General features: G+C 39.0%; 63 protein-coding genes and 3 pseudogenes (2 of these 66 cut by a window edge). 37 read left to right on the top strand and 29 right to left on the bottom strand.

Translation table 11 applies throughout. The features are described from left to right. From JOC74_RS18125 to JOC74_RS18110, 4 genes are all read left to right on the top strand, one after another. On the top strand, positions 1-528 hold the 3' portion of the coding sequence (locus JOC74_RS18125; RefSeq protein ID WP_053603714.1) for a DUF8832 domain-containing protein. It extends 324 nt beyond the left edge of the window; 528 of the gene's 852 nt are visible here — the last part of the coding sequence; its start codon lies off the left edge, out of view; its stop codon occupies positions 526-528. A 25-nt stretch (positions 529-553) separates the two neighbouring features. After that, entirely contained in the window at positions 554-889 is a 336-nt protein-coding gene (locus tag JOC74_RS18120) for a (2Fe-2S) ferredoxin domain-containing protein (RefSeq protein WP_211086243.1), read from the top strand. Positions 890-1,046: 157 nt separating this feature from the next. After that, positions 1,047-1,688: a DUF1326 domain-containing protein gene (locus JOC74_RS18115; RefSeq protein ID WP_053603712.1), complete on the top strand. Its 642-nt coding sequence runs from the start codon at positions 1,047-1,049 to the stop codon at positions 1,686-1,688. Further along, a complete protein-coding gene (locus JOC74_RS18110; RefSeq protein WP_053606063.1) occupies positions 1,688-2,527 on the top strand; it encodes a DUF2182 domain-containing protein in 840 nt (279 codons plus the stop codon). The genes JOC74_RS18115 and JOC74_RS18110 overlap by 1 nt, the downstream gene beginning before the upstream one ends. A gap of 161 nt (positions 2,528-2,688) precedes the next feature. On the opposite strand, the gene JOC74_RS18105 is transcribed toward JOC74_RS18110, so the two are convergent. From JOC74_RS18105 to JOC74_RS18090, 4 genes are all read right to left on the bottom strand, one after another. Beyond that, positions 2,689-4,062 (bottom strand): murein hydrolase activator EnvC family protein, encoded by a 1,374-nt coding sequence (locus tag JOC74_RS18105; RefSeq protein ID WP_053603711.1) that lies wholly within the window; start codon positions 4,060-4,062, stop codon positions 2,689-2,691. Positions 4,063-5,010: 948 nt separating this feature from the next. Then, positions 5,011-5,469 (bottom strand): VOC family protein, encoded by a 459-nt coding sequence (locus JOC74_RS18100; protein ID WP_053603710.1) that lies wholly within the window; start codon positions 5,467-5,469, stop codon positions 5,011-5,013. 185 nt (positions 5,470-5,654) lie between these two features. After that, the gene (locus JOC74_RS18095) at positions 5,655-6,302 is read right to left on the bottom strand and encodes a YdbC family protein (protein WP_053603709.1); all 648 of its coding nucleotides are present in this window, start codon (positions 6,300-6,302) and stop codon (positions 5,655-5,657) included. An 85-nt stretch (positions 6,303-6,387) separates the two neighbouring features. Next, a complete protein-coding gene (locus JOC74_RS18090; RefSeq protein WP_053603708.1) occupies positions 6,388-6,987 on the bottom strand; it encodes a GNAT family N-acetyltransferase in 600 nt (199 codons plus the stop codon). A gap of 292 nt (positions 6,988-7,279) precedes the next feature. On the opposite strand from JOC74_RS18090, the gene JOC74_RS18085 reads away from it, so the two are divergent. The 3 genes from JOC74_RS18085 to JOC74_RS18075 all read left to right on the top strand — a co-directional run bounded on the left by JOC74_RS18085 (position 7,280) and on the right by JOC74_RS18075 (position 8,902). Then, positions 7,280-7,750 carry a hypothetical protein gene (locus tag JOC74_RS18085; RefSeq protein WP_053603707.1) on the top strand — a complete coding sequence of 157 codons (471 nt, stop codon included), beginning with the start codon at positions 7,280-7,282 and terminating at the stop codon, positions 7,748-7,750. A 71-nt stretch (positions 7,751-7,821) separates the two neighbouring features. Further along, the gene (locus tag JOC74_RS18080) at positions 7,822-8,193 is read left to right on the top strand and encodes an iron chaperone (RefSeq protein WP_053603706.1); all 372 of its coding nucleotides are present in this window, start codon (positions 7,822-7,824) and stop codon (positions 8,191-8,193) included. A gap of 115 nt (positions 8,194-8,308) precedes the next feature. Beyond that, positions 8,309-8,902 carry a YdeI/OmpD-associated family protein gene (locus JOC74_RS18075; protein ID WP_053603705.1) on the top strand — a complete coding sequence of 198 codons (594 nt, stop codon included), beginning with the start codon at positions 8,309-8,311 and terminating at the stop codon, positions 8,900-8,902. A 616-nt stretch (positions 8,903-9,518) separates the two neighbouring features. Here the strand turns inward: JOC74_RS18075 and JOC74_RS23700 are convergent. From JOC74_RS23700 to JOC74_RS23695, 3 genes are all read right to left on the bottom strand, one after another. Next, positions 9,519-9,584, bottom strand: a complete 66-nt coding sequence (locus JOC74_RS23700; RefSeq protein WP_264080188.1) for a GDP-mannose 4,6-dehydratase — start codon at positions 9,582-9,584, stop codon at positions 9,519-9,521. 52 nt (positions 9,585-9,636) lie between these two features. Further along, positions 9,637-10,902 carry a nucleotide sugar dehydrogenase gene (locus JOC74_RS18065; RefSeq protein ID WP_053603703.1) on the bottom strand — a complete coding sequence of 422 codons (1,266 nt, stop codon included), beginning with the start codon at positions 10,900-10,902 and terminating at the stop codon, positions 9,637-9,639. Between the two features lie 623 nt (positions 10,903-11,525). Then, on the bottom strand, positions 11,526-11,669 hold the full coding sequence (locus JOC74_RS23695; protein ID WP_245213013.1) for a hypothetical protein: 144 nt from the start codon (positions 11,667-11,669) through the stop codon (positions 11,526-11,528). A 119-nt stretch (positions 11,670-11,788) separates the two neighbouring features. Here JOC74_RS23695 and JOC74_RS23690 point away from each other — a divergent pair, with 119 nt between their 5' ends. From JOC74_RS23690 to JOC74_RS18045, 5 genes and pseudogenes are all read left to right on the top strand, one after another. After that, positions 11,789-11,995 (top strand): hypothetical protein, encoded by a 207-nt coding sequence (locus tag JOC74_RS23690; RefSeq protein ID WP_053603701.1) that lies wholly within the window; start codon positions 11,789-11,791, stop codon positions 11,993-11,995. Next, positions 11,965-12,636, top strand: a complete 672-nt coding sequence (locus JOC74_RS23685) for a peptidase G2 autoproteolytic cleavage domain-containing protein (protein WP_245213011.1) — start codon at positions 11,965-11,967, stop codon at positions 12,634-12,636. Before JOC74_RS23690 ends, JOC74_RS23685 begins: the two co-directional genes overlap by 31 nt. 394 nt (positions 12,637-13,030) lie before the next feature. Next, positions 13,031-13,213: pseudogene (locus JOC74_RS18055) on the top strand (CBS domain-containing protein); the annotation flags it as partial. 266 nt (positions 13,214-13,479) lie between these two features. Beyond that, positions 13,480-13,809, top strand: coding sequence for a hypothetical protein (locus JOC74_RS23680; protein WP_053603699.1), 330 nt, complete (start codon positions 13,480-13,482; stop codon positions 13,807-13,809). Positions 13,810-14,053: 244 nt separating this feature from the next. Next, positions 14,054-14,272 (top strand): hypothetical protein, encoded by a 219-nt coding sequence (locus JOC74_RS18045; protein WP_053603698.1) that lies wholly within the window; start codon positions 14,054-14,056, stop codon positions 14,270-14,272. Between the two features lie 151 nt (positions 14,273-14,423). On the opposite strand, the gene JOC74_RS18040 is transcribed toward JOC74_RS18045, so the two are convergent. From JOC74_RS18040 to JOC74_RS18030, 3 genes are all read right to left on the bottom strand, one after another. Then, the gene (locus tag JOC74_RS18040; protein WP_053603697.1) at positions 14,424-15,185 is read right to left on the bottom strand and encodes a glycosyltransferase; all 762 of its coding nucleotides are present in this window, start codon (positions 15,183-15,185) and stop codon (positions 14,424-14,426) included. A gap of 495 nt (positions 15,186-15,680) precedes the next feature. Then, entirely contained in the window at positions 15,681-16,424 is a 744-nt protein-coding gene (locus tag JOC74_RS18035) for a glycosyltransferase (RefSeq protein ID WP_098945224.1), read from the bottom strand. 195 nt (positions 16,425-16,619) lie between these two features. Next, positions 16,620-17,264, bottom strand: a complete 645-nt coding sequence (locus JOC74_RS18030; protein WP_053603696.1) for a polysaccharide deacetylase family protein — start codon at positions 17,262-17,264, stop codon at positions 16,620-16,622. A 315-nt stretch (positions 17,265-17,579) separates the two neighbouring features. Here JOC74_RS18030 and JOC74_RS18025 point away from each other — a divergent pair, with 315 nt between their 5' ends. Continuing rightward, entirely contained in the window at positions 17,580-18,128 is a 549-nt protein-coding gene (locus tag JOC74_RS18025) for a GNAT family N-acetyltransferase (RefSeq protein WP_053603695.1), read from the top strand. Between the two features lie 534 nt (positions 18,129-18,662). Beyond that, positions 18,663-18,812: a hypothetical protein gene (locus tag JOC74_RS18020; protein ID WP_192841143.1), complete on the top strand. Its 150-nt coding sequence runs from the start codon at positions 18,663-18,665 to the stop codon at positions 18,810-18,812. Between the two features lie 283 nt (positions 18,813-19,095). Here the strand turns inward: JOC74_RS18020 and JOC74_RS18015 are convergent. Then, positions 19,096-19,278: pseudogene (locus JOC74_RS18015) on the bottom strand (cupin domain-containing protein); the annotation flags it as partial. A gap of 477 nt (positions 19,279-19,755) precedes the next feature. On the opposite strand from JOC74_RS18015, the gene JOC74_RS18010 reads away from it, so the two are divergent. Then, positions 19,756-20,151, top strand: coding sequence for a nuclear transport factor 2 family protein (locus JOC74_RS18010; RefSeq protein WP_053603693.1), 396 nt, complete (start codon positions 19,756-19,758; stop codon positions 20,149-20,151). Between the two features lie 35 nt (positions 20,152-20,186). Then, the gene (locus JOC74_RS18005; RefSeq protein WP_053603692.1) at positions 20,187-21,056 is read left to right on the top strand and encodes an NmrA family NAD(P)-binding protein; all 870 of its coding nucleotides are present in this window, start codon (positions 20,187-20,189) and stop codon (positions 21,054-21,056) included. Between the two features lie 108 nt (positions 21,057-21,164). Here the strand turns inward: JOC74_RS18005 and JOC74_RS18000 are convergent, their stop codons facing one another. After that, positions 21,165-21,761, bottom strand: a complete 597-nt coding sequence (locus JOC74_RS18000) for a TetR/AcrR family transcriptional regulator (protein ID WP_053603691.1) — start codon at positions 21,759-21,761, stop codon at positions 21,165-21,167. Positions 21,762-22,042: 281 nt separating this feature from the next. Here JOC74_RS18000 and JOC74_RS17995 point away from each other — a divergent pair. Next, positions 22,043-22,354: pseudogene (locus JOC74_RS17995) on the top strand (YndA family protein); the annotation flags it as partial. Between the two features lie 128 nt (positions 22,355-22,482). Then, positions 22,483-23,028: a BA5345 family protein gene (locus JOC74_RS17990; protein WP_053603690.1), complete on the top strand. Its 546-nt coding sequence runs from the start codon at positions 22,483-22,485 to the stop codon at positions 23,026-23,028. 318 nt (positions 23,029-23,346) lie between these two features. Here JOC74_RS17990 and JOC74_RS17985 read toward each other — a convergent pair whose 3' ends face one another. Together JOC74_RS17985 and JOC74_RS17980 are read right to left on the bottom strand one after the other, a co-directional pair. Next, positions 23,347-23,853 (bottom strand): DUF3189 family protein, encoded by a 507-nt coding sequence (locus tag JOC74_RS17985; protein WP_053603689.1) that lies wholly within the window; start codon positions 23,851-23,853, stop codon positions 23,347-23,349. A gap of 121 nt (positions 23,854-23,974) precedes the next feature. Next, the gene (locus JOC74_RS17980; RefSeq protein WP_053603688.1) at positions 23,975-24,694 is read right to left on the bottom strand and encodes a YebC/PmpR family DNA-binding transcriptional regulator; all 720 of its coding nucleotides are present in this window, start codon (positions 24,692-24,694) and stop codon (positions 23,975-23,977) included. A 345-nt stretch (positions 24,695-25,039) separates the two neighbouring features. Here JOC74_RS17980 and JOC74_RS17975 point away from each other — a divergent pair, with 345 nt between their 5' ends. The 5 genes from JOC74_RS17975 (at position 25,040) to JOC74_RS17955 (ending at position 30,056) form a co-directional block, all read left to right on the top strand. Further along, positions 25,040-25,318: a hypothetical protein gene (locus tag JOC74_RS17975; protein WP_053603687.1), complete on the top strand. Its 279-nt coding sequence runs from the start codon at positions 25,040-25,042 to the stop codon at positions 25,316-25,318. A 40-nt stretch (positions 25,319-25,358) separates the two neighbouring features. Continuing rightward, positions 25,359-25,856 carry a hypothetical protein gene (locus JOC74_RS17970; protein ID WP_053603686.1) on the top strand — a complete coding sequence of 166 codons (498 nt, stop codon included), beginning with the start codon at positions 25,359-25,361 and terminating at the stop codon, positions 25,854-25,856. Positions 25,857-25,992: 136 nt separating this feature from the next. Further along, entirely contained in the window at positions 25,993-27,198 is a 1,206-nt protein-coding gene (locus JOC74_RS17965) for a hypothetical protein (RefSeq protein WP_053603685.1), read from the top strand. Positions 27,199-27,466: 268 nt separating this feature from the next. Further along, positions 27,467-28,537 carry a DUF4236 domain-containing protein gene (locus JOC74_RS17960; RefSeq protein WP_053603684.1) on the top strand — a complete coding sequence of 357 codons (1,071 nt, stop codon included), beginning with the start codon at positions 27,467-27,469 and terminating at the stop codon, positions 28,535-28,537. A 199-nt stretch (positions 28,538-28,736) separates the two neighbouring features. After that, a complete protein-coding gene (locus JOC74_RS17955) occupies positions 28,737-30,056 on the top strand; it encodes a nucleobase:cation symporter-2 family protein (protein WP_225970353.1) in 1,320 nt (439 codons plus the stop codon). A 419-nt stretch (positions 30,057-30,475) separates the two neighbouring features. On the opposite strand, the gene JOC74_RS17950 is transcribed toward JOC74_RS17955, so the two are convergent. From JOC74_RS17950 to JOC74_RS17925, 6 genes are all read right to left on the bottom strand, one after another. Continuing rightward, a complete protein-coding gene (locus JOC74_RS17950; protein ID WP_082363938.1) occupies positions 30,476-31,351 on the bottom strand; it encodes a R2-like ligand-binding oxidase in 876 nt (291 codons plus the stop codon). Between the two features lie 152 nt (positions 31,352-31,503). Further along, positions 31,504-32,481 (bottom strand): electron transfer flavoprotein subunit alpha/FixB family protein, encoded by a 978-nt coding sequence (locus tag JOC74_RS17945; protein WP_053603682.1) that lies wholly within the window; start codon positions 32,479-32,481, stop codon positions 31,504-31,506. 15 nt (positions 32,482-32,496) lie between these two features. Then, positions 32,497-33,270, bottom strand: coding sequence for an electron transfer flavoprotein subunit beta/FixA family protein (locus JOC74_RS17940; RefSeq protein ID WP_053603681.1), 774 nt, complete (start codon positions 33,268-33,270; stop codon positions 32,497-32,499). 330 nt (positions 33,271-33,600) lie between these two features. Further along, the gene (locus JOC74_RS17935) at positions 33,601-34,374 is read right to left on the bottom strand and encodes an enoyl-CoA hydratase (RefSeq protein WP_053603680.1); all 774 of its coding nucleotides are present in this window, start codon (positions 34,372-34,374) and stop codon (positions 33,601-33,603) included. A 128-nt stretch (positions 34,375-34,502) separates the two neighbouring features. Next, positions 34,503-36,182 carry an AMP-binding protein gene (locus JOC74_RS17930; RefSeq protein WP_211086242.1) on the bottom strand — a complete coding sequence of 560 codons (1,680 nt, stop codon included), beginning with the start codon at positions 36,180-36,182 and terminating at the stop codon, positions 34,503-34,505. 169 nt (positions 36,183-36,351) lie between these two features. After that, positions 36,352-37,359, bottom strand: coding sequence for a beta-propeller fold lactonase family protein (locus JOC74_RS17925; protein ID WP_082363935.1), 1,008 nt, complete (start codon positions 37,357-37,359; stop codon positions 36,352-36,354). 483 nt (positions 37,360-37,842) lie between these two features. On the opposite strand from JOC74_RS17925, the gene JOC74_RS17920 reads away from it, so the two are divergent. The 3 genes from JOC74_RS17920 to JOC74_RS17910 are packed head-to-tail and all read left to right on the top strand — an operon-like array spanning position 37,843 to position 40,013. Next, complete coding sequence (locus JOC74_RS17920) at positions 37,843-38,742, top strand: hypothetical protein (RefSeq protein ID WP_053603678.1); 900 nt, start codon at positions 37,843-37,845, stop codon at positions 38,740-38,742. Continuing rightward, entirely contained in the window at positions 38,742-39,788 is a 1,047-nt protein-coding gene (locus JOC74_RS17915; protein ID WP_245213009.1) for an alpha/beta fold hydrolase, read from the top strand. Before JOC74_RS17920 ends, JOC74_RS17915 begins: the two co-directional genes overlap by 1 nt. A gap of 42 nt (positions 39,789-39,830) precedes the next feature. Beyond that, on the top strand, positions 39,831-40,013 hold the full coding sequence (locus JOC74_RS17910) for a hypothetical protein (RefSeq protein ID WP_053603677.1): 183 nt from the start codon (positions 39,831-39,833) through the stop codon (positions 40,011-40,013). Positions 40,014-40,195: 182 nt separating this feature from the next. Here the strand turns inward: JOC74_RS17910 and JOC74_RS17905 are convergent, their stop codons facing one another. Beyond that, entirely contained in the window at positions 40,196-40,396 is a 201-nt protein-coding gene (locus JOC74_RS17905) for a hypothetical protein (protein WP_211086241.1), read from the bottom strand. A gap of 228 nt (positions 40,397-40,624) precedes the next feature. On the opposite strand from JOC74_RS17905, the gene JOC74_RS17900 reads away from it, so the two are divergent. The 9 genes from JOC74_RS17900 (at position 40,625) to JOC74_RS24010 (ending at position 48,481) form a co-directional block, all read left to right on the top strand. Continuing rightward, positions 40,625-41,629 (top strand): DUF3231 family protein, encoded by a 1,005-nt coding sequence (locus JOC74_RS17900; RefSeq protein ID WP_053603675.1) that lies wholly within the window; start codon positions 40,625-40,627, stop codon positions 41,627-41,629. A 5-nt stretch (positions 41,630-41,634) separates the two neighbouring features. Beyond that, on the top strand, positions 41,635-42,108 hold the full coding sequence (locus JOC74_RS17895; protein ID WP_053603674.1) for a hypothetical protein: 474 nt from the start codon (positions 41,635-41,637) through the stop codon (positions 42,106-42,108). Positions 42,109-42,285: 177 nt separating this feature from the next. Continuing rightward, on the top strand, positions 42,286-43,020 hold the full coding sequence (locus tag JOC74_RS17890) for a hypothetical protein (protein ID WP_053603673.1): 735 nt from the start codon (positions 42,286-42,288) through the stop codon (positions 43,018-43,020). A gap of 353 nt (positions 43,021-43,373) precedes the next feature. After that, entirely contained in the window at positions 43,374-45,014 is a 1,641-nt protein-coding gene (locus tag JOC74_RS17885; RefSeq protein ID WP_053603672.1) for a spore germination protein, read from the top strand. Further along, positions 45,004-46,197 (top strand): Ger(x)C family spore germination protein, encoded by a 1,194-nt coding sequence (locus tag JOC74_RS17880; protein ID WP_053603671.1) that lies wholly within the window; start codon positions 45,004-45,006, stop codon positions 46,195-46,197. Before JOC74_RS17885 ends, JOC74_RS17880 begins: the two co-directional genes overlap by 11 nt. Positions 46,198-46,241: 44 nt before the next feature. Beyond that, on the top strand, positions 46,242-47,336 hold the full coding sequence (locus JOC74_RS17875; RefSeq protein ID WP_082363929.1) for a GerAB/ArcD/ProY family transporter: 1,095 nt from the start codon (positions 46,242-46,244) through the stop codon (positions 47,334-47,336). Between the two features lie 42 nt (positions 47,337-47,378). Continuing rightward, positions 47,379-47,783 (top strand): GerAB/ArcD/ProY family transporter, encoded by a 405-nt coding sequence (locus JOC74_RS23675; RefSeq protein ID WP_053603670.1) that lies wholly within the window; start codon positions 47,379-47,381, stop codon positions 47,781-47,783. Further along, a complete protein-coding gene (locus tag JOC74_RS24195) occupies positions 47,743-48,225 on the top strand; it encodes a GerAB/ArcD/ProY family transporter (RefSeq protein ID WP_264080178.1) in 483 nt (160 codons plus the stop codon). The genes JOC74_RS23675 and JOC74_RS24195 overlap by 41 nt, the downstream gene beginning before the upstream one ends. Next, positions 48,110-48,481 carry a GerAB/ArcD/ProY family transporter gene (locus JOC74_RS24010; RefSeq protein WP_264080177.1) on the top strand — a complete coding sequence of 124 codons (372 nt, stop codon included), beginning with the start codon at positions 48,110-48,112 and terminating at the stop codon, positions 48,479-48,481. The genes JOC74_RS24195 and JOC74_RS24010 overlap by 116 nt, the downstream gene beginning before the upstream one ends. Here the strand turns inward: JOC74_RS24010 and JOC74_RS17865 are convergent. From JOC74_RS17865 to JOC74_RS17835, 7 genes are all read right to left on the bottom strand, one after another. Beyond that, a complete protein-coding gene (locus JOC74_RS17865; RefSeq protein WP_053603668.1) occupies positions 48,474-48,710 on the bottom strand; it encodes a YczF family membrane protein in 237 nt (78 codons plus the stop codon). The genes JOC74_RS24010 and JOC74_RS17865 overlap by 8 nt on opposite strands. Positions 48,711-48,837: 127 nt before the next feature. Continuing rightward, a complete protein-coding gene (locus tag JOC74_RS17860; RefSeq protein ID WP_053603667.1) occupies positions 48,838-50,055 on the bottom strand; it encodes an MFS transporter in 1,218 nt (405 codons plus the stop codon). 4 nt (positions 50,056-50,059) lie between these two features. After that, positions 50,060-51,337 (bottom strand): CehA/McbA family metallohydrolase, encoded by a 1,278-nt coding sequence (locus JOC74_RS17855; RefSeq protein ID WP_053603666.1) that lies wholly within the window; start codon positions 51,335-51,337, stop codon positions 50,060-50,062. An 18-nt stretch (positions 51,338-51,355) separates the two neighbouring features. After that, on the bottom strand, positions 51,356-52,225 hold the full coding sequence (locus JOC74_RS17850) for a carbohydrate ABC transporter permease (protein WP_053603665.1): 870 nt from the start codon (positions 52,223-52,225) through the stop codon (positions 51,356-51,358). 4 nt (positions 52,226-52,229) lie between these two features. Next, complete coding sequence (locus tag JOC74_RS17845) at positions 52,230-53,102, bottom strand: ABC transporter permease subunit (RefSeq protein ID WP_053603664.1); 873 nt, start codon at positions 53,100-53,102, stop codon at positions 52,230-52,232. Between the two features lie 76 nt (positions 53,103-53,178). Beyond that, the gene (locus tag JOC74_RS17840) at positions 53,179-54,594 is read right to left on the bottom strand and encodes an extracellular solute-binding protein (RefSeq protein ID WP_211086240.1); all 1,416 of its coding nucleotides are present in this window, start codon (positions 54,592-54,594) and stop codon (positions 53,179-53,181) included. After that, entirely contained in the window at positions 54,594-55,640 is a 1,047-nt protein-coding gene (locus JOC74_RS17835; protein WP_053603662.1) for a LacI family DNA-binding transcriptional regulator, read from the bottom strand. Before JOC74_RS17835 ends, JOC74_RS17840 begins: the two co-directional genes overlap by 1 nt. 338 nt (positions 55,641-55,978) lie before the next feature. Between JOC74_RS17835 and JOC74_RS17830 the strand changes: the two genes are divergently transcribed. Continuing rightward, positions 55,979-56,755, top strand: a complete 777-nt coding sequence (locus JOC74_RS17830) for a protein kinase domain-containing protein (protein ID WP_053603661.1) — start codon at positions 55,979-55,981, stop codon at positions 56,753-56,755. Positions 56,756-56,764: 9 nt separating this feature from the next. On the opposite strand, the gene JOC74_RS17825 is transcribed toward JOC74_RS17830, so the two are convergent. After that, positions 56,765-56,953: a hypothetical protein gene (locus JOC74_RS17825; protein WP_053603660.1), complete on the bottom strand. Its 189-nt coding sequence runs from the start codon at positions 56,951-56,953 to the stop codon at positions 56,765-56,767. 208 nt (positions 56,954-57,161) lie between these two features. Here JOC74_RS17825 and JOC74_RS17820 point away from each other — a divergent pair, with 208 nt between their 5' ends. Further along, positions 57,162-57,488: the start of a DNA polymerase IV gene (locus JOC74_RS17820; protein WP_245213031.1), read on the top strand. 879 nt of this gene lie beyond the right edge of the window; 327 of the gene's 1,206 nt are visible here — the first part of the coding sequence; it begins with the start codon at positions 57,162-57,164; its stop codon lies off the right edge, out of view.

Raw genomic sequence — 57,488 nt, 5'->3', positions numbered from 1 at the left:
ATGCATCTGATCATTGTGAGTGCAGACCTGGAGGATTATTACCATTTACATCCTGAGGAAAATGGGAACGGTCTTTATACTCAGAAATTCAATCTACCTGAAAACTCTTATAAAGTGTTTATAGATATTAAACCAAAAAACCTTGCTTATGAGGTGAAACCGATCGAACTGAATGTAGGTAAAGGTCATGGGATCCATGAGGACAATTCGCTGAAGCCTGATACAAACTTAACAAAAACAATCAATGAAAAGACAGTTGAATTAACAACGACAGATCTAGGAATAAACAAAGATGTTACATTGCGTTTTGATACGAAAGGGAGTACTCCAGAACCCTATTTGGGAGCTTTAGGCCACGTTGTGATTTTGGATGAAAATGGTGAGAAATTTGTCCATGTGCACCCTGCATCAGAAGAAAAGACAATATTTGAAACAACATTTGATAAACCTGGGATCTACAAAGTGTGGGGAGAATTTAAATTTGATGGCAAAGTGGGCAGCTATCCATTTGTCATAGAGGTCAAATAAAACAGGAAGAACAGGGGGAATTTTTATGAACTTAGAGGGATTTAGCAAACATCTATTAATCTGCAACGGGGCAACATGCACGAGGAATGGAGCAGAAGAAGTCACGGAGACGATTAGAGAAGAAGTAAAAAAATTAGAGTTGCAAAATGAGATTCACACAACAAAAACATTATGTAATGGCCAATGCAAACATGGTCCAATTGTTGTTCTATATCCACATGGAACCTGGTATAAGAAAATGAATAAAGAAAAAAGTGAAGAACTTATTCGTCAATTAAAAGAAGAAAGAAGTGTTAATTTAGATTCTGAACTTTACTACCATGATGGTAAAACATTTAAGAATCATGAGAGTGAACGTTAACATCTAGCGTTTTTACGACTTAAATATACAATAGTACCCTTTTTTATGATCATATACTATAGGGGAGTATCGTATAATAAATTGAAAGGTTGGAATTGAGTGAAAAGATGTTGCTGTGAAAATGAAACAATCTTAAAAAATTAATGGAGGGATGGAAATGTCAAAAACAAAGTGGCATTTAAAAGGAGAATGGTTTGATGTCTGTAGCTGTAAACTTCCTTGTCCTTGTACATTTGCACAAGAGCCTACACATGGTGATTGTCTCTTTACTTTGGTATGGAAAGTTCATAAGGGGTATTACAATGACATACAATTGGATGATTTAGGGGTGGTTGCTCTTGGTGAATTTGCCGGAAATATGTGGATAGGCGATCCAAATGCGACGATGAAGTTGATGTTCTATATCGATGAGCGTGCTGATCAACAACAGCGTGAGGCCCTTGAACAGATTTTCACTGGTAAGGTAGGCGGCTGGGCCGGAGAATTTGGCAGTCTCATTGGAGAACTACGTGGAATTGAGTATGCACCAATCAAATTTGATGCTGCAGATGACTTAGCCTATTGGCGAGCCGAGATTCCAGGTAAGGTGTCTGTTGGTGCGGCAGCTTTAACTGGACCAACAGCAGATCCAAATCGTCGAGTTCAACTGCATAACCCACCTGGTTCTGAAACAGGTCCAGGACAAATTGCCACTTGGGGAGTCGTTAAAGACGATAAGGCCATTGGATTTGATTTTTCTCATGAATATAAAGGGAAATCCAGTAAGCATATCCCTTTTGACTGGAAAGTTGAATTTTGATGAATACAGAGATCAAACAATCGTTGATTGTTCGTTTGCTAAGTACACGGACAATCGGTAACATTCCACTAGCTGCGATTCTTTTGGGAATGACAATCATAGCGTGGATGATTACACTCGATCACTATGGAAAAATGGATAGTGGTCCTGGAATGGAGCTTGGTACATTGGGATGGTACGTTGGGATGTGGGTAACAATGACGGCAGCGATGATGTTGCCTTCTGTTACACCAATGGTATTGACATTTGCCAAAGTGTCAGCTAATCGTGCCCAAAGTCATCGGATACCGATTGTACCAACATGGATCTTTCTGATAGGATATTTAATTGCCTGGGTTGCATATGGTCTAATCGCTTATGGACTTTATTGGTTCATTGCTTCTTTAGACCTTTCTTTTCTGGCATGGGATCAACAAGGACCGATCGTTGCCGGTCTCACTGTGGTTTTAGGAGGTCTTTACCAAATTACTCCTCTTAAACAAGCGTGTTTACGTCATTGCCGAAATCCTCTTCACTATGTGATAAATGGGTGGCGTGGGGGCCGGATGGGTGCGATTCGAATGGGAGTTGAACATGGATTTCATTGTGTAGGTTGTTGCTGGGGGCTGATGGTCATTTTGTTTGCAGTCGGGATGATGAATCTGTTCTGGATGGGAATTATCACGCTACTTACCTTCCTTGAGAAGATCCTACCTACAGGTGAACGTTTTTCAAAGGTGATCGGGATAGGTCTAGTTTTATTGGGATTCTGGATAATGATAGATCCAGGTAGTGTGCCATTCTTTGTAGAACCGGATACGAGTTCTAATAGTCCCTCACATAGTAAGCATAGAGAATAGTTTGAATTGCACCAGACATTCCGTGTTTTTAAAAGGGGTTAGTATATTAAAAATTTTTTTACACAACCAAAAGAAACGAAGCAAATAAATGCTGTTAAAATAAGGGCTGACAACAAAAGGTATTTACCACTTTTGTTGTCAGCCCTTTAATAAGAGAAAATCTATTGTATGTAAGGTACTGGATTGACTGCGTTAGACTTTGCTCCGTTCCATAGCCCTTTGTGTAGTTCAAAGTGCAAATGCTGACCTTGTGAATCTCCCGTATTTCCCATTGTTCCAATTCTTTGACCCTGCTCTACACGATCACCCGTGCTTACTTGCCTAGAAGACATATGGGCATATACGGTTTGATAGGTTTGTCCATTAATGTTATGCGTGATAAAAACGACATTCCCATAGCTAGAAGAATATTGAGAGCTATAAACAGTACCTGCGGCAGCTGCATAAATCGGAACATCTGAACCAGCTTGAGCAATATCTACCCCAAAATGAGTAGTTCCCCATCGAGCTCCAAAGTTTGATGTTAATGTTCCTGGAGCTGGCCTGATAAATCCTGAAGTATTGGAATTCGTGGGTTCTGAAGCTTTTGTAACAGGTTCTTCGGAAACAGACGATTGAGAAGAAGGAATATTCGTAGTATCTTTTTCATTTGATTGCTGCTTTTTTTCTTCCAAAATTCTTTTTTCTTCTGATTGCTGCTTTGCTTCTTCCGCTTTTCTCTTTTCTTCAGCTATTCGCTTTTCTTCCTCTTCTTTTTCTTTTTGTTTTCTATACGCTTCTTCCGCTTTTATCGCTTCTTCCTGACGCTTTAAAATTTCCGCTTCGTTTTCAAGAGAACCGAGTTCATCTGCAGATTCTTTTTGATCTTTTTTTACTTTCTCTAGCAATTTATTTTTTCCCTTTTGCTGTTTCTCCAATTCGGTCTTTAATGACTCAAGCTCTGTAAGGTCATTTTTTAAGTTTTCTAGCTTGCTATTTAGTTCTGCTTCTTTTTGTTTAACAAGTTCTAAATCCTTTTTATGCGCTTCAAGCAGTTCTTTATCGGCATCTACAATAGTACTTACAGCATAAATGCGGCTTATAAAATCGGAAAAACTTTGAGCACCTAAAAGTACGTCTATGTAATTTACATTCCCACCGCTTTCCTGTAACGAGCGAGCCCGATCCTGCAGCAGTTTATTTCTTTTTTTAATTCTTTTATTGATTTCTTCTATTTCTTTCTTTAGTTTTTCAATGTCTTTATTGGTTAGTTCTATTTCTTTTTCCCTGCTTGTGATTGCAGTGTTAGTAGTTACAATTTTTGTATCAACTTTTTCCAAATCGGCGTTCAAGTTCTTTTCCTGTGATTCAAGAGTGGAACGGTTCCTTTCATTCTCTATTAACTTCGATTTATTCTCAGATAGTTTGTTCTGAATACCTTCTTTTTTCTTGTCTAAGTCTTCATAAGCTAATGCATGATTTTGGGATAATGGAATGATTAATCCGGAAGAACAAACAACAGTTGCTAAACTAATCGATAAAAACTTACGCTTCAAAAAAACTCCTCCTATAAAAAATCAAAGAATTTAAGGTATACAAAAAAATATTCAACTTTAAGCAATATTTCATTGACATCTAGGACATTAAGAAATGGGGTACTCCTGTAGGGTTTATATACTACTATTCTAATAATCTGTAACATCAGTTAAATATGTATATATAATTCTCCTAATAACCAATTTAAACTGGTAACACCACAATACTTTATAGTGCATTTTTTATGGAGTTGATGTTCTTAAATTTCTACATTTTTTCTTATTATACGTCATGAATCGATTCAAAGAATATTACGTTTTTATTTCAAAGTCGGAAGACGTCGTAATAGTTCGATTTAATTAAAATTTTTTAAAACCTCCTCAAAACGGAACCCTTAATCGTTAGGATAGTTTTTCTTTTTTATCTATCTCTAGTTCGAAGATGAAAAACAAAATGATCCTGATAAAGATTAGATCTTGAAATTGCATAAAAACAGAAGCCTAACAATTATGTAGGGATTCTTAATTTATGTTCAGCTACTTTCTTATTTCATCTTCTTATATTGGGGCAGAAATGGGGCAGGAATCGAGTAATAATCAATTATTTTGAGTGAATTTCATGTCATTTAAGGTTAAAGAACGTTGATACAAAAGGCTTTGTTATCAGCATTTATCCAACCACTCAAAGAAGATCACCGACCTTCTAAGCCGTCGGTCGGGAGTTCGAATCTCTCCTGGGACGTACCAAAAATAAGAGCCAGAATCCTTTTATATAAAGGTTTTGGCTTTTTTGTTTTTTAGTTATAAATTTATCCCAATTTCATTTTGAAAAAAAGCCCTCAAAAAGGGCTCTACAATATTTGTTGGGGTAATAGAAAATTAAGCATAAAAAATACACACAAACTCCAATATCATTTACACTTGAATTGTCCGGAAACAAGAGACTACTGAAATCTATCACTCACTCAATCACTTTTTTAATCGTAACCACTCAGTAAGTTCCATCTTTTCGAATGATTCATTTACATCTAACCTGAGTGGTGCAATAAGTTCTAATGAGTTCCCATCAGGATCATTAAAATAAATTGCAGCGTGAGCTTGGGGGTCATTATCTAATACCAACGGTTGTCTGGCTGGCTCAAATCCAAAGGCTTCACTTACATCAATATTTTTTAAATGTAACCATTCTTTTGCAGAAGAAATGTTTTCTAGATCCACTTGAAAAGCTATGTGACGAATTGAAGGGTGGTAGGGAAGATTCACTTCTTCAGATTCCCATAAACCAATCCAACTTTTCCCTTTTTTAATCCACATAAAAGATACATGTTCTCCTTTGTGTGCTAAAGCTAGGCCTAATTTTTTGTAAAACTCTATGGAAGCTTCCATATCACTGACTGGCAAATGTGCCTCATATAGCCCTTTAATCATTATAACCTCTCCTTTTTATAATTGAAGGATAACATGTTTAGCAGAAGCTTATGATGACCCTCAAGAAGTAAATTCATTACTCCTTTGGATGTAGACTGCGAAGTTCGTTGAAACAACAGTAAAGGAGTCATGGGGCACGGACAAGCAAAAGAGATATTATCTCGACAATGACATCATCAAGCAGTTTAATTGTAGATCGGACAGACACGCCATGCTTCTTCAATTTTGAATTGTTCTCCTGTAAGTTCCAATAAATCATTCTTAGGTTTTGCTACTTTTAATAATTCGGGAAAATTTTGTTCCGTATAGTTTTGATGATATACTTCGTTCTTCCACCCTGTTAAAACGAGAAAGTCATTTTTTTGTTTTTGGGAGCAGGCAAATATTCCCCCAAGCATCCCTTCCGATTTTTGCATTCCTATATTCCAAACATTTTTCTGCATATCAATAAAGTGATTAATTCTATGTTCTTTAACTTGTGTCAAGGCAACTCGCATATAATTACTTATTTTAAGAACATTAACAATACTATCTACTGACCCAGGAATCCTTAACTCTTCTTGATACAAACTTACATCTAAAGATTCATAGGTACTTTCTTGCCCTAAATTTACAAAGATTTGGTCATGTTGCTCTTCCATAAATTTCTGATAATCTGTTTGATTCTCCCAAAAAGAATAGATACAAGCTGTTAATGGTTGTTCTATACTCCAACCACCAATTTGACCTAAAAAACCTTTTCCCTTACTAAGTGATTTCCATTGCTTTTGATGTTCATAAAAAATTTCTTTTTGATTTTCTGTTACCTTGCAAGAAATTTTTTTTATAATCACTAACTAAAACCTCCTATTAATAGAGCAATTTCTTAAACAATCCTGCCAGTTAGTTGAACAACTTATATTGGATTACCGTATTTTATCATTCTAACTTAAGGATATAGGTATGGGCATTGACATTGTTTTTAAGATAATCTTCTTGGAGAATTCCATAAACAGCACAGTCCTTGTATTGACTTTTGGCATTGCGAATCATATGTCTGATGATTCCTTCTTGTTCCATCCCAACTTTACTTATAATTTTTCCGGAAGCTGGATTATCGAGGTTATGTGCTGCAGATATTTTGTGAATATTCATATGCCTAAATCCAAATTCCACAACCGCTCTTAATGCTTCAGTTCCATAGCCCTGATTCCACCATTTGTATCCGAGCGAATAACTTCCCTCACAGTTTTCAGTGGCAATGTCAAAATTATATAAATCGATTTCTCCAATTAGTTCACCGCTTGTTTTAAGTTCAATAGCCCAGTAACAAAATTCTTTACTGGCATATTCACTTACAATCTTAGCGGTCCTCTTCATCGTTTCCGAAACTGTCTTGTGTGCTCCTTTGATTCGATTGTCAGTTACACGTTCGTCTGAAAGCCAATGATCAAAAACGCTTTGAGCATCTGTGAGTTCAAACTTTCTAAGGATTAATCGGTCGGTTTCTATTTTAGGTGTTCCTGAATAGTTAATCATTCTGTCACCTTCCTAAAACTGAATTTTAAGGATAAAAAATTAGAAGAAAAAATAAATTAGCTTATCCTAAAGATAACAAACCCTTAGTTCAATAAGAATTAATATTGTAGTTGAAATTCTGAAGATTAAGATCTTCAATAATCGGGCGCATTTCTGAAGGAAGAATTGTGTCCTTTCTTTGTGAATAGGGCCATTTTTTTAATAAGCAAAAGACGGTTTATGTAGACTATTAAATTCTAGATCTGAATATCTTTCAATTACTGTATAATAATCGATAAGGAGTGATATTTGAATGATAGTACAGATGAAAAGACAAGAGTTCGATTCCTTAGCTGATGAAGCCCTGTTTAATGCCTGTTTTAAACCGTTGATTTTGGATTATAAAAGTAGAATGGCTAAAGAGAATAGCTCGATGGTAAAAGAACTTTTTTATAAAGAGCTATCCACTGGACAAAAAGCGTTGTTTGTTTTTCATATGTATTATGATCATGCAATTGAATCAAAGGCCGAGTTCTATTGGTGGAGTGCCTATTTTATGGCTCAACCCAAAATTTGGTCAGCAATCAAAACTGGATTACAGTATTTTAGGGAAGAGCCCATGTATATACTCCTAGAAGAAACTGAATTAGTTCTTAAAAGATATAATTGTCCTAATACTTTAGAGAAGTTTGCTGTTACACGTGAGGATCTAGACAGTAATAGGGAACCAAAATATACAGTTGGAAATTGGTGTTGTTTAAGAACGTGTCAGAGTGGACTGTGAGGAGTTTTACGACGAATTTGTTTTTAGGAACTACTCTGAACGACATAACTTTTCTTTTAGGAGGGAACAACATGGAAGTTTTTGTGAAATATTTAGCTGGTATCGATCACCCCGACAACCGCGGTCGAACAGAGGGAATTTTGGCGTGGGTTGCTAATAAATTCCCAAATTTGGAAGCGCAAATTAAGTGGAATACGCCAATGTTTTCCGATCACGGCACATTTATCATCGGCTTTTCCACAGCGAAGCATCATTTGAGCGTTTCACCCGAAGAAGTTGTCATTGCGCACTTTGCCGATGACATTGCACAAGCTGGGTACAGCGCTACCAAAGGCTTGTTTCGAATTCCCTGGAATGAGCCGGTAAATTACGAATTGCTTGAGAAAATGATTGAATTTAATATTCAGGATAAAGCAGACTGTTCAACTTTTTGGCGGGAATGATTCATGGTTGATGAATATTCAAGTAAAGCCTATAAGTCACTGAAAGAATTGAAGAAATTGAGAATTTTCATTTTTGCTGTCAGCTGATCGAAAAATTGAAGAGGGGTGTTCCTTGATGACAAATAGTAGAATGAATCCTAAGGTTGATGAATTTTTAAGTAAAGCTAAAAAGTGGAAGGAAGAATATGAGAAGTTGAGAAATATCGTTCTTGACTGTGAGCTCACCGAAGAATTTAAGTGGATGCATCCTTGTTACACGTTTGAGAAAAAAAACATAGTTTTAATACATGGATTTAAAGAATATTGTGCGCTTCTGTTTCACAAAGGTGCCTTGTTACAGGATACCCATGGGATTCTAATCCAACAAACGGAGAATGTACAGGCGGCGCGCCAGATTCGGTTCACAAATGTTCAAGAAATAGTTGAAATGGAAACAATCTTGAAAGCCTATATTTATGAAGCCATTGAAGTTGAAAAAGCCGGTTTGGAAGTGAATTATAAAAAGAATACAGAATTCATAATTCCTGAAGAACTTCAAAATAAATTCGATGAAATCCCTGCCTTGAAAACTGCTTTTGAAGCATTAACGCCGGGACGGCAAAGAGCATACATTCTTTATTTTTCGGGGCCCAAACAATCCAAAACTCGGGTGTCAAGGGTTGAAAAATGTATGCAGAAAATTCTCAATGGAAAGGGATTAAATGATTAGTATATTCGATGAGAAAATAAGTTAATCAAACTTTAAGAAATTACCTCAGTTTTGCGTTCATTCGAACTCCTTTTTGGATCGCAAGTAACACTCAATCAAATAATTTAAAATAAAAAAAACAAAAAAGTGCTCCTTAGAGTATAAGCAAGCTTACGCATACGTTTGCCGCGGACCGTATACATTAAAAAAATGACGACTGTGACTAGAAGCCCCTTCTTTACATAAGCAAAGCAAAGGTGCTCATCCAGTGATTTTGTGGTAGCAAAGCACCAAACGGTGAATAGACGGATCTCTAAGCAACCTGTTCTTTCTTTCAGTGTATGGATGTTTGGTGTTTTTTTCATATATTTCGGAAGTAGAAGAAAAAACTTTTCTTTGATAGCGATAAGCCAACTCTAAAATAATTCGTGTAATGTCCTCAATATTTCCTACCATAACTTTCAATTGATCATCAACCGTATTTTTTACACCTAACATACAGCTGCCATTTGATAGATCATATCACTATTTCGTATAAGTTAATCCATGAGCTCTCTGTTAAGCACCGATCCTTCATGATAGGTGAAACATGGAGGCTTCATTACATCCTGTAAATACTCTTTCGTTTTCCGTCAGATCAGTTAACGACAATATCAACGGTATACCCCTTCTCTAGTAAATGTTCTGTAAGGTGGGAACCTATAAATCCTGCTCCACCTGTAATTTATTCAACCTCATACAGCCCACTCTCCTTTTTACACAGAGTCATTTAAAGTTGGAAGAAATAAATTTCTTTTATCGATGATATAAGAAGCAGAAGAATAAATCTTTTCATATGGAAGATCACTGTGATCCGTTAAAACCACGGCGATATCGTATTGAGAAGAGGAGAGGGACTCTTCATCAATTGAATGATATGGTTTTGAATCAATAAAAATAGAAGGAACATGAGGGTCATAAAAATCGACGTGAAATCCATCTGCCTGTAAAAGTTTTATAATAGGGAGAGCAGCTGATTCTCGAACATCATTTACGTCTTTTTTATAAGCCACACCAACTAGAAGAACTGAAGGAGATTGATGTATTGTCTTGGATGATAGGCTGCCTTTTATTTTATTTGTGACATAAGTGGGCATCATTTTATTAATTTCGTCTGAGAGCTTAATGAATGGCGTTTCATGCTCGTACTCTTTTGCTTTCCATGCAAGATACAAAGGATCGACTGGAATGCAATGGCCGCCAATTCCCGCACTAGGAGTGTAGCGGGTAAATCCGTATGGTTTTGTGCTGGCTGCATCGATCACTTCGTGTATATCAATATTCATTTTCTCACAAAGTATTGCAAAATCATTAATAAAGGAGATATTTATGAAGCGTTGCGAATTCTCAAGCAATTTTGTCATCTCCGCGGTTCGTGTCGAGGATACTTCAAACACGTCATCAAATACGCTTTGATAGATTTGGCTAGCTTTTTCCAAGCACTTTGGTGTCATCCCTCCTACAACCTTTGGAATTTTATTTAGTGGGACATCGCTGCCGGGATTAATCCGTTCAGGAGAGTATGCGAGATAAAAATCTTTTCCGACTTGGAAGCCCTTTTCTATAAGTTTAGGAAGTAGAAGTTCTTCCGTTGTACCTGGATACGTTGTGCTTTCCAAAGAGATCAACTGATGGTGTTTCAAGTACGGCAAAATGTTAGCAATTGCCTGTTTGATATAGGAAAGTTCAGGTTCACCTTTATTTGTTAACGGAGTTGGAACACAAATGAGAATAGCTTCAGCGCTAGTCACACCTTTTCCTGTATCATGAAGATGAAAACGTTTTTCATTAATACATTGCTTTAAATAGTCATTGTCGACATCTTGGTTTTGGACTGAACCTTGAGCGATATTTTTAAGTTTCTCTTTGTTTACATCTATACCATGCAATGTATAGCCTTTTTTCAGGAATAGTTGACATAATGGCAGCCCTACAAAGCCTAAACCAATAACTGCGATAGATTGAGGTTGGCTAGCTTTCATTTTTGGTCCTCCTTTATTGTTGCATAAAATAACTTATGAAGGAGAAAACATACGGTGTAGACACTTGTGCTCAATTAATAGAAAAATATTTGATTCGTATATATATCTGCAAGATCTAATTGCTAGAATCATAGATCTCCTATCCGTTTGTTAAAAGCAACCCTCCACGATCAATGGATCATGATTCGATTTATTAAATTAAAAATGATGATAATTACTTTGTTCTAGAGCTATGTCTACAATGTTCAATTCTTCTTTCATCAACTAATCCTCCCTAGTTATGGAGAATAGTTTAGCCTGTGTATAACAGATTACATTTTGATATTTTCTTTAAGCAAAAAAGTAATTTTCAATTTAACCCCTATAAGAAATCTTCATTTTGCCTATTTATTTGCCGCTTCTGTATGCCTTTCTCTAACCGATAAGACAAATGTGTAAATTTTTATATAGTTGATGAGTTTATCCATGCAAATAATTGATAGGGACATATTTATAATGAACGAACAATCTTAAAAGTTTATTTTCTTTCAAATTAAAGTTATCTGACTATTAGCTCTTTTTTGTGGAATTTTAATTACTTTAAACAAAAGGAATGATATAAAATGGCCAAGTGGGGGAGCTTCTCACGCAGAAGGATCAGGAACTACGGCAAGTGGATCTAATTCACATGCAGAAGGCGGCTTCACAACGGCAAGTGGTGATTCTTCACATGCTGAAGGTAGCTTCACATCCGCAAATAGGGAGGCTTCCCATGCCGAAGGTTCCAATAATACAACAGCAAATGGATTTGCTTCGCATGCAGAGGGAATATCAACAAGTACAGGTATAAATGCAAATGGTGCCCATGCCGAAGGGGTTTCGACTAACTCTTTAGCTCAGGGGAGTCATGCCGAAGGATCAGGAACAACAGCAAGTGGGGAATCTTCACACGCCGAAGGAAACGGTACAACCGCAAGTGGAAACTCTTCACACGCTGAAGGATCAGGTACAATGGCCAATGGGGAGTTATCTCATTCTGAAGGTCTCCTTACCTCAACAAATGGCTTTGAAGGAGCCCATATTATGGGACGAAATGGAGCCGTTAACAATCTAAATGGCGATCCAACTTATTCTTGGAATGTTGCCTTTGGAGCTGTTCCGTATGATCTAACTGGACTTATTGGAAAACTTTTAAATAATGGTAATATGTTTATCGATGGAATATATGGTAGTCCAGCCGCCGATTATGCTGAAATGTTTGAAACTGTAGATGCAAAAACGATTGATGTAGGATATTTTGTGACAACAATTGGTCATAAAGTTCAAAAAGCAACTGCTAGTGATTCATATATTCTGGGTATTACTAGTGCTACTCCAAGTCTTCTTGGAAATAGTGCCGGGTTACGCTGGCAAGGAAAATATCTTACTGATGAATGGGGACGAAAAAAATATCATGAAGTGACCGTTCCAGCTGAAAAAGATAGTGAAGGAAATGTTCTTATTCCAGAAAGAATAGAAATACGGCCAATGCTTAATCCAGAATGGAATCCTGATGAAGAATATATCCCTCGTGTAAGACGGCCGGAATGGGTGGCTGTTGGGTTAATCGGTCAAGTACTCGTTCGAGATGATGGCACTTGTGAAGTTGATGGCTATTGCAGGCCAAATGATGAGGGAATCGCGACAAAATCAGTGCAAGGATATCGTGTACTGAAGCGTACAGGAACAAATCAAGTATTAGTGTTGCTTAAATAGAACTTATTATAAATATTCTCGAATTAACTTTCATGATTTGTAGTGAATCTGTTAAATATGAGTGTGATTTAATTGTGTAAGTGTAAGAACGTACGACTCTTGCTTCCTAATTTAGTTTACACTCCCGGGTTGTTAGTGTTTCGTTGCCTTGGGATATTGATTTATTTTAGGTAATTTTCATGTCATTCAAGGTTAAAAGCCTTGATATAAAACGCTTTGTTATAAGCATTTACCCAACGCTTGCAATAAGATCACTCTCCTTCTAAGCCGCCGGTCGGGAGTTCGAATCTCATCCAATAATAAGAGTCAAAATCCTTGGAATATAAGGGTTTTGGCTCTTATTTTTTAGATGATAAATCAGGCCCAAATTCTCAGGAAAGTACCCTTCGGGATAGTTGAGGAAGCTGCCAATATAATGTCCCAGCTTCAAATTCGTTGACTTCCTATTGTGGAAAATGACAAATTAGTCGGCATTGTCTCGCTAGGTGATTTAGCTGTAGCTGTAAGTAATCAGTCGAACAAAAAAGTCGGAGCAGCCCTTGAAAATATTCCGGTTCCAGCTGAACCTAACAAATAAAGGGTTTGTTAAATAAATTGTGTAAGTTCAAACTTACTCAAGATATTTTAAAAAAGCCTATCTTTTAATTTTTCTAGAGAAGATGATTAAACCCGCATCTGGGAAACCAGGCATACTTCTGCTTGTCATATACCAAAACTTAAACTAGATTTAAACTTGAGGTCACCTCGACTTTCCTTTTGCTGAGTACAATGGTTTTGAGGTGATTTTATTATGAATGTTAAACGAATGATTGGACTGGATATAAAAAGGAGGATATAACAAAGGTGAAATTAAAAAAGATTTTCATGTCTTTAGTTCTAGCTTTCATTCCTGCCGCCTCAACCGATCATCCCAAGTCCATTCGCTCCCCAGGGCCAGGTGTCACTGTGATCGGGGTCCTGATGGCTCTGTGGTGCATCGCGTTTGCGGTGGTCAATATCGTCTTCGAGGTCACAGACCATTTCGCCGGGGGTCCACTTGCCGAGTACACGGCCGGCATCACGGTGATGAACTGGCTTGTCGTTGGCTTTAAGGCATTGGGCGCGGCTGTGGCGTTGTTGTCGATTGCAAACATCCCGAAACTCCACCTACCTGCCCTCATGACCGTGTTATAAAGCGTCTCTTCAAATTTATCTGGATTCAATCCAAAAGAAAGGGCAGCATTCCCCTGATTGTCGGTATCAATGATTAGCACTTTTCCCATCTGCGAATAAACTCCGGCTAAATTGGTGGTAATAGATGGGATCTTTTTTCAGGGTCCATTTTCTTGTTTATAAAGTATATTAATCCAGCCCCCCCCCTAAAGCTACTACTCCAACCAGGCCAGAAATCATTGAATACGCTCAGTGGAGAGATAAAGTGTTTATCCTAAGTATCAATGAAGCAGTTAATGTGATGCTTTCTCCGATTCACATACCTTCCCAGGTTTCGAAAAATAGGAAGGGGAGAGACGTACCGATTACAAGGGAAGTAGCAAAGTTTTTGCAGGAACTTCACAGAGAAGTGTTTAGTAATTTTGATGAATGTGAACATGTAATTTACAAATGGGTATGGGGAAGCATTAGTTGGAGCTTTTAGGCACTGTCTCAACCACATAAAGATAAAAAGCTTCATCCGTACATGTTCCCGCAAACATTTTGTAGGAACTTCATCTTCAACGGTGGAGATATTTAGGCTTCAAACGATTTGTTGATATGCAAATATCAGCCGGTTCCAAAAAAATGTCCAGCTATTTTTCTTCATGCTTGTTTTCATAGTCATAATATAACTCTCTGGCCTGTTCTGAGTTTGTTCCATTGAGATAGGCTTTTATCGTTTCTGGATTTTTTATTAAAAACCAGTCTCCGTATCGATCAAATTTTCTCGAGGATGTGATCATGGCAAAGGGAATCGTTCCGTATCGTTTCTTATTTTTCTTTCCCCATTTTTCTAACCGGCTGGCAAAGTCAGCGTCTACAGCCATAAAACGTTCTTCATTAAATCCATTAATTGCTTCAAAATCCTTGCGATAACACCAGAAAATGCCTACTGATTTCGTTCCGTATTTTAAAACTATCGGAATGGCCAAAGCCATGGTCGATACTATGATTCCTAATGAGGTTCTATCAAAAACTCCACTAACCCCCCCGCCGATATACCTTCCTGATGATAGGTATTTGTCTGCTTTATACAGCATATGCGGAGCCATTCTTGAATCAGCATCTATTGTAACTAATATATCTCCTCTTGCAATCCTTGCACCGGCATTCCGAATTTTTGATAGATTTTTATCATTATTTTTTATTGTAATGCAATTATAAGATTTTGCAATTTCTTCGGTTTGGTCTGTACATCGATTCAGGACTACAATGATTTCTACTTGCCCTTCACAGCGTTTAGCTGCCTCCAAGATTGAGTCCAAGCATTTCCCAATGTATTCTTCTTCGTTGTGCGCAGGAATGATAACAGAAAATTTTACATTCTCTGTAGTTGGCTGCTTCATCTCGTTCATGAATTATTCCTCCTTTGTATATAATTGTTTGTCCTTTACAAATTATGATAGAGCGCTTGAGTGTGATTGGATTTTTTACTTGGTAAAGAAAAGATGATAATAGTAACCATTACATAACCATGACTTATAATCTGGGAATCCATATGTAATTGTTTTATCTTTTTTGTCACCTTCTTCATATGTATGTTTTATTTGCTCTTCACTTACCATTGATTTAACCCAAAAAAATTTACAAAAAAGGCTGATATACATCAATCACTCTGTTATTTCTAATCTTGAGAATCTAGATATATCAGTCTTTTTTCGAAAAGTATGTCCCAGTGCATTGATAACAGCAATGCATTTTCACCCGCACATGTTCTGGCTATCGTATTACAAGGAGTTCATTTTTAACGATGGAAATATATTTAGCTTAGAATATAGATCATGCAGATATCAGCTATTTTAAATAATGTCTAGCTAGAAATCCGTTTCGTACTCTTCTTAAAAGGTTGATTAATTTTTATAATCATAATAGTACTCTTTGGCTAGCGCTGAGTCAGTTCCTTTGAGATAGGCTTCTCTCAATTTCGGGTTTTCCATCAAATACCAATCCCCGTATCGATCAAACTTTCTCGAGGATGTGATCATGCCAAAATGAATCGTACCGTATCGTTTATTACGTTTCTCTCCCAATTTTTCTAACCGGAGGGCAAAGTCAATGTCTTCTCCCATAAAAATCTTTTCGTTAAACCCATTAATAGCTTCGAAATCCTTGCGATAACACCAGAAAATGCCTACTGATTTCGTTCCGTATTTTAAATAGACTGGAATGGCTAAAGATAGGAAAGATACTGTGATTCCTAATGACCTTCTATCGAAAGTTCCGCTAACACCTCCGCCGATATACCTTCCTGACGATAGATACTTGTCTGCTTTATCCAGCATTTTCGGGGTCATTCTTGTATCAGCATCTATCGTAACTAATATTTCTCCTCTTGCGATCTTTGCACCGGCATTCCGAATTTTTGAAAGATTTTTATCATTATTTTTTATTGTAATGCAATTATAAGACTTTGCAATTTTTTCAGTTTTGTCTGTACATCGATTCAGGACTACAATGATCTCTACTTTCCCTTCACAGCGTTTAGCTGCCTCCAAGATCGAGTCTAAGCATTTACCAATATATTTTTCTTCATTGTGTGCAGGAATAATAATAGAGAATTTCACTTTCTCTCTAGTTGACTGCTTCATCTTCATGAAGTATTCCTCCTTTACATAAAAATGTTTGTCCTTTACAAATTATGATAGAGCGTTTGAGTATGATTGGATTTTTTTCTTGGTAAAGAAAAGATAATAAGAGTATCCATTACTAATGTAATTTAGAAACATCATTATTAATTGTTTGATCCTTCTTAATAAAAAGCTTTGTTGCAAAATAAGTATTAAAAAAAGTTACAAATGACGTAGAAAGTGCCGAATATTCCACTTCTCTGTCTTAAAACCATTTTGATGAAACTCTGGAACCGTTAAAAAAGAATAATTATTTTTTAAAAGATATTCGATAATAGATGGCAATGCAGATACCGTATTATTCCTTGGGCCGCAAAATTGATCACCATCGTGAAGCAGAATAATATTATTTCTTTTGAGACTTACATTGACATACAGAGATAAAATATCAGAATCCATATTCTTCAACCAATCCCAACTAGATACATTCCATAAAACTGGCGTCATTCCCAATTTTTTTAGTTCGGCTGAAGTTCGATTATTGATTCGTCCAAAGGGAGGACGAAATAAATCAGGAGTAATATTAATTATTTGCTGAATCTGATGATTTGTAGAATGAACTTCTTCCTGAAGCTCATTGTTTGACAGATTGGTAATTTTCGGATGACTCCATGTATGATTGCCGATCACGTGCCCTTCTGCGTGGATCCGCCTGACTATATCCGGGAATTTTTGTGCTTCTGATCCAACTATGAAGAATGTTGCCCTTGCTTGATATGTTTTAAGAATATCCAGGATGTTAACAGTGTAAGCCGAAGGTCCATCATCAAAAGTGAGGCAGACAAAGCGGGGGGATTGTTCGTTCATACCCTACAGCCCTTTCTAAGGGGATTTTTTTCTTTTACTTTTTTTGTTTACCAATTTGCTTAACCATTCTCTTTGCTATATTCATATGAGGATAATGCATAAATGCTTGTTCAGATGCCTGTAGTCTTGGAAGAATGCGATTATTTCAAAAGGTTCTTTTTTATCTGCTTATCTCGATGAACTTAAGTGCTACCAGTACGCTTAATGGGAAAATTCATTTAAAAATGATAATTAAGTTGATTAATTGAGTTGGATATTATTAACTAAAGAATGGAGATAACTAAAGCTAATGCTTTGGGGAGGAGTGAGTTATTGATGGATAGATTTCCTATCATAGAAACAGAACGATTAATTTTAAAAGAAGTGTCATTTGAGGATGCTAATGATATGTTTAAATACCTATCTGATAAAGACGTTGTGAAACATATGGGGTTAGAACCATACGAATCACCTGATGATGTCTTGGGTGAAATAAGGTGGTATAAATCAATATTGGAAGAAGGTACAGGAATTAGGTGGGGGATTACACAGAAAAATTCTGGTGCAGTTATAGGTAGTTGTGGCTTTCTTAATATGCGCCCCAGACATTATCGAGCTGAAGTAGGATTTGAATTAAGTAAAAGTTATTGGGGGCAAGGAATAGCTGGTGAAGCCTTAAAAGCTGTTATTAAATTTGGTTTTCAATACTTTGAACTGGAAAGAATTGAGGCTCTAATTGAACCTGCGAATTTATCATCACAAAGATTAGTCGAAAAGCAGGGGTTTAAAAGAGAAGGTTTATTAAGGCATTATGAATATACATGTGGTAAATTTGATGATTTATATATGTATTCAATTATTAAAGGAGACCTCAAACTGATTTAATTAGGCGGGAGAGGAATTTGTTTTTATAACACAGTTTTTGTTTGAGTGTAGTCATTGTGAAACGAAAAAATGCATGTAATAATCATGGTTCTTGATGAAGGTGTATCTCGAAAAACAGGTTGTTTTAAGGCTGACGGTTTCCGGTACCACGTCTTGCCGGGGGTTCGCATCCTTCCGAGCGCGTCCTAAAAGTCACTCATAGCAAGGGGTTAAGCGATATGTATCCCTTGCTTTTTTTGTGTGGAAAAATCCAGATTGTAAACATTCTGCGATACTTTAGTATACTAGGTATTTTACCTTTTTCTTATATACGGGTAAGAATCATTGGAAATTCATTTATTTTGGAAGTTAACGATCGTAAAAGGCTTTGTTATGTTCCTTATATCCAATCTTTCCAAAAAGATCGTACACTTTCTAAACCGTCAATCGGAGTTTCTCTCCTAGGACGTTTTTTCTTATGCTGTTTAATAATTATAATGATTAAATTCTATGTTATAGTTGAAGAGGAAAGTTTTAGGAGTGGAGGGTTGAATAATGAATAAATTAATACTTATTATAGGCTTAGCGCTATTTCTTTTAGGGATTTACATTTCTGAATGGACTCTGTTTGGAGTCGTGATCGGTATTGCCGGAGGTTTTTTAATGGGATTAAGCAGTCTTATATTTGGATTTAAGAGAAAATAAGCATACACTTGAACCTCTTAACTAGCAATAGTGAAAACTCGAAAAAAATTAGTGATTGATGAAGTATTAGTCTCATATTACAAATATACATATTCATACAAAAAAAGCACCCTACAAGCAGACAGTGTTAGTGTTTACTCTATAGGGTACATTTTACTTTTTCGCTCTCTTATAATATGTTGTCTATTTTTCGATTATTTGACCCCGAATCTCACTTATTTTCGCTGTCCTTGTAAGTAGCCGCTTTCAATTTACTTTATAGCATGCATCCAATTTACGCCTGTGGTTCTACAACATTATTAGCACTTAGAAAAATGTCTAATAGAGACACATTTTCCAATGTATTTAACTGTTTCACACCTAATACGTTAATAAAATTGTTGTTATCCTTTTTAAATAAGGGGCTATTATTAACGTCAAATGTGAATTGAGCCGATGGAGATGAGTAATCCAAGTATGAAACCATAATTTTTTTCACCTCTTTACCTGAGCAATAAAACTTTATAAGCATTTTATGTACTTCTAATTTGTTTGGTGATCGGAATTATTAGAATAAATTTGTCTAGATTTTCATTCCACACATAAAATCCATTTCTATACCCCATATAAAAAATTCCTCATATAAAAAGGGCTTTCAACTATCTCACCGTTTTGTATTCAAAGATGTAAAGCGGAAAATATTGAGCAGATATGATGGAAGTAATTATATGAGGATCAAAGAGAGATTAAACTCTTCATTTATTTATTAAAAGAAAGAATTCGAAGTTTTCCATACTGTTTTAAATCGGTGTTTAACATTTGTAACCGATTGAAAGCTTTTTGATTCAAGATCAATCAGTCCGAATATATTTGACCAATCAGTACGGAATTGGTATTGTAAGTTCATACCCCTCTGACTTTTCACTATAGAGGTATACTCTGCCAAAGAAAGCGAGGAATCTGAATGAGTACCATTTCTTCCGAACAGGCCGAAGAAATCATGCAACTTTTCACAGACCGTTTTATTCGCAAGGATTATGAAGCTATGCTCGATTTGTTTGATGAGGAAGTAATTTTTGAATTTCCTTATGCTCCTAAACCGTACCCAAAACAATTGGAAGGCAAAGCAGCTCTGAAGCAGCACCTTGACTTGCTGGAAAATGTACTTGTGATTACTTCTTTTACGACACCTATTGTTCATGTGTCGGCTGACTCCCCGGTGTTCTTTACACAGTTTGAAGCAAGCGGTACCATCCTGGCGGAGGGTAAACCTTATGAACAGCAATATATTTCTGTAGTAGAGGTTAAAGACGGCAAGATTGTCCGGTATCAGGACTACTGGAATCCGTTAGCACTTTGATGTAGCTATTTGATTGATTATAAGGAGCTGTTCTCATGCATACCGAAACATCAACTCGCATCCTGCTCACCGGGGGACAAGGGAAAACTTCCTCCCGTATCGCGCAACTTCTAATAAGGCAAGGCTATCTCATCCGAAGTGCCGGACGTAGCGTATCTAAAATGGACGGTGCACGGGCTGACCATGTACTCTTTGACTGGTATGATGATGACGCCAACCACGAAATGGCTTTGCAAGGTATTAGCGCAATTTATCTTGTTGCGCCGACGGATATGCATCCCGAAGAAGTCATGATTCCCTTCATTCGTAGAGCACTCGACGCTTCCATTCGCCGATTCGTTCTGCTATCCAGCGCATCGATTTCGGAGCATGGACCAGTTTTCGGCTCCGTTCATCAGTACCTGCAAGAGCACGCGCCTGAATGGGCCGTGCTGCGTCCTTCTTATTTCATGCAGAATTTCACCGAAGGCGGACACGGACATACTTTGCGTCAGCGAGGGCAAATCTTTACCGCTACCGGTGACGGCAAAGTGGGATTCGTAGATGCAGAAGATATTGCCGAGGTCGGCTTTCATGCGTTAACTGATAAAGTACCGCACAACAGGGAGCATATTATTACTGGTCCTCAATCACTCAGTTATGCTGAAGCAGCCGCATTGATCCACAAGCTTACCGGCCTAAACGTAAAGCATCTCTCCATTACGGAAGATCAGTTGGTGCAGGCGCTGACAGCTGCCGGCATACCTGCTCCATATGCAACTTTCTTGGCGGGGTTGGACCACCGTATCCGCGTGGAAGGATCGGAAGACCAGGTTACAGACACTGTGCTTCAGGTAACTGGACGAAAGCCGCGTTCACTAGAGGATTTCATCCAGAATAATAAGAACTGGTTTAAATCTGCTTAACAGCCAGAGACCGGACTAAAGCCGACTCTTTTCATACGCAACTATACAGAAGAGCTTTCCCAACCGCCATCACAGATGACCGGGGGACAGCTCTTTCTTTTGTAGAACTCAATTTCCTTCATTCGGCTTGATAATGGATAGCACAATCTGCATGATGCCGACCAGATTCTGTTCATCCATTCCCATCTTTGCTGCATATACCAAGGCTATTCGCTCATGGGTCAGAAAACGGGACAGGTCGCTAATATTTAATTCCTGACTTAGTTCGCCCTGTTCCATCCCTCGCTCTAACATCGTATAAAATGCGTGTTCCACCTGTTTCGTATTCTCATGTATATAGGCAGCCAGCTCTTGGTCATGAGGCGCCTGCTCAATTGCGCTGCTGATGATGAAGCACTTCTGGCGCAGGTCTGGATCCGCAAGAACCCTGATCATCATGGTGAAAGCCTGCTCCACTTTGTCAGTGACCGTTCCAGGGTGATCAATCAGTTCCTGTAGGTCACGATTTTTTTGATCCAAATAGTATTTTACAGACGAAAGAAATAAATCACGCTTAGTGCCGTATGTGTCATATAAACTCTGGCGGGCAATGCCCAGTCCGTTTATTAAGTCCGGTAGCGTGGTGCCTTCATAGCCCCGACTCCCAAAGACGGACATGGCTTTATGTAGAACTTCATTCGTATCAAATGCTTTTGTTCTTGCCACCCACAGCGCTCCTTTTTATATTTTATCATAGGATAAATAACGAAGAGCTGCAACCATGGTAGAAAGTTGGCATAAGCTGTTCGTCTTTTTACGCCTTGTGGTTGAGGTTGGGAAAGAAAGATCAAATTTTTTCGGGAATAATTCCCCATTCATTTAATTGGTAAATAAATATATAATTTTCCAGTATGGTTTACAAAAAATCAAGGGGGGATCAAAATGAAATTCAACAAAGCTAGTGCTGTATTACTCACTATCATGTGTGCACTCGTTATCCCATTAGAACCGCTGGAGCAGGAGAATGGGACAAGCTAGGCACGTATACTTATATTTACTCCAGTAATCCTGTATATTCCGGTGGAGGAGATTTTAGGGTCTGCCTTTCGTCAAAATCAAACTTTTCTGTAACGCTTCATCTGTATGAAGATGATGCAGGTGACAATCAGGATGATTATGTAGGGGCAAATTACTTTTCGCCTGGTGAATGTTACAATTTTAATAATATCGGGAAATATGTAGACGGAGACAATAACAAGGCTGAATTTTTTGTGTTTGATTACTCTGGCAAATATGTGACCGTCATGTTCTATGATTGATTTATAATAGCAAAGGGGATGAGGAGAAAATTTCTTCTCTTTCTTTTTTCAGATTGAGTATCATTGTTTGCTGAATTAGATTGAAAGCGTATTCGTGAATGTTCTCTATTGAAAGGAGGAGGTGTTTCATGAATTTTGAAACAAAGCATGCTATTCGATGGGGGATTCCTGGTTGGGTATACTTATCGATTCTATTAATCTATTTCTCTTTAAAAGATAGCACTTTCATTATGTATTTTATTAAAAGCAATGGGGCAGCAATAGTTGCTTTTACGGGGCTTTTTATAGGAATAGGTATTATAATCGGGCACTTAATCCATCAGATAAGCATGCTTTTTGGGTTTGTCTTTACTAAAAAATGGGCGAAGTACTTTAGAGAAGAATTTGAGCTTGATGAAAAAATTATGAAGCACCCTAATGGATCTGATATCCAAAGAATATACAGTTATCGGCTAGGCAATGTTCATGCTTTAAGGTCTTTAACTTTTAGCTTTTTTATTTCTTTAATTTCAATTATAAGTTTATCTTTATTCTGGCTGGGGTTCTCAACAGAGGTGTATGTCTTAGTAGGTGTGATTGTTGTTTTGAACATAATTGTTGGTATTAATTACGTTTATTTTCAAAGCAATCTTGATTACTTTTGGAGAAAAGTTAATGATGAATATCACGTTTGATTCGTTTTTTTGTGGAAATTCCTTAATTCAGAGACTTCCAAAGTTTATTCTTGGAAGTCTTTTTGTCTGATGCCAAAAATCTCTTCATATAATAAAAAACCTCCAAAACTGATCTATTATTCCATTGTAGTAAAAAAATACTGCGTGATCAAAGGAAGAAAAATCCTATGGATAGGTTGTTTAGCGGCTGAGGGGTGGATCAATCAAGACCATTTAATTCCTGGTGTTTTATTACTGGTGATCCAGACTAAAATATATTCATTTAAAAGATGACAAAATAAAAAACCTTCGTAATTAGAAGTCCAAAGGTTTTCAACATTATTTAAATTGCTCATTCTCCAACACAACGACCTTATCATTTGTCGATTTTCCAACCTCTTTCGTGTGCTCAACCAGCCGGATAATATCTCGGTAGCATTGCTTCGCGCCTAAAATGAGTAACGGGACACCAAGAAAATCAATTTTCAACTGTCTGGAAAGAAATCCGCCAATTTTCATAACGAAAGGAACAGTTGGCATGGTGTTCGAATAAATGATTTTTTCATCTCCCTGATATGTATTCTGCAATAATAGGCTTAAGTTTTTTAACGCAGGAACAACAAGTTTGGAGGATTTTCGACCAATGGTATAAATTGAATTTCCATCCTCATCGATTCCGTGAAAAATGATTTTTCCAATATCAGAAGGAGTTAGCTTGTTAAAATATTTCACATTCAATATTTCTTCCTTTGTCAGCGTCCGATCGACAGGCAAATTTTTCAAATGATACGCTGCTGCCATGGCAGTCGTATGGGTTCCGCCATAATCATTATAGATATAAATCATATGAATCATCCTTTTTAGCATTATTACGATTTATATCTATACTTTCCAATTGCCCCTTCGATCATCCATGAACCTGAAGTAAGAAAAAAGCAGACCTATAGAAAACAGTCTGCTCCATGCATTATTCGCCTAAATCAACATTGTGATACACTTGTCTGACATCTTCTAAATCTTCTAATACATCCACCATTCTTTCAAATTGTGCTTGGGCATCCTCTGGAAGGGTCACGTCGTTTTGTGCAAGCATTGTGAGCTCGGCAACTGTAAATTCAGTAATTCCGGCATTTTTGAAAGCTTCTTGCACGGCATGAAACTGGTCGGGTTCAGCATAAATGATAACGGCTTCATCTTCTTCTAATATGTCGCGTACGTCAATATCAGCTTCCATTAAGATTTCTAAAGCTTCATCTGCCGTTTTTCCTTCAAGTCCAATGACAGCTGTTTCATCAAACATATAGGTGACAGATCCGCTAACTCCCATGTTCCCGCCGTTTTTGCCAAATGCAGCGCGAACTTCTGATGCGGTACGGTTCACATTATTTGTTAGTGCGTCTACAATCACCATTGATCCGTTTGGTCCAAAGCCTTCGTATCGAAGTTCGTCATAATTTTCTTCTGAACCGCCCTTCGCTTTTTCAATAGCACGGTCAATAATCGTTTTCGGTACATTGTACGTTTTTGCCCGCTCGAGTACGACGCGTAACGCTTGATTCGATTCCGGATCAGGCTCTCCTTGCTTGGCAGCTACATAAATTTCACGGCCGAATTTTGCATAGATCCGACTTGTATTTGCATCCTTTGACGCCTTTTTTTCCTTAATATTATTCCACTTACGGCCCATCTTTGTTTCACTCTCTTTCGACTTTAAATCTAAAAAAATATAAATTCTATCCCGCGTTAACAGGCAGTAAGATCCCTGCTTCAAGGGAAAGTCCAGGCAGGGCACAGGCTGCCCGTAAAAGCTAGGTCAGGTTCACCTAACAAACCTTGGGATCCCACGGATTGAAGGTTCACTTTATGAGCTAAGCTGTTTTTTGTATCTGGAAACACTATATTAATTATACCTCAAATACATCATTTGTTTCGAGTATCTCCGCTTTATAATATCTTGATAATTGCTACATAGTTTTTTGGTCACTGGGAATGATATGAATATATCATTGAAATAGTGCTGGAGGGACGACTAATGAAAGACCAAAATGAAAGTACCGTACATAAGAAAATTGAAGATATTTGGCGATCAACTTGCGGGTCATGGGAAAACTGTAATGAATCTACAATCCAGTCGTTTTTCTCGGAGTGCGAAAAGCACAGTATTGATCCTCAGGCTTGTTTGAGCTGGATTCAACAACACAATGACACAATTCCAGATTGGTCCGCAGTTTCTGATATTGCTCGTGAATGGGTCATCGAACATACATCTACTGGTTCGCCAATTTCTGATTCAGAGGAAAATAATCGTTAATTAAGATCGTGTTTATCAATTTCTCCCTGTAGGTGATGAAATGGAAATATTTAAGGTTGAAGGTGAATGGTATGTATGGATACTAGGAGTGGCATTGTTATTGATCGTATTGTTTATGCCTAAAAAAAATTTAACGTGGACGGGAATTTTTGTTACTTTAGGGGTAGCCGGAGATATTACTTGGTTAGCTGATACCGTAGCCGCTGTACCAATCGATCTGTTTGACATAGCAAAGAAAAATACGACAGAGCTAAGTGACACGTTTCTTCTTACCTTTGTTCCTGCAAGTATTGCCACGATTTATGTGAATTTTTACATCCCGCAAAAAAAATGGGTGTTTACAGTGTTTTTTACATTTCTGTCTTTTCTCTTAGAATCAGGTTTGGTTCAAGTAGGATATATGAAAAATATATATTGGGAAACGTGGTACGGCATACCGATTTACTTCGTATTATTTGGCTTCTTTTTCCCTTGGTTATTACGTATTCTCTCAAAGAAGCTGGTCAAATTAGATTTTTCGAAAGAGCAGAATAATTGAAATAATGGCAGTTGCAAAGAGAAAATTAAAGACCATTCCGCCCGAACCTCTTTTTGTTCTATTTATTATGATAGACAAAAGAGGTTTTTTATCTATATTCTCGATAGAATATGCAAGATAGGGGAGGACGAATTAAATGAGTATTCAAAGAAGCACAGAGGAGTTTGGTGTCGTTGGTGATGGGACGGATGAAACGGTTAAAATGCAGCAATGGGCGGATTCGTTAAATGATTCATATGCCGAACTGGTCATTCCTGGTTATACGATTAAAATCACTAGACCTATTATTTTTCCTCCAGGATTCATACAGCCGATTATTAAAGGTGTGGGTTTTGATTCAGTCATTGATGCTACAGGAATCAATAATGAGCCTGCTTTTGTCTTCCAAGGTGGCAGCGGCTCTGCAAATGGAGGAGAAATCGGCAGCTTCCGAATTATTGGAAATGATACAACAATCGGTATTGAAGCCATAGGCGTCAATACGACTGTTTTCCGGAATATTAAGTTTGGACGGTTGAAAACAGGTATTCTGCTTCATAATGAATTTGCTGGTGAATTTACTGAATACGTCGTTGCCGAACATTGTGATTTTCAATCCGCATGTAAAACCGCGCTTGAGTATAAGAGAACGAATGGACTCGATTCTTTTCATGGCAGTGGTTTAGGTACCGGATGTACGATTAATCAGGCACTTTCTGAAACGGAGCCAAAGATCAAAATTGGCCCAGGATGCCTGCCATATCATTCACCTTTGGATATTAACGTATGGACGAGAAATTCAACGCCGATCGTTCGAAATGAAGGGCATGTGAACACAAATTTTTATGGCGATCAAAAAGTTGAAATCATTGGAAGAAATGTCGTTGAACTTGTCGATTCAACCAAGAATAACGTATATATTTGCGGGCACTTTATGTCCTTTAGCGACACAAGCAGATTGGGCAGAGCGATCTATTGTGATCGGTTAGCTACCAATGAAGATGGCACAATATCGGTTATCAGGAAACCTTATTCCAAAGATTTTGCTCTAACGACCGGAGCAAATGCAACAGTTAAAATCAACAATAATATAACTGCATTCATTAATTTATTAATTATCGGTCCTTTTTATGAGTTCAATTATACTCTTCTTATGTACGGCAATCCGCTTAATGATTCAGCTGTAGTAACAGTGATGTCTATTAACAGGGCATTCGATCAAAACAATTTAGGATTTCCTACCTTGAGCACTGATTCCACAGGCCATTTGATCATTACCAATCCTAACTTTCCTGCTTCTGGCTTCGAAGCCGTCATAAGTGTAAATCAGATTGGCGGAAGATACCAGTACAGGCTTCAATAGAATACCGGCTGATCAATCTAAAAACGGAAGCAATCTTCTATTGACCATTGAACAATTTTAAGAGCAAAGCTAAAAAAATAGCTATTATTGAATCAAAATAAGTCGAGTCGACAACGATTTCGACTTTATTAATGTGAATGATTAAAAATGATTAAAAATGTCCAATTATCCAAACTCCTTTTTAAGTCCTTTTTTCCTAGAAAAAATTTCTCTAATAGGTTAAAAGACATATTTTTGTGCTACAATATGTAAAAAAGGGGGAGTAAAGGTGGGGTTAAAAACTAGAAAAAGCTTTAATATTACTCCGGAGACCCGTTTTCATGCGAACTCTAAAAGTATTGGTGTCACAAGCTCGCTAAAACCGTTAAGGTATAGCGTACATTCACGTTCTCACGGTGGTGAAACTGCAGAGATCCGTTCTTCATCAAATTGTTCAGTGAAAACATTGGAATTCCATCAAAGTAAAGAGATTGCTGATGTAAAAATGAACCGAGAGCGATACAGTGAATTGGAGAAGGCAAAATTAGCTGTCAATAAGCTTAATAGAATTCATTCGATTCATCATATTGCCGAAGATCACATTAATTGGCCGGAAGTGAGAGACTCAATTCCTCCATATAACAAGCCAAAGGGAGAAATAGGCCCTCTTGAAACAAAAGCCTTAGCTCAATTAAACAAATACAAGCCAAAACTTTTGACCAGGCTGTTAGGAAGATACGGAAAGAAACTCCAAGCGTTAAAAGAAAATGTCTATAGATCTCGAGATATTGACATTATAGAATATCAATCGTGGGTGAGAGATATTAGATTCGCCAGTAAAGTGATTTCCGGAGATGTCGATACATATTTCCGCGTCATTAAAGAATTCGCACCTTTTGATGATATGCTGAAATACGGTAGCGCTTTCGTGGTTTCAGCAGTCAATGCAAAGGTAATGGAAATCGAATTCGATGTTTTTAGCGAAAAGACCTTCACGCAGTCTGGCAAGCTGCTATCCAGTGAGATGCCAGAAGACACATTCATTAATCTTCAGAAAGAGTATGTTTGCAACAGTGTATTTAGAATTGCCAGGGAAATGTTTGCGCTGCTTCCTTTAAAAGTAGTCTACATTCATGTTGTCGATTCTGTAGTCAATATGGCTGCAGACGTTGAAGAAAAGAAAATCATTTTGTCTGCTAGAATAGATAAAGACAGCTTAAATGAACTGGAATTTGATCGAATCAATTGCTTTGACTCTTTGTCAAATTTCAACTGCCATATCGATTTTAATCATGCTTCCGGGTTCCATGAAGTAGATAAACTGTTTGTAAGTGAGCCAGAAGTTAAATCAGCAAAGTAATAAATCGGCCATTCCTAAAAAATGAGGATGGTCGATTTTTTTGTAAGAGAAATTATTTGTCAATTGAGTGTATAACTGTTTGCAATTTTTAGTTAACATGACCAATGACACAAACAGAAAATCACCTTACTATAAAAAGTATTACATGTTGTGTTAGATCTTTTAACGTGAAATGCAAAAAAATAGGGAGGGATTTTCATTGGACAGAAAAAAGATTAATCCGTTTACTCTCGCTTCGCTCGGTATACAGCATGTGCTGGCCATGTACGCAGGGGCAATATTAGTTCCGTTAACAGTTGGCCGTGCACTAAATTTAAGCTCACACGATTTAGCTTATCTTGTAGCCATTGATTTACTTACTTGCGGAATTGCCACACTGCTTCAAGCATGGAACAATAAATGGTTTGGAATCGGGCTGCCGGTTGTGCTTGGGAGCTCATTCGTGGCTCTGACTCCTATGATTGCTATAGGGAGTCAGTATGGTGTGAATGCGATTTATGGGGCGATTATTGCAGCTGGTCTGTTTGTATTGTTGTTTGCCGGTTTTTTTGGAAAGCTGCTTAAGCTGTTTCCTCCCGTTGTGACTGGTTCGGTTGTTACTATGATTGGGTTGTCCCTTGTGCCTTCGGCGATTCGCAATATGGCAGGGGGAGCGGGGAGTGATGACTTCGGAGCCCCGGCAAATTTGCTGCTGGCATTTGGGGTAATGGTGCTGATATTATTTTTAAATCGCGTGTTTACCGGTTTTTTACGAACACTTTCCGTATTGATAGGGATCGTTGCAGGTACAATAGCAGGCTTCTTTATGGGAAAAGTTGATTTATCCGGCGTAGCCGAAGCGTCATGGGTACACATTCCAACTCCTTTTTATTTCGGTGCTCCATCGTTTGAAATTGGTCCTATTTTAACAATGATTTTAGTAAGCATCGTTATCATCATTGAGTCAACAGGCGTATTTTTAGCATTAAGTAAAATTTGTGATCGCAAGTTGGATGAGAAGGATTTTAGCAAAGGGTATCGGGCAGAAGGCTTAGCGATTACATTAGGAGGGATTTTTAACGCTTTTCCTTATAATACTTTTGCACAAAATGTCGGGCTCGTGCAGCTATCTAAAGTAAAAACGAAGCACGTGGTCGTAGTCGCAGGTTTTGTCCTTGTTTTCCTTGGACTAATTCCGAAAATTGCCGAGCTTGCAACAATCATTCCGGCTCCTGTATTAGGCGGTGCGATGGTTGTATTATTCGGAATGGTTATTTCATCCGGCATTAAAATGTTAAGCGCGGTTAATCTTAATGCGCAGAGCAACTTGCTTATCATTGCATGCTCACTGTCTTTAGGGCTCGGTGTAACCGTCGTTCCGGATTTATTTTCACAGCTTCCTGAAGCTCTAAAAATCTTTGTCAGTGACGGTATCATTACCGGGAGCTTGACCGCTATTGTTTTAAATTTATTTTTTCATATGAAAACGAAAAAAAATGCAGTTCCTTTCGAAAAGACCGTTCATTCAGAGACTAGTTGATAAGCTCTGTTGTATAACTGTACTCGTCTGTCTTTAGGCGAGTTTATTCGTTTGAGGCGATGTAGATTAGTAGAATAACAAAACAGAAAACATATGGTATATTATTTATGTATTAAAAAAGATATGAGGGATGATTTTGTTTAAATGGCTTATTGAAATTGAAAAGCCAATTGTACCTTTTTGACCATTCGAACTTTTAGTACATTTGCAAAAGAAATCGTTTTTGAAAGATAAGAGTGTTGTTGCACTGGATATTTACTGTTGATTTTCATTTTTCTTAATCCAGATTCATTCTATTTGAATGATTGAAATAAGAGAACTTCCTTCTATGATATTTTATTCAATCATAGAAGGGAGTTTTCATTCGGTGTGATTTTAAACTACGTATGTGTTGCAATAAAATGTTGTCAGTTGTTTTTCTAGTTTCCACCTGTAGATCGATAAATCTCTTCGATTGTTTGGCCCTTCGCCTTTGCAAGGATATCGATTCTTACCATAAGCTGTTTTTTCGAATAATTCTTAATTTCAGACTTGTATTCTTTTGCTTTTTCCCCATCACTAATAATTCCCTCGGTATTTAAGGAAATAGCAAGTGGAGCCAACTCTTCAAGCTTCTTAACCACTCTGTCAAAAAGATGAGGATGTTCACAAATCAAGCGTTGAAGAAGAAAAGTTCCATAAGCAATATGCCTTGATTCATCTTTCTTTAAGTTGTCAACTCCCTCTATAAGACCAGGCATTTTGCCGATCATTTGCAATCCGTCGTAAAATCCTTTGTATCCGGTTTCCGCCAATACTCCTTCGGAAAACATATTGTATACGGTAGCTGCATCGGCTAATGCTTCAGGGGTTTGATCATGCCATAGCCGTTCCATTGTTTCAGGGAGAATTTCATAAAACATTTTACGGTAGGAATCAGAATGCAAATGGGAAAGGTCGCCTTTTTCACCTATAGCATTTAATACCCGACGAAAGAATTCAGTATGTTTTGCTTCATCGTATAAAAATGTCGTGAGGAACAGCTCCTCTTCCAGTCTGCCTTCCTTCGCAATCACCATCAGTAAAGGGAGTAAGTCAAGCGTAACCGCCTCTTCTCCTCCTTGAAATTGAGCGAGAAGTTTCAAAATCCAGTCTTTTTGTTTAACCGGAAGTGTTTTCCAATCTTCTTGATCCTGTGAAAAATCAATATTCTGAGGATTCCACACTCCGAATTTTTTTGCCTTTTGATACAATTGGTATGGATATGAATCTTCCATTAAGCCTTGTGAGCTTGTGCTTATGAGTTTTTTTCTCAAGAAAATCCCTCCTTATCTCTTTATTTTTATTTTATGCAAAGAGAATTTATATGTATGGACATATTCCTCTCCCTATTAACAAAAATAGTAGAATGGGACGCAGTCTTGGTTCTGATGTAAAATAATAGAGAGAAAACCTTGAATATATGTCCTTATTTTTGAGTTTTTAACTGTTTGATTTCTTTCGTTAACAGCGGAATGATTTCAAATAGATCACCTACGATGCCATAGTCCGCGACTTGGAAGATATCAGCGTTTGGGTCCTTATTAATCGCAACTATCACTTTGCTATTCGACATGCCGGCCAAATGCTGGATCGCTCCAGATATCCCGCAGGCAATATAGAGCTCTGGTGTAACTACCTTACCCGTTTGTCCTATTAGTAGAGAAAGGTCACATAAATCGGCATTACATGCTCCTCTGGAAGCACCGACAGCGGCTCCTAATGCTTCCGCGAGATCTTGCAAAAGCTTAAAGCCGTCTTTGTTCTTGACTCCTCTTCCGCCGGCAACGATGATTTTCGCTTCGGATAAGTCCACGCTTTCTGTTGTTCTTTTGACGATATCCTGAATTGTTGTCCTGATATCCTTTATCTCGATATCTAGTTTCTCTATCGTTCCGCTTCGGTTTTCATTCCTTTCCAATGGAGATATATTGTTCGGCCTGATCGTAGCAAGCACAAGCTTCCCTAATGCAATTTTTTGTTCAAGGGCTTTACCTGAATAGATTTGCCTGGTAAATACTAGGTCGTTTCCTTTGTGTTCGAGTTTGATCACGTCTGAAAGCAACCCAGTTTGATGCTTTGCAGCAATTTTTGGCATAATATCCTTCCCAATTGAGGTATGCCCTGTAAGGATGGCATCCGGAATTTCTTTTTCAACAATCGCTTTGATCGCTTGAGCATAGCCGTCTGGAGTATAATCAGCCAATTTCTCATTTTCAATTACAACGATGCGTTCTGCTCCGTAATTGATCATCTCTTTCCCATATTGAATAACCTTTTTACCAAAGAGCATACAGATCACTTCGCCGCCATTTGCTATCATTTTCCCGGCAGCTATCGCTTCAAAGGTTATCTTGCGAATTGATCCGTCTCTAATCTCCCCTAAAACCACTACTTTTTTTCCCATATTGATCCCCCCTTGTTAGATAACTTTTGCGTCGCTTCTAAGCAGAGCCGCCAATTGTTTTGCTTGTTCACCCGCATCTCCTTCTATCATTCGTACTGCTGCTTTTTTAGGCGGCAATAGGCGGCAGGTCGTTTTTGTTTTCGCCGCTACCTCTTCTGCTGTTAGATTAAGATCATTTAGTGTGAGTTCTTCCATGGGCTTTTTCTTTGCTTTTATGATTCCCGGGAGCGACGGATATCTCGGTTCATTTAATCCTTGCTGGGTGGTTAGAAGGAGTGGCAGCTGTGATTTTACTATTTCAATATTGCCTTCCGCATCCCGCTCCATTTCTACTTCTTTTCCGTCGATCGCAAGCTTCGTAATCGTTGTGACACAAGGGATATTCAGCAGTTCAGCTAATCTGGGACCTACTTGGCCTGACCCGCTGTCAATGGTTGCATTTCCTGCTAAAATCAGCTCAAACGGTTTTTCTGTTATATAGTGATAGAGGATGGTTGCCGTCGTGAAGGGATCCGGATCCATCACGTCCTCTTCAATATTAAACAAAACGGCTTTGTCGCATCCCATAGCCAAGGCGGTACGCAGCTCTCTGCTTGCTTCTTTACTGCCAACTGTCATAACCGTGATTTCTCCGCCGTGTGCTTCTTTCATGCGGATGGCTTCTTCAATTGCAAATTCATCATACGGATTAATAATGAACTCTGCGCCATCTTGAACGATATCCCCAGCGTGAATCGTAATTTTTTCCTCTGAGTCGAATGTACGCTTTATTAAAACGAAGATGTTCATACCATTTCCCCCGCGTATATTTTGTATTGGCTCTATTTAGACCCGAAATATTTACCCTTATCGGATGTGAAAGAACCTAAAAAGATGTTTATCATGCGTTAAGCAGTTTCTCCACGATATTGCCTTCTTCATTGAACTAAAAACCCCCGATGTGGGGGATGGTTTTGATACAGGCTATCGAATCATAAGTCCACCGTAAATCATCCAAATAAAGAGAAGATTGTGCGAAAAAGCGCAGGTAAAGTACCGAAATACCACCTCAACTTGCAAAATGAAAACGGTGACCGAGATTGCTCAAAGAAAAGAAGGTGAATATATAAATCAATCAACCTACTCGCCTTTAAAATTTGGCTTCCTTTTCTCAAGGAAAGCTTGGATGCCTTCCTTCGAATCCTGAGATTGAAAAACCTCGCCGAATCGCTTCGCTTCCAGCTTTAGCGCTCTTTCATAAGAATTGGTTTTATTTGCATTCAGGAGCTCCAAAACGTATTTTAAGGTTTTCGGGCTTTTTTCGGCAAATTGCTCTGCCAATTCATAGGCTTTGACTAAAGCTTCTTCTCGATCGTTCACAAGGGTTGTAACAAGACCGATTTCATAGGCTTCTTTCCCGCTGATCGGTTGGGCTGTCCCTATCATTTCCAGTGCTTTCGCAGTGCCAACATATTTCGGGAGCCGCTGTGTTCCGGCAAAACCGGGGATGATGCCTAAGTTTAGCTCCGGCAATCCGAGCTTGGCACCGCCTTCTGCAATCCGGATATGGCAAGCCATCGCAAGCTCCAGCCCTCCGCCGAGTGCAGCTCCATGGATAGCTGCAATGATTGGCTTTGGGAACGATTCGATCTGTTCCAAGATCTGCTGGCCTCTTTCAGAAAAAGTCTTTTTATTTGAAGCGATTGCGCGTGTAAATTCCTTTATGTCAGCTCCTGCCGAAAAAAACCTGCCCTCACCGCAAATGATGACCGCACGAACATCAGGGCTGCCTTCAATTTGATCCAGGCATTCCGATAATTCTTTCAAAAGCCCTTTAGATAAAGCATTTGCCGGCGGACGGTTGAATGTAATGGTAGCGATTCGTTGATCGACAGCTAACGTTAGGTTTTCCATTATATTCTTTCCTCCTGCTTATTCGCTTTTAGTTGAACCCGCAAATCAGCAGGTGATGTATGTCTTTTTGCGTTTGCATATCTAATACATACTATTGATCATTCATCACCTGCGTTGCGTTTGTCTCTTCAATGGTTCATTTTTGCTTTTTCTTCTTCAATTAACGCTCTTCTTAAGATTTTTCCTACTGTTGTTTTCGGCAGTTCATCGCGAAACTCGTAAATTTTGGGCACTTTGTAAGGTGCCAGGTGCGTTCTCGCATACTCATCCAGTTCTTTTTCTGTCAATGTCGCATGCTGCTTTAACACAACATAGGCTTTCACAGTTTCTCCACGGTATGGATCAGGAATCCCGGCAACGATTACTTCCCGGATAGCTTCGTGCTCATAGAACACCTCTTCGATTTCACGAGGATAAATATTATAGCCGCTCGCAATGATTATGTCTTTTTTTCGATCGACAATATAGAAGAACCCCTCTTCGTCCATATAAGCGATGTCTCCGGTGAAGAGCCAGCCATCTCGTAATACGGCTGCTGTTTCTTCGGGGTTATTCCAATATCCCTTCATCACTTGGGGGCCTTTAACAATTAATTCGCCCCGTTCGTAAGGAGGAAGCGCTCCGCCTGTTTCCTCCGAGTAAATGGCAGCATCTGTTCCCGGCCATGGGCAGCCGATGCTGCCCGGTTTGTTTTTGCCCCACATGAAATTCGTATGGGTCACTGGCGAAGCTTCTGATAAGCCGTAACCCTCGACAAGCTTTCCGCCGGTGGCCTTTTCAAATTGATTCTTGACTTCGACAGGCAGTGCGGCGGATCCGCTGATACAGGTGTCAATAGAGGATAAATCATATTTGTTCTCATCCGGGTGGTTTAAAAGAGCGATATAGATCGTTGGTGCTCCTGGAAAAAGGCTTGGTTTCAGCTTGTGAATCGTTTTCAACGCGTCAAGGGCATCAAATTTTGGAAGCAGGATCATTTGAAATGCTTGCAAAACACTGTAATTTAATACGGTCGTCATACCATAGACGTGAAAAAATGGTACAATTCCTAAAGTCGATTCTCTCGAGCCTTTCTTTAATTTATAGAGACATGCCCCACACATTTTCGTATTGGCGACAATGTTCCGGTGAGTCAGCATAGCTCCCTTTGGAAGGCCTGTTGTCCCGCCTGTATATTGCAATACAGCGATATCATGGAGGGGGTCAATGTCAATGATCTCCGGAAGACCGTTCGTATTTTTAATGATTCTTTTGAAGAGGTGAGTTTCCTCATTTTCTTTGATCGTGACGAGACTATTTTTCTTTTGAGTAAATCTGTACAGTATATTTTTCGGGAAGGGCAAATAGTCTTTGATGCTTGTGATAATGAGATGGGATAATTTAGTTGCCTTTTTCATTTTTATGATGCGCGGATATAGTAAGTCGAGTGAAATGATCGCTGTACATTCACTGTCCTTTAATTGATATTCCAGCTCTCTTTCCGTAAATAAGGGATTCGTTGGCACGACAATGCCTCCAGAAAAGAGAATCCCGTAGTATGAAATCACGGCTTGTGGGCAGTTTGGCAGCATGAGGGCTACCCGGTCGCCTTTTTTAATGCCGATTTTTTGCAAATATGCAGCAAGCTTTAACGCTGCTTCGTGGACTTCACGAAACCTCATTTTTTTGCCGAGAAAGTAAATGGATTGATGATCGGGATAGGTGTTGGCGGTGTCTGTTAAAAAAGAGTGCAGCGGTTTGTTTTCGTATGTCAAATCATGAGGAATTTCGTCAGGATAGCTGTCTAGCCAAGGCCTTTCAATCTTCATATCATACCTCCTGTTGCGCACCTGTGTACGCTATATTTGTACAAATGAATTTTGTTTTTGATACGTCATTTTTAAATAGAGGGAAATGGACTTCCCTTAAGATACATAGGCATTTTTAGTAGATTTAAATAGAAGTGCAAATATCATAATGATGGAACTCCGATGGAAGTTAGTTGATCGCGATATAAAGCGGGGCATCACCCACTTTAATATCCGTTATTCTCGAGTCGGTCTCAATATCAATAACCGTCACATTGGCGGAATTTTGGTTTGCAACAAAAGCTCGTGTCTCGTCTGGGCTGATGACTATGTGGAATGGCAAATCACCGACCTCTATCGTTTGAACACTCGTGTTGGTCTCGATATCAATAACCGTCACATTGGAGGAATTAGCATTCACGACATATGCCCTTTTCCCGTCAGGGGTAATCGCGAAGTGAAAAGGGATACGTCCAACTTTAATCGTTTGAATAATCGCATTGGTTTCTACATTAATCACTGTCACATTATCCGAAGCAATGTTTGCAACATAGACCTTTTTCCCGTCAGGAGTAATTCTGATCTGGAACGGGATACTGCCTACCCCAATCGTTTGGATCAAGGTATTAGCATGGATATCAATTACCGAGACATTTTCTGAATTCGCATTTGCGACATAAGCCTGTTTCCCGTCGAGGGTGAATGCGATGTCGGAGGGATTTTCGCCAACTTCGATATCAGAAATCTTGGAACTCGTCTGAACATCGATCACCGAAATATTTTTCGACGGCCTTTTTAAAACATAGGCCTGTTTCCCGTCCGGCGTAACCTTGATATGGAAGGGATTATCCCCAACTTCGATATCGGTAATCTTGGTGTTCGTCCCGACATCAATCACTGAGACATTAGCGGAATCCTGATTGGCAACGTAGGCCAATTTTTCGTCCGGGGTGATCGCAATATGGCAAGGTGAATTCCCAACCTCTATCCTCTTGCTCATTATGTTGGTCAGGATATCAATCACTGAGACGCTGGCGGAATCTTTATTCGTAACATAAGCGAATCTCCAGTGTTTGGTGATCGCGATATGGTGTGGGCTATTTTCTACCTCAATAGTTTGCACAGTTTCGTTTGTTTGGAGATTAATCACCGACACATTGGCGGTTTTAGCATTCGCGATATAGGCACAGCCTACCATATTAATACACCCCCTTATGAAAATCTTGTAGTTGGTATGAAATAAAATTGCTTGTTTATTCTATTAGCAGGTGTACTTTTCGGTATAGGCAAATGAAAGTAAGTAAATGACTATTTTTAATAACAAAACATAAGTTAATATAAAAAACACCTTCGCTAAGCCCTGTGTTTCTAAGGTTTAATGAAGGTGTTTTTTCTTTATGTTCCTATCGTTAAAAACGGTGTAATGACCCATTGTTAATAGATAGTAAGACTGGAGTTCCGAAAATCTATATTCTTTTAGGGCAAAAATATCAATTTTCGCACCAAAGCTGCCCCATCTGTTTATATTATATAAAGTAAAAGTATATTGGAAAAATAAAGGATTTTAGAAAAACAAAGCCTTTGATCTTGCTGTAGTCCAGTGCAACTGATGCTATAGCTTGACACGTTAGGCTAGTGATCAATAAGTATTAAATAAATTTCATGGAAGGACTGATCAAATGTGTCGGAGCTAAATGCACAGGAAGCCTTGCTTCTACTTAAGAAAAAAGGGTCGGAACTTGAAAAGAAGCTCAACGAATCAATACAGGACGAATTAAATAATAAAGAGTTCATTGAGCTATTTAATAAGACAGGACCGATTCTTGCAAAACGTATTGAAGACATCCAGGAGTATGTAGAACTCTTATCAGCCATCTTGAATTTTCCTACCAAAAAAGATCATTACAACTTAGCAAACCTCGTTATTCAGCTAGAAGAGAAAATCGATCAAATAGAAGAATATCTTTACGCATTGAACAAATCGCTGGACGATATGAAAGTGATAAAACATGCAAAGAATGCATTCGAAAAAGAAAATCCAACATCCTATCATGCAAGCTCGAATGATAGTTCAGTAAGCTCCAGTGATTCAATCGATGCAATTGAGGACCTGGAAAAACCTTTTAATGATGATCCCGCTCCCTTAAATCAATCGTTGAACGAGATGAAACATACCCCTGATGCCTTAGACAATGAATCAGAGCAAGAAAATCTTTCAAAACCTAATGAAAATTCGAATGATGATTCGGCATTTACAAGTGATATAAAAGAGGAAAATGAAGAAGAGCAAGGAAAAACTTCAAATCCAGACCGGGCCTTAAAATCTTTAAGGGAACTTCGTAGAGAGATGAAACATACCCCTGATGCCTTAGACAATGAATCAGAGCAAGAAAATCTTTCAAAACCTAATGAAAATTCGAATGATGATCCAACATTTACAAGTGATATAAAAGAGGAAAATGAAGAGCAAGGAAAAACTTCAAATGATTGGACCATGAAATCTTTAAGGGAACTTCATAGAGAAAGGATCTTAAAGCATCTTTCGGATCTTATTAACCTTTATAAAAAGGATGAAGAATGATGTCAGAAAAAGAGAGTCAACTTCATGATGATATTCTAAAACAATTCATGCGATTCACAGATATATGGAATACTCCAGAGCCTGAAGTCGGTCCAACCTACCGCATTCCTGTCTGGAAGAAAAACAAAGCTACTCTCTGGTATTATCCTGCCAAAAAGAAAAAGTACAGCATCCCTTTATTTCTTGTATACTCTCTTGTCAATAAAGCGTTTATCCTTGATTTAGCTCCGGGAACGAGCATGATTGAAGCGTTTGTAAATGCAGGTTACGATGTATATTTACTAGATTTTGGCATTCCAGGCTATGAAGATAAGGACATTTCTCTAGACATGTATATTATGGATTACATCCAATCAGCTGTGAAACGGGCATTTCGTCATTCAGAAGCTGAAGAACTAACCGTCATTGCCTATTGTTTAGGTGGAACCCTTGCTGCAATCTATGCAGCGGTATCTGAAGAACCAATTAAGAACCTTGTTCTGAATGTTGCACCGATTGACTTTCATCAATATCCAGTCTTTGATCAATGGATTGAAGCTCTCAAAGACGGTGAGGTAGATCATAGTATCATAGATGCGATAGGAATTGTTCCCGCGAAATTCATGGAAGCGGGGATGCGTATGGTTAGCTCTCCTGTATACTTCAGTCACTATTTGTCTCTTTTGGCCCGGGCTGATAACCAAGAGTATGTCGACCACTGGCGACGCTTTAATAAATGGACAGTAGGACACGTCCCGTTTCCAGGAAAAGCTTTGAAACAATTGACTGAAAATATTGGTAAAGATAACAAACTCGTTAATGGAGGGATGGTTATTGAAGGGAAGAATGCAGATCTTTCCAATATCCATGCAAACCTCCTTGTTATTACAGCAGAAAATGATCGGCTTGTCCCGATAGAAATGAGCTCTCCAATTATGGAGCTGGTATCCAGCAAGGATAAAACGTTAGAAGTGATAACAGCAGGCCATGCTACGTTCACAGTTAAAGATGGTTTACCTCCACACTTGGATAAATGGCTTAGTAAACGGTCTAATCCGTTATATTAAATTTGTCATTATTTTAAAGGTGTATGCAAGGAGGGATGTAGAGTGTATCTTATTCAGCCGGATAGTAAAATGGAAAATCTCTTAGCAGAGGGGTTAGGCTTAGCAAGTATCGTATGTAAAAACTATGTAAAGTGTCAGGTTTCGCCTGACTTGTTTTATGATCTTGCTCAGCCAAATTATTTCGACCGTGAATCGCACCTTTATCAAGGCGATTCAATCGTTTGATTTCAATATAGACTGTAAAAGCACCATAACTAAATAGATCGTTATAAAAAATGTCAACCAGGTTTAATTGGTTGACATTTTTTATAGGTGTAAATTTATAAATCAGGAAGAAAAAAACTCAAACAAGGAACTCTTATTTTTAGCGTACCTTGTTCGAGCGTCAACTTTCTAAACAGAATCTTTTATTTTGAAAGTTCTTTCATTTGTTCCTTTAAGAGATTTCTTAATACTTTGGAATAATTTTTGTATTTTTTTTGATCATCTGATCCTTGTAATTTTTCTTTTACTTGTTCTAAATAAGCAATATTCTTCTCTAAAAAATACACTTGGGTTTTAATGAAATAACTAAGGTATTTTTTCGGAAACTTTTTCTTTTCACTCATCATAATTACTCCTCTCCTCTTTTTATCCATATTATATTTTCTCTATCTCTAAATCGTAGCGGCTTTACCCTAGTAGAGATTAAAATAGGTAAAAAACAATTTTTGAAATAGATGCTCTATTTGGACTGCGATTCATTGCTTCTTTTTATATCAATTTCAAGGAATAATTTGAATGGGTTGTGAGACCATAACATTAAATTACATTCATTTTTACATAGAGGTGTTATGATGGAAGATAAATTAAAGATTCGTTTAACAGCGGCAGAAATGGCAAGCTTGTGGACGCAGTATATGAATGATACGGCTTCCATATGTGCTTTAACGCATTTTTTAGAGAAGTTAGAAGATGAGGAAGTTCGTCCTGTTATCGAATTTGCGTTACAGGCCACTAAAACAAATATTTCGTTCTTACAGAACTTGTTTCAGAAAGAGGACTTTCCGATACCGGTTGGATTTAATGAGCAAGATGTGAATCCGACAGCTCCGAAATTATTTTCTGACTCTTTTGTATTAATGTATTTACGAAACATGTCCATTCTTGGTATGGCGGCAAGCAGCTTGGCCATTGGAGTTGTTACTCGGACAGATGTGGTCGGTTTTCATAAAAGTGTGTTAGATGCTTCCGTTCGATTGCAAGAATTATCAAAAGAGGTCATGCTTAATCAAGGAATTTATTTAAGGCCGCCGTATATTTCAGTTCCAGATAAGGTTGATTTTATTGAGAAACAGCGGTTTTTAGCAGGGTTTTTTGGCGGGAAAAGAGTGTTAACTGGGATTGAAATCACTCACCTGTTTATTAACGTTCAAACCAATTCGATTGGTAAGGCTTTGATGGTAGGCTTTGCTCAAGTCGCTCAAAAGCAGGATGTGAAACAATACTTATTAAGAGGAAAGCAAATTGCCCAAAAGCATATTGATTTATTTAGCGACGTCTTAAGAAAAGAGGATTTGCCAGCTCCGATGACCTGGGATGCTTCAGTTTCTGATTCTACGACAAAAGTATTTTCTGACAAGTTGATTATGTATCATGTCACCGCTATGATAGCTGCCGGAATCGGTAATTATGGGACAGCAATGGCCGCGAGCCCGCGAAGAGATATCGCCATGAATTATGCATCAATCATCCCAGAAATTTCATTGTATGCAGAAGACGGGGCAAATATTATGATAAAGCATGGATGGCTGGAAGAGCCTCCGCAGGCAGATGATCGTAATCAGTTAGTAAAGGGTTAAATCATGTGGGTGCACACGAAAAATTACTATGGAGCATTGCGTTACCCGGATTTGGACAGATTTTAAACAGGAAATTAATCAAAGGAATTTTATTTATTTCCTTGGAATTTCTCGTTAACATCCAGGCCAACTTCAATGAAACGATTCGCTTAAGCTTTACAGGAGAGATATTTCAAGCAATTGAACAAGCGAATTATAATTGGCTGATGTTTTACCCGTGTCTATATTTTTTCGCGATGTGGGATGCCTATAAGGATGCAGGCGGCACTAAGACTCCGTATTCTTTCTTGCCTTTTGTTTTTGCGGCATACTTCGTAACTATAGGAGTAATTTATTCTTCTTCCTTTACGGTTTTTGGCACCTTATTAGGTCCAATATGGCTCCCCATGATATTTGTTATTCCCGGTGTGATCCTAGGGCTTTTTATTCAAAAGGTGATTTTAAATAAGATGCATTGGAAAGATAAAGAAGTCGAGTAAGAGATGATCTTATTCGACTTTTTTTGTTGGGAAAAACTCGAGTTGATCTAAGTTAGTTTACTGTAGGACAAAAAGGGAATTGATATGCGAAAACACTTAAAGCAAGAAATTGAAGTCGATCAGTATAGCTGCTTTTTCGATTAACAGCTTATATGAGTATTAGAAAGGAGACTAATCATGTTATTGATCAGCTTTTTCCTCGCGCTTGGATTTGTCGCCTTTCATCTTTTTTCCAAACATATTAGCTCTTTACCTACGATTCCCAGAAGCTATGCTCTTTCCTTATCAGGAGGAATTTCGGTAGGTTATGTTTTTTCTGAAACTCTTCCCAATCTAAATGATCATCAGGAGAATATTGATAGAGCGACTCCATTTGGATTAGTAGAAAACGATGCTTATCTTATAGCGATGATCGGGCTGTTATTTTTTGGAGGGCTGGAATGGTATGTAAAAAGATCAAGGATTCAACACCATGAATTGAATGGAAAAGAAGTTTCGCATCGGGTATTTTGGATTCATATGAGCTCATTTTTTATTTTTAATACGTTAATTGGTTATTTATTGCTCCAAGGAAAGAATGGAGGGATAACTGAAAAACTTTTCTTTTTTGCAGCATTATCTGTGCATATTATGTCCAATGATATCAGTCTCCGCCGTTCTCATAAAGAAGCCTATGACAAACTGGGAAGATGGCTGCTTTCGGCAGGTTTTCTTCTCGGATGGATCATCAGCGTCTTTGTTAAGATTTCAGATTCTGCCATCTCTGCAGTATTTGCATTGCTTTCGGGGGGCATGATCATGAACGCCATAAAACAGGAATTTTCCGAAGAAGGGGAAACGAGCTTCCTGGCGTTCGCAGCTGGAAGCATTGGATATTCAGCGGTGTGGCTGATTGTCAGCAGGATTTCTTAATAGTTGTATTTATGAAAAACTCCGTTCGATGGCTGGTTTCATCCGCCATTAAATGGAGTTTTTTATTGCTTAACGTATGAAGACTGGATTTGTTCTGCACCAGTAGCTGGTCGAATCTTTTGGAAAACGGGCAGAAAAAAAGCAGAGGTGGTCGCAATAAATTCCAAAGCGGTCGCAAAAACTCCATCCCCGGCAGAAATCCCCTGAAGAAGCGTTTTCTATTTTTTATTTTGGGAAATCAAATCTCATTAGGGTTTTCATATCAAATGCATTAAAAAATGGAAAACAGGGATACTATCTTTGAATGAAGCACCCGAACATATTTCTCTATTAGCTTGGAGTGTTACAGGACTATGAATAGTATGTGGAACCGCTTATTAAAAAAACAAAAAGAGAAAACGATGTATTATGAAGAATCGGAATTACCCACTAAAGACGTAAAAATCAGCCAGAGTTTAGATGAAAATATAAAAAATATTAAAGAGGTTTTAGGAGACAGCGGTGACTTAATCATTCGCCAATTTAAAATGGGGAAACCTACCCAGCACAAAGTGGCTGCTATTCATATCAACGGGTTGGCCGATAAAGAACTGATCAGTGTTTCGATCATTGAAAGACTAATGGAGAACGTGAAAAATACTGATAATGTCGATCCCGAGACCCCGAAAGAACTTTTTGCCTACATTAAAGAAAATATTATAACAGTAGCAACGATAGAGGATATTACAGAATGGAAAAAGCTACTCTCTTCACTTATATCAGGGCAAACCATGATTCTTGCTGATGGCGTGAATAAAGCCATTGGCTGCTCTGTGCAAGGCGGGGAGTTACGGTCCATTGCTGAACCTTTGACAGAACCTTCAGTCAGGGGGCCGAAGGAAAGCTTTGTTGAGGCTCTTATTACGAATACATCCATGGTTCGCCGCAGGATTAAAAGCCCAAATCTATGGGTAGAAACGATGAAGCTGGGGAAGGTTACACAAACGGATGTGGCTTTATTGTACGTAAATGGATTAGTCAACGAAAAGCTTCTTGCCGAAGTCAGAGAGCGGCTAGGTAAAATAGAAGCCGATGAAATTATGGGGACAAACACAATTGAAGAATGGATTGGGGATAACATATGGACTCCTTGGCCTACGTTTCTTGTGACGGAACGTCCGGATGTTGTGGCGGGAAATTTGATGGAAGGGCGTGTCGCTATTTTTGTTGACGGGACGCCAATGCCGTTAGTTTTGCCTGCGACCTGGAATCAATTTTTTCAAACGGCTGAGGATTATTATTTAAATTGGACCGTTGCCAGTTTTTTGCGGCTTCTTCGAATTATTGCATTTTTATTTACTCTTTTAGGACCGTCTTTGTTTATTGCCTTTATTGCGTATCACCCGGAAATGATTCCAACCCCTTTGTTGATCAGTCTGCAAGCTCAGCGTCAAGGTGTTCCTTTTCCAGTTTTTATCGAGGCGCTGTTAATGGAATTTACCTTCGAGGTGCTGCGGGAGGCGGGAGTGCGGATGCCGCGGCCTGTAGGACAGGCGGTTTCTATCGTTGGAGCATTAGTATTGGGAGACGCCGCAGTTGCAGCGGGAATTGTTTCAAGTGCCATGGTCATTGTCGTGGCAGGGACTGCCATAGCCAGTTTTACCGTCCCCCATTATACAATGATGGATGCGACGCGTTTACTGCGGTTTGGAATGATGACATTGGCTGCTTCATTCGGGCTTTACGGAATTGGACTTGGAGTCATAGTATTAGTCGCGCACACGTGCAGCCTGCGCTCGTTCGGAATTCCCTATTTGGCACCCTTTGCTCCTTTGATTATTTCGGATTGGAAAGATTCGCTCCTCCGTTTCCCGAAGCCGCTTTTATCTAATCGACCTCGCCTAGTTAGCCAAAAGAAAATTATGAGGGCAGGCGATACACAAGATTTGCGGCCGACTCCGAGAAAAAATCATACACTTGATCAAGAACCAAAGAGGGATTCCAATGAATCGTAATCCATTCATCATATTAGTAGCATTTCTTTCGATTTTCTTGTTGTCAGGCTGCTGGGATCGCAACGAATTACAAGAACTGGATGTTGTGGGTGCACTTGGGATTGACCTTAACGAAGATACTGAAAACAAATATCGAGTGACAGTCCAAATTATTAATGAGCAAAAAATCTCTACTACACAAGGGCAGGGAGGGGGATCTGAAGCAGCCCCCGTTACGACCTTCTCGGCGTCAGGGAGCACTATTCACGAGGCTTTTCAAAAAATTTCGCCACAGTCCTCCCAGAAGCTTTTTTTTCCTCATGTCCAATTAATGGTGATTGGCGAGGAGCTGGCGAGAGAAGAAGGCATTCAAGATTTGTTTGATTGGATTGAACGCGATTCCCAGTTTCGAACGCTTTTTCCGATTTTAATCGCGAGAGATCATAAAGCAGAGGAGCTTCTCCAAATTACGACCTCATTAGAGTCTGTTCCTGCTGTTGGGATTGCTGATAGTCTGAAAAACAGCAGAAAGGGTACCAGCACCCAAGCGAATCAAGTCATTCAACAATTAAGCGAAAAAGGGGTAAGCTTGACTGGGCTTCAGATGACTGGAAACGCGGAAAATGGAAACAGCGTAAAAAATGTGCAGCAGATTTCTCCTGAGACTAAGGTGGAAATCAAAGGGATTGCCGTTTTTAAACAGGGGAAACTGACAAAGTGGCTGGATGGCTCCTTAGAGCGCGGAGCGATGTGGATAAATAAAGAAGTGAGCGAAACGAACATCAACCTTCCTTGTAAGAAGGAAGAAAAAGACGTTGCCGTAGATTTGAACCGTTACATTTTGAAAATTAAGGCGAAAATAAAAAATGGGAAACCGGTCATTGATATCAAGGCTCGGGCTGAAGGGGAAATTTCCGAAGTCCAATGTCCGATCGATCTCTCGAAGCATGAGTCCATTGAAAAACTTGAAAACGAGATGGCAAAGAAAATGAAAGCGGAAATGGTAATGGCAGTAGAAGCAGCCAAAGAGGCACGAAGCGACTTTTTTCACTTTGGCGAATATGTGAACCGTGAAGATCCAAAATTGTATAAAAAGATCGAAAAAACGTGGGATGAAGAAATATTTCCTGAAACGGATATTAACGTAGACGTGCAAGCATTTATTCGGAGAACAGGCTTGCGGACAAAGTCATATATTAAATAGGCGAATATCTTGTCATACCTAGTTGCAAAGGGGCTTCACAGACGATGGAAAAAGCTAAATTAAGTGCCATTCAACTTTTTTCGATAATGTTATTTTTTGAGCTTGGAAGCGCTTTGGTCGTGAGCCTTGCCAGTGGTGCGAAAAAAGATGCTTGGTTTGCAATTTTTTTAGGAATGTGCGGGGGGATCGTCTTATTTTTCATATACTACTTTTTGTATCGCCAATATCCTAATCTGTCGTTCACCGGGTACGCCAGAAAAATTGCTGGCAAATATCTTGGTTGGATGATCGGCTTGATATATGTCATCTACTTTTTGTATGCTGCAGCCAGAAATCTGCGTGATTTTGGGGATCTGCTGCGTGCTTCAACTTTAACCAACACACCAGTGCTGGCGATTATCGTGTTATTCCTTCTTGTCCTCTGTTATGTATTGTTTCTAGGGATAGAAACAATAGGGAGGACCGCGGAAGTGTTTATTGTGATCCTGATCTTTTTTGGGGTTACTGCCAGTTTTCTCGTATTTTTTTCAGGCTATGTCGATTTCCATAACCTGCAACCTTTTCTTGAAAACGGATGGGAGCCCATTTTAAAAACAGTTCCGTCGATTGCCTTTTTCCCTTTCGGAGAATTTTTCGTCTTTACGATGCTGCTTCCGTATTTAAATCAGCCTGAATTAGCAAAAAAAGTTTGGCTGTCCGCTTTATTTACGAGCGGAATTATATTAATGTTTATAACCAGTTTAAACATTGCTGTTCTCGGTTTGGGAGAAATGGAAGTCGCTACGTTTCCGTTGCTGTCGACGATCGGAAGAGTGAACCTTTTCGATTTTATCCAACGGCTTGATGCTGTTGTTGTTCTTTCCTTCCTCTTAACCATGTTTTACAAAATCTCCATCTTTTTTTATAGTGCGATCATCGGAATGGTTGATTTGTTTAAGTTAAAAAAGCATCAAATACTTTTGCCGTCAGGATTAATCCTTATTATTTTAACTATGGTTATTTCTTCGGATTTTTCGGAGCATATTGAAGAAGGGCAAAAGGTTGTACCGTATTCTCTTTTCTTGTTTATTCACATATTAATCCCTTTGTCTTTGCTGCTAGTTGCGACGGTTCGCAACCGTTTTAAGAAAGCAAATTAGAACTATTTACACCTAAATAAGCAAAGAGAGGCTGCTTGCTCATTGGAAAAGGCCAAAATTAATGTCATTCAACTATTTGCTTTGATGTTCATTTTTGAACTCAGGACTACACTGGTTGTAAGTTACGGGGTAACTGCCGGCAAAGAAGCTTGGCTTGCGACTCTTTTCGGATTGTGCGGAGGGATTGTTTTATTTTTTATTCACTATTATGTCATGAGGCACTATCCAAATCTGTATTTGACCGGATACGCAAGAAAAATATTCGGTAATTACATAGGCTGGGCGATAGGTCTTATATATATTATTTACTTTTTGTACATAGCAGCTCGAAATCTAAGAGAATTCGGTGACTTGCTGATTTCTTCCACTATGCCAAATACACCGGCATTGGGCTGTCAATATTTTAATGATTCTTGCCGTTTGCTACGTCCTTTATCTTGGTATTGAAGTAGTTGCGAGATCAGCAGAGGTTTTTATTATCATCCTGCTTCTTCTTGGAGTTGCAGGGAATTTTTTAGTTCTTTTTTCGGGGTATGTTGATTTTCATCAGCTGCAGCCGTTTCTTGAAGATGGATGGAAGCCTGTCTTTACGACTGCCTTTCCGAGGCTTCTCTCTTTCCCTTTTGGAGAAATGATTGTTTTTACGATGCTGTACCCTTATTTAAATCGGCCTGAAGCGGTGAAAAAAGTTTGGCTGTCCGCCATCATTTCAAGGCGGGCTTATTTTAAGCTATACTACCGCTTTGAATATTGCTGTACTTGGTGTAAAAAATGTGGAGAGATCTACGTTTCCTTTGCTATCAACAATTGGAATGGTCAATTGGTTCGATTTTATCCAACGGCTCGATGTCATTGTAGTTTTCACCTTACTGCTTACCGTGTTTTTTAAAGCAATCATCTATTTTTATTGTGCTGCTATCGGGATGGCCAATTTGTTTAAGTTAAACTTTAGGCTTGTGGTTTTTCCAACAGGAGTGATATTACTTGTATTATCAATGGTAATTGCTTCAAATTTTGTGGAGCATTCTGAAGAAGCCCGGTACTTCATACCATATTACCTGCACAGTACTTTTCTCATCAGCCTTCCGCTGTTAATGCTTTTGGTTGTGTTGGTTCGCAGCCGTTTGATGAATAAAACTAACTAGATCCCTTTTGTTTGTTCGCTTTGTTTTTGATCATGAAATAGATTTGCTGCCCGACTGTTAGCAGTAGAAAGAAAAGCAACATGACTAATTCTCCGGTTTCAATAACCCAAAAGGGGTTGAATAAATGATATAAAATATGAGAGGGATCAAAGCCCATAAGTAAGTCGATTCCTGCTATAAGTGATAGGCATAAGAAAAGAATGAGAATAAATATTCCTAATATCTTCATGGTTTCCTCCTAGGTTTTTACTCTATACCTATATCATGAGCAGGCTTCGTCCAGTATATTCGTTGTTTCAAAATGAAGAAGACGAATTCCGATTGATTAGGAATTCGCCGTAACGACGTATGTAAGCTTATAACGTATATTTATATCTTTTTAGAAACACAATGCACATGCTTCCGACGATAATAAGCAGAATTAAAAACCAAGGAATAATTTTTGCCGGATGAGCACTGAAGCCATAGATGAAAGCTAATGCTCCGACACTCACGATTCTTCCCACACTAAGTGCCATTTCCCGGGCAACTACCATTTCGATCCTCAGCCTGCCTTGTTGGTCAAACTTTGAAACCGAGTTTAATGATAACGTATCAAAAGGAACAGTGAACATTGGAATACAAATGGCAGAGACAAGCCCGTATACGATTAGTGAGAAAAGGTTGACATCGAATGACAACACGACAAATGACAGACTTAACAGCACATTTCCCAAAATAATCAGCGGCCATTTTTGTTTTTCATTGCTGAATTTGCCGATCATATAATAAGTAACAATGGACAAGGCCGTGGTCATAAAAGCAAAATTGCCAAGTACTCTCTCACTGCCCGTGACGATAAATACCCAAAGAGAAATCACAAAAGAAATGACGCCGTCCCGAAATGCAAGGCATGTAAAGGAGTAAGCAAGATATCGCCATTCCTTGTCGATATGAATCTTTACCACGGATTTCCACTGAAAACAGCTTTTTTCCCCGAAATTCGGCAGAAAAAAAGCAAGTGCTATCGCAATGGCAAAGAAAAAAAGAGAGAAACTGAAAATGATTTGATAGCCGATTAAGCTGGGCAGAAACTCAACGATCCATCCGCCGAGCAATGGGCCGATCATTTGGGTCAAAGACGTACAAATTCCGTTAACAGAATTAAACCATTTGCGGTTTTGTTTTGTTGTATAATCGACTGTCAATGTGTTTACCGACAACCAGAAAAATCCTGAACCGATACCAAACAGCGTCGCCAATTCAATTACGTGGTTGACGGATTCCGTTCCGAGATGAAGTACACGAAAGTAAAAAACAAGCTGAAAAATACTGCCGATAATCAGAGAAAATTTCCGTTCGATTTTTTTACTGATCATTCCTGAGACAACAAAAGCAGGTGCCCATATGAGATAGGAAAAAAAATTAAATAAAACGACTTCGAATATGGTAAGGGAAATTTTATACAAATATACATTCACAAAAATAGTTGATAAACTACTGGCAATTCCGCTTAAGCATAAAATGACAAGAAAATTTTTTGTGTATGCAGGGAACACAGTTGTGTTTGGCTGTTCACGCGATACTTTTGCCAAAGGATCAGATGGTTTCTCGTGGAAAATAAATCGGATTGCTTAAAGCGGCCATTCCTTTCTTGCCGAATGCAGGAAACGTTCTCCACACTTCAATCCGGTAAAAGAACCTTTCTTTTACGTGCTGCCATAAGTAGTGAAAGGTTGATTGCCCGGATTCAACCACAAGTGTATACTCAATTTCCCTATTCGAAATAATTTTAATCTCGTCACCTTTTTCAAGTCCGGATATGCTTACGGATACTTCTTGCTCCGGCTTGCAAAGATCGCCTGCTATCGCTTGATCAGCTCTCAGCTCAATAGCGGGGCCATCAGGTGAATAAGACAACGTGACGTTCCCTGCTTGAATCGCTGACAGAATTCCTGCTACTGATTTTTCTGCATAAATACGGGTCGTTGGATAGCCTTGCCGGACATACGGATCCGGACGGTGAGTATCACTTCCTCCGACTGCTGGTATCCTCATTCCTCTTACAAGCTGTTCATGCCACCACTGAACTGCCTTTTCGTTGCATTCCCGCCATGGACCGTTCCACACTTCTACCGCATCAAATTCCAAATCGAAGCCGTAATTCCAAGGACAGCCGTCGTCAAAAGGGTGGTTGATCGATATAAGTGCCCCCTTTTCTTTCGCTTCTTGTAGCTTGCTCTTCATCTCATTCGTTGTTTGGGCACGGAAATCGAGAACAGGTTCCTTAACACCGAATAAATTGCAATGTCCTTCGTAGGTTGTCAGCTCCATGCCTGGAATACTAAGAATGTCACCGAAACTTTCATACTCTGCATTTTGGCTTGTCACATTGTGGTCCATGGCGCCAATAATATCTAACCCGTGCTGGGCGGCGATTTGAACATTTTCCCTGACCAGATAAGATCCGTCGCTGTGGATCGTATGCAGGTGTAGATCACCTTTCAGCCAAGATTTCTGCAATAAAGGTTTTTCTTCGGAAATAATCGTCAGCTTAACAATGCAGCCTTCTTTGGCGATTCTGTAGGCACCTAACAGAATCGCCCATTCTCCAGCTTTCAAGTCCCCTGGTGTATAGCCCGGGGTTGCCTGATCAATCCCGATATAAAACTCGCTTCGAGCGCCGCCGCTCCAACCTCTGACTCGGCTTTGGTCTCTCACTCCCAAATCGACGACGCAGGGATCTGATCCTTGACTGATAACTTCATATTTTACCATTAGCCGGGACAAATCGTTTTCTATCGCAAAAGGGATTTCGATATAGTTTCTTTCTTCGCTTTTTGTGATCAATCGAGTTAGTGTAAGCAGCTGTTCCAACGATTCTCCTCCTGTTCATTATTCTTTTGTGGATCCTAATGAAATTCCTTTAACAAAATATTTTTGGACGAACGGATAAATCACCAGCAACGGAATCAAAGCAATCATGATTCCTGCCATCCGTACATTCGGTGTGAAAAATGTGCTTGTAGATGTTGAATCCGATCCAATGACCAGCGCCTGCAAAGCAATTTGCAGTGTATATTTGTCGGGATCATTAATATAAAGGAGAGCAGAGGTAAAGTGATTCCATCTGCTTACAAATTCAAACAGCAGTACGGTCATCAATCCGGGTTTGGCAATCGGCAAATAAAGCTTCCAGAAGATAAAAAAATCTCCTGCACCATCGATGCGCGCTGATTCTGCGATGCTGTCCGGGACAGATAAAAAGAAATTGCGCATCAATAAAATAGAAAAACCTGATACCAATCCTGATAAAACAAGCGAGGAAAGGGTGTTTAGCAGGCCGAGATCTTTATTGACGATATACAATGGAATCATGATTGTTTCAGAAGGCACAACCATCGTCAGCATAATGAAAGTAACCATAAATTTTTTTCCAGGCAGTCCTTTTTGAATTAGCATGTAACCAGCCATTGAAGCCAAAAACACGTGGATGATTGTGCCTGCTACAGTAACAATTGAATTGTTGACAAACGGAAGCCACAGTTCCATTTTTGTCCACACGGTTTGATAGCCTTCAAGACTCCATTCCGACGGCCAAAGCTTTAAACCAGTTTGCATGGAAGCGACATTGGAACTAAAGGAAACGACAAAGCTGTTCAAAATCGGTAAAATCATAGTGATAACTAATACATTAAGAAATAAGTAAATTCCCCAACGGACAAGAACCGATCCCTGTTGTTCTCCTATTTTTCGCTGATTCATGGTTTCACTCCAAATCGTATTTCGTAACTTTTCTGGTAATAAACACTAAAACAAGGGTTGCGGCAATCACCAGAAAGGAAGCGGCAGAGGCGACGCCCATATTAAAGTTTAAAATCCCTTTTTCATACACATACGTCATCAATACGTCAACCTGGCCGGCAATCGCTGGATTTCTCATGACAAAAATTTGGTCAAAAATCCGCAATACCCCCATTAAATTCAATAAAAAAACGATCTTCATCGTCGGGATCAGCTGCGGCAGGGTGATATGCCGAATTTCCTGCATCCGGTTTGCTCCGTCTATTCGAGCGGCTTCATACAGTGTCGGGTTGATCGCAGTAATGGCTGCTAAATAAATAATGCAGTTATAACCCATATCCTTCCATACAGCGGAGAGTATGATGATGGGCCTTGCATAATCTTTGTTTGTCAGAAAGGTGATTTCTTCCTTTCCGAGTAACGTAAGGATTGAATTGACAAGTCCTCCGTCGGGCGACAATATAAAAATCCATATCCCTCCGACAACAACCCATGAAAACAAGTGCGGGATGTAAATGACCGTTTGGATAAATCGTTTGAAAACGATATGCAATACTTCGTTCAGAGCGAGCGCTGTAATGATAGGCGCAACAAATCCCAACAATAAAATGCCGCCGCCAATCCAAAGAGTGTTCGTAAGAGATTGCCAAAAAGCGGGATCATTCAAAACGGTATTGTAGTTAGCAAGCCCGACAAACGGCCGGTCGCCGATCAGCCGGAATTTTTGCAGGCTCATCATAAATCCGCTGATTAATGGATAGAAATTAAAAATACAAAAATAAAGCAATATTGGCACAAACATTAAATATAAGCTGAAATGCTTCTGTATCAGTTTCAAGGCTTACGTCTCCCTGTGCATAAAATAACAGGAGAAGAGGAAGCATATTCTTTCTCTCTCCTGTTCCTTATTTTGGTTATTGATCAATTAAGCCGGCGGAAAGCAATTCATCATGCATCGTTTTCACTGCATCGCCAGCCGGCATGTCGCCTGTAATCGCACTGAATGCATACTTTGTTACAATTTTCTCTGCTTCCGGCCAGTCTCCTGTAGAGATTTCTAATGTCGAGTTATTGCTCATTACGACTTCTCTCGCTTCTTCCATTCCCGGCAGCAGGCCGATTGGATTTTTAAAGTGACTGTTGTTTGGGGTAACAACACCATGATCCATCCCGTGTTCTTCTCCCTTATCTGTTAATTTATATTTGTCGTTTTCTACGGTATAATCGTGGCCTTCAATACCCAGTGTGCTTAACAGGTTGCCTTCTTCAGAATGCCAGAATTCAAGAAATTTCATCGCGCCTTCGACGTTTTGGGCATTGGCAGGAATGGCGAAAAGGCTTGGATCCCCGCGTCTCAGCATAAATCCTTCAGGACCTTCTGCACCTGTTATACCCTTCGCTTCAAAGGAAGTGTCTGGTTTTTCTTTTTTAGCCATATTGTTAAACAAACCGACCCATGCGTCCCAATACGTAACGACACCGACACGGTCCGTTAAAAATAGTTCCCGCATTTTTGACGTATCGTTCGTCACAAAATTAGGATCCAAGATACCTTCTTTATACAGCTTGTTCAGCCATTCAAATACTGGTACAGCCGCTTCTGTAGAATAAGGAATCGTCCGTTTTCCGTCTTTGTCGATGACATATTTGTATTTGACGCCTGTTGCACTGAAGAATGGCTGCAGGTCATACAAGCCGGCAGTTGATAAACCATATGTGTCATCTTTTCCGTTTCCATCCGGATCTTGTTTGGTAAATGCTTGTAAAACCGTATAATACTCATCCAATGTCTTCGGCTGTTCTAGTTTTAGCTTCTTCAGCCAGTCCTGGCGGATAATCGGCATTGTTCCGCCTTCCAGCTTGTTAAATACTCCGTATACAGCACCATCATCATATGTAATCTGATTCCACTCTTCATCAGGGATGACAGCCTTATCTGACAGTATCTTTGAACCATCGATTTGTTCATTTATCTGTTTTAAAGCTCCTTGGTCGACGAGCACATCCATCAAATTTTTAGTTAAATAAATAAGATCATATTGTTCTCCTGAAGAAATAGATGTTAACAGTTTTTGATCATAATCGGATGGGGGTTTCACCATTTCGACTTCCAATCCTGTCTTTTTTTCAATTTCTTCGACAAATAGTTTTTGCTCGGCATCATCCTTGCCGCCGACAACCGTGGTCAGCATTCTTACCTTTTTGTTTTCAGAGCCTTCGGCACCCGTCTCATTGTTCGCTTCATTCGAACAAGCGCTAAGCAAAAGGGCAATTAAGGCCAGGATGACTATTGATTTAGGGTACAAAAACGGTTTTTTTTCGGATAACATTAAGTTTCCTCCTCGATTTTTAAAAGTGCTGCCGGTTTTTCACACGATCCCTGTTCGACAAATGTGGCGGGTACAATCATCCGTTTTACGACTCTATCCTTTGCTCCTAACAGATCGAGCAAAGCTCTTGCCGCTTCTTTTCCTAGTAATTCTGAATGTAAATTGACAAAGCTTAGAGAAGGTGTAAAGTGATCAAGGTAAGCAACGTCATTGCTAAAAGAAATAACAGATAAATCTTTAGGAATAGTGATCCCTGAATCTCTTGCCGCTTGATAAACGCCCAATGCCATTTGATCTGAGTCGGTAATGACAGCGGTCAAGGGTTCATGTGATTGAAACATATCCATCATAGTTTCATAAGCAAATTCTTGAGAAGAAAGATTTTTTATTTTGTATTTAACCATGCCCTGGCGAAAAGTGAGCGCATGGTCTTCCAGCGCTTTTTTGTAGCCTTTTTCTCTTTCTTTACTGACGGTCCGTTCTTTGCCTGAGTTTACAAACAAAATGTCTTTATGCCCTAATTCGAGAAGATGACAGGTGATTTGAAAGGCGATCTGTTGATTATCGTTGTCTACATATGAAATCGCTGTTTCGAAATTATCCGCAGGCTTGCCGATGAGCACAAAGGGGATCTCTTGTTTTAAGCGTTCATGGATACGCAAATCACTTTCTGAAGGATCTAAAATAATTTCTCCGTCTATCGGATCGGCAGCCGCAAACTCTTGCTTTTCGGCTGTTTCGTCAAGCAGCTTGTTGACCAATAGGCGATATCCATGCTCGGTGCATTCGTTCAAAACCCCATTTAATAAAGAAAGGTGAAAGGGGCTGAATTTGTTGCTGCCTCGTACCATACTCAGACTGATAATTTTTGTTTCCTGTACGGCTAAGCTGCGTGCCAAATAATTTGCTCTGTAGTTCAGTTCTCTTGCCGCTTTTAAAACCCGTTCACGCACATCATTGCTGATTGGTCTTTTCCCACTGAAAACATTGGACACAGTTCCTTTTGAAACGCCTGCGCGTTCTGCTACATCTTTGATTGTTGCCATGGACTGACCTCCTCGATCTAAATATTAAACCGGTTTTATTAACTGAAAATGAAATTTATGAAAATTTTTATGCATCTATTGTTTTCCTAACGTTAAAACCTTATGAAATTAACAAATTTCATAATAAATTTATAATATTTTTCTTAAACCGGTTTTATAAAAAGTGCCATTATTGGATGTTAGTAAGTGAAAAACAGAAGATGAATCTTCTAATAAAAGAGGAATGAGACCGTTTGTTAAGGGAATGTAAAAACAAACTGGCGAGCACCGCCTTATAATCAGTCCGCCCGTGTATGGTAAAATGAGATGACAATATCACTACATAAAAAGAGGTTTCTATGAGATTTTTGAAAACATTAACCCGGTGGATATATGATCGGCCGCTAGAGGAAGGCACGATTGTAGCAAATACGTATCAAATCAAAAAATTGATCGGAATGGGCAGCTACGGCATCGCTTATCTTTCTTTTGATCTGCCTGAAAATAGACTGTGCGTCATCAAACAGCTTCGACCAAGCAAAGCCCTTTTCAAAAGGGAGCGAAAGCGGTTTGCTACGGAAGTCGAATTGATGAAACGGCTGCGTCACCCGCTAATGCCGCGTTATCTTGGCGATTTTCCCTTTAAGGGGCATTCTTTCTATGCGATGACGTATATCGAAGGTGAAAACCTGGAGGAGCTGCTGTTTTCTAAAAAGGAACGATTTAACGAAAAAGAGGCGCTTATGCTTGTTCGTGACATCGCGGAAATTGTTAATTACCTTCACAGCCAGCACATTTTTCACAGCGATTTGCGGATTCCCAACATTGTAGTAACGAAGGATCAGGTATACCTGATTGATTTTGGTCTGGCGATTCACCAGTCAAACAATGCCCAGACAGAAGATGACTTAAAGCTCAGGCAGGATGACTACTACGATCTGGGTGATCTGCTTCTGTTTTTGCTTTATTCAGATTACACACAAAAAAGTAAAAAAGCCCTTCCTTGGACAGAAGAGCTTGTCTTGCGAGTGGAAACAAAAGTGTTGTTAAAGCGGCTGCTCGGAATTGAAGAACAGTTTGTTAATGGACAACAGGTCCAGCAAGCCATTCATCGGGCGATAAGGCAGCAAAAGTGAGGGTGGAAATCAGCTGCTGCTATGGCCTCTGTGCTTGTAGCGCTTGCTGCCGCCGTATGGATTATACTTTCTGTTGTATCCGGAACTGCTCCGGGAGCGATAGTGCCTGCGGCTGCTGTCACTATAGTGTCGCCTTCTTCTTCGGTCGCTGCCGCTTCCTGAAAATTGCTTTATGGTTTTAAAAAGCTTTTTAAACATCGATTGCACCCCCAATCGTTATGTCCTAACTGTAACACAAAAGAAATTACCTTCGCATCTCCTACTGCTTCTCCATCCCGTTTTTTCTCCCATAGGTAATAATTACTAGTTATAAATCGATCTTATTTCATATATAATAGTGATACAGAACATTTGTTCCCTTTTGGAGGTGACTTTATTGAAGGAAAAAGTCATTTTTTTAGTGGATATGCAATCCTTTTATGCCTCTGTTGAAAAAGCAGAGCACCCCCATTTAAAAAAGCATCCTGTGATTGTATCGGGGGATCCGGAAAGGAGAAGCGGAGTCGTACTCGCAGCTTGTCCGATTGCCAAAAAGAAAGGGGTAGAAAATGCCTCCAGGCTTTGGGAAGCTGTGCAAAAATGTCCTGAAGCCATTGTGTTAAGGCCCCGAATGCAGCGGTATATTGATGTGTCCTTGCAGATTACAGAGATTCTTGAGCAATATACAGATCTTGTCGAGCCGTATTCGATTGATGAACAGTTTATGGATGTGACAGGAAGCTTGAAGCTCTTC

Source organism: Bacillus capparidis (assembly GCF_017832095.1).
GTDB lineage: Bacteria > Bacillota > Bacilli > Bacillales > Bacillaceae > Bacillus > Bacillus gobiensis.
This window is presented reverse-complemented; position numbering and strand designations above follow the sequence as displayed.

Bases quoted from the DNA above. Each gene is read 5' to 3' on its own strand.
- JOC74_RS23685 (WP_245213011.1), top strand. From the start codon at position 11,965: ATGGGACGAAATGGAGCCGTTAACAATCTAAATGGCGATCCAACTTAT.
- JOC74_RS17905 (WP_211086241.1), bottom strand. From the start codon at position 40,396: ATGAGTGAAAAGAAAAAGTTTCCGAAAAAATACCTTAGTTATTTCATT.
- JOC74_RS18120 (WP_211086243.1), top strand. From the start codon at position 554: ATGAACTTAGAGGGATTTAGCAAACATCTATTAATCTGCAACGGGGCA.
- JOC74_RS17970 (WP_053603686.1), top strand. From the start codon at position 25,359: ATGGAAATATTTAAGGTTGAAGGTGAATGGTATGTATGGATACTAGGA.
- JOC74_RS17825 (WP_053603660.1), bottom strand. From the start codon at position 56,953: ATGTTTAAAAAGCTTTTTAAAACCATAAAGCAATTTTCAGGAAGCGGC.
- JOC74_RS18100 (WP_053603710.1), bottom strand. From the start codon at position 5,469: ATGATTAAAGGGCTATATGAGGCACATTTGCCAGTCAGTGATATGGAA.
- JOC74_RS17930 (WP_211086242.1), bottom strand. From the start codon at position 36,182: ATGAAGATTGAAAGGCCTTGGCTAGACAGCTATCCTGACGAAATTCCT.
- JOC74_RS24195 (WP_264080178.1), top strand. From the start codon at position 47,743: ATGATTCTTGCCGTTTGCTACGTCCTTTATCTTGGTATTGAAGTAGTT.
- JOC74_RS18025 (WP_053603695.1), top strand. From the start codon at position 17,580: ATGGATAGATTTCCTATCATAGAAACAGAACGATTAATTTTAAAAGAA.
- JOC74_RS18110 (WP_053606063.1), top strand. From the start codon at position 1,688: ATGAATACAGAGATCAAACAATCGTTGATTGTTCGTTTGCTAAGTACA.
- JOC74_RS18115 (WP_053603712.1), top strand. From the start codon at position 1,047: ATGTCAAAAACAAAGTGGCATTTAAAAGGAGAATGGTTTGATGTCTGT.
- JOC74_RS17900 (WP_053603675.1), top strand. From the start codon at position 40,625: ATGGAAGATAAATTAAAGATTCGTTTAACAGCGGCAGAAATGGCAAGC.
- JOC74_RS18020 (WP_192841143.1), top strand. From the start codon at position 18,663: ATGAATAAATTAATACTTATTATAGGCTTAGCGCTATTTCTTTTAGGG.
- JOC74_RS17940 (WP_053603681.1), bottom strand. From the start codon at position 33,270: ATGAACATCTTCGTTTTAATAAAGCGTACATTCGACTCAGAGGAAAAA.
- JOC74_RS18040 (WP_053603697.1), bottom strand. From the start codon at position 15,185: ATGAACGAGATGAAGCAGCCAACTACAGAGAATGTAAAATTTTCTGTT.
- JOC74_RS18090 (WP_053603708.1), bottom strand. From the start codon at position 6,987: ATGATTAACTATTCAGGAACACCTAAAATAGAAACCGACCGATTAATC.
- JOC74_RS17890 (WP_053603673.1), top strand. From the start codon at position 42,286: ATGTTATTGATCAGCTTTTTCCTCGCGCTTGGATTTGTCGCCTTTCAT.
- JOC74_RS18075 (WP_053603705.1), top strand. From the start codon at position 8,309: ATGACAAATAGTAGAATGAATCCTAAGGTTGATGAATTTTTAAGTAAA.
- JOC74_RS17850 (WP_053603665.1), bottom strand. From the start codon at position 52,225: ATGAATCAGCGAAAAATAGGAGAACAACAGGGATCGGTTCTTGTCCGT.
- JOC74_RS17915 (WP_245213009.1), top strand. From the start codon at position 38,742: ATGTCAGAAAAAGAGAGTCAACTTCATGATGATATTCTAAAACAATTC.
- JOC74_RS17840 (WP_211086240.1), bottom strand. From the start codon at position 54,594: ATGTTATCCGAAAAAAAACCGTTTTTGTACCCTAAATCAATAGTCATC.
- JOC74_RS17935 (WP_053603680.1), bottom strand. From the start codon at position 34,374: ATGGAAAACCTAACGTTAGCTGTCGATCAACGAATCGCTACCATTACA.
- JOC74_RS17990 (WP_053603690.1), top strand. From the start codon at position 22,483: ATGAATTTTGAAACAAAGCATGCTATTCGATGGGGGATTCCTGGTTGG.
- JOC74_RS18080 (WP_053603706.1), top strand. From the start codon at position 7,822: ATGGAAGTTTTTGTGAAATATTTAGCTGGTATCGATCACCCCGACAAC.
- JOC74_RS17980 (WP_053603688.1), bottom strand. From the start codon at position 24,694: ATGGGCCGTAAGTGGAATAATATTAAGGAAAAAAAGGCGTCAAAGGAT.
- JOC74_RS18005 (WP_053603692.1), top strand. From the start codon at position 20,187: ATGCATACCGAAACATCAACTCGCATCCTGCTCACCGGGGGACAAGGG.
- JOC74_RS17985 (WP_053603689.1), bottom strand. From the start codon at position 23,853: ATGATTTATATCTATAATGATTATGGCGGAACCCATACGACTGCCATG.
- JOC74_RS18030 (WP_053603696.1), bottom strand. From the start codon at position 17,264: ATGAACGAACAATCCCCCCGCTTTGTCTGCCTCACTTTTGATGATGGA.
- JOC74_RS18085 (WP_053603707.1), top strand. From the start codon at position 7,280: ATGATAGTACAGATGAAAAGACAAGAGTTCGATTCCTTAGCTGATGAA.
- JOC74_RS17925 (WP_082363935.1), bottom strand. From the start codon at position 37,359: ATGGTAGGCTGTGCCTATATCGCGAATGCTAAAACCGCCAATGTGTCG.
- JOC74_RS17885 (WP_053603672.1), top strand. From the start codon at position 43,374: ATGAATAGTATGTGGAACCGCTTATTAAAAAAACAAAAAGAGAAAACG.
- JOC74_RS17945 (WP_053603682.1), bottom strand. From the start codon at position 32,481: ATGGGAAAAAAAGTAGTGGTTTTAGGGGAGATTAGAGACGGATCAATT.
- JOC74_RS17830 (WP_053603661.1), top strand. From the start codon at position 55,979: ATGAGATTTTTGAAAACATTAACCCGGTGGATATATGATCGGCCGCTA.
- JOC74_RS17880 (WP_053603671.1), top strand. From the start codon at position 45,004: ATGAATCGTAATCCATTCATCATATTAGTAGCATTTCTTTCGATTTTC.
- JOC74_RS17965 (WP_053603685.1), top strand. From the start codon at position 25,993: ATGAGTATTCAAAGAAGCACAGAGGAGTTTGGTGTCGTTGGTGATGGG.
- JOC74_RS17975 (WP_053603687.1), top strand. From the start codon at position 25,040: ATGAAAGACCAAAATGAAAGTACCGTACATAAGAAAATTGAAGATATT.
- JOC74_RS18010 (WP_053603693.1), top strand. From the start codon at position 19,756: ATGAGTACCATTTCTTCCGAACAGGCCGAAGAAATCATGCAACTTTTC.
- JOC74_RS23690 (WP_053603701.1), top strand. From the start codon at position 11,789: ATGCCGAAGGATCAGGAACAACAGCAAGTGGGGAATCTTCACACGCCG.
- JOC74_RS18035 (WP_098945224.1), bottom strand. From the start codon at position 16,424: ATGAAGATGAAGCAGTCAACTAGAGAGAAAGTGAAATTCTCTATTATT.
- JOC74_RS17875 (WP_082363929.1), top strand. From the start codon at position 46,242: ATGGAAAAAGCTAAATTAAGTGCCATTCAACTTTTTTCGATAATGTTA.
- JOC74_RS17865 (WP_053603668.1), bottom strand. From the start codon at position 48,710: ATGAAGATATTAGGAATATTTATTCTCATTCTTTTCTTATGCCTATCA.
- JOC74_RS18065 (WP_053603703.1), bottom strand. From the start codon at position 10,902: ATGAAAGCTAGCCAACCTCAATCTATCGCAGTTATTGGTTTAGGCTTT.
- JOC74_RS17835 (WP_053603662.1), bottom strand. From the start codon at position 55,640: ATGGCAACAATCAAAGATGTAGCAGAACGCGCAGGCGTTTCAAAAGGA.